We start from the raw sequence: 55,546 nt of genomic DNA on the forward strand, positions 1-55,546 counted from the left end.
AATTCCTGAAGCGCGACGGCAACAACATCATGTTCGAGCAGTATATCTCGTTCGTGGATGCCGCCCTAGGCGCGAGTCTGGAAGTGCCCACCATCGAGGGCAAGGTGAAAATCAAGGTGGACCCCGGCACCCAGCCCGGCAAAATCCTGCGCCTGCGCGGCAAGGGCATCAAGGACCTGAACGGCTACGGCCGCGGCGACCAGCTCATCCACCTGAACGTGTGGACGCCCAAGAATGTGAGCAACCAGGAGCGCGAGCTACTGGAGAAGCTGCGCGATTCGGACAACTTTACGCCGCACCCCGGCAAGAATGAGAAAGGCTTCTTCGAGAAGGTGAAGGAGTATTTCGCCTAATACCTGATTAGAGAGTTTTCAAGAACCCCGTCTGGCCTTTGGGCAGGCGGGGTTTTTCATTTGCTATGATAGACAATTGTGGTTCTTGCGGAAATATTCGGCGGCTTCTGTAATGCGTAGCTGCTGAAGGCGATTCACTCCCCGAAAAACTCCTACCCCAAGCATGGCCGCCGCCACCCCGTCTGCTGATTTTGTTGCCGCGCTGCACGAGTACCAGCCGCTGCTCCGGCGCGTAGCCCGGCTCTATTGCCAGGACGCCGACGACCGCCAGGACTTGTTCCAGGAAATGGTGTTGCAGCTGTGGCGGGCGTGGCCGCGCTACGTGCCGCAGCCGGGGGCCAAGCTCAGCACCTGGCTCTACCGCATTGCGTTGAACGTAGCCATTTCGAACCTGCGCCAGCGCACCCGCCGCCCGGCCCCAAGCGAGCTGGATGCCGAGGCGCTGGCCGTAGCGCAAGCTCCGGAAACGGGCTTCGATGCCGACGACCGGGCCCAACTCTACCGAGCCATCGGGCGGTTGTCGGAGGTAGATAAAGCGTTTGTGTTGCTTTATCTCGAAGACCGGTCTTATGAGGAAATGGCTGACATTCTTGGTATTACTCAAAACAATGTGCGCGTGAAAATGCACCGCGTGCAGGAAAAACTTCGCTCGCTTTTAGTCCCCGCCGCCTGATGGAACTCGATGACCTTCGCCGCCAGTGGCAGCAGCCCGCGCCCGCCGATGCGCCCGCCCCGCTCGACGCGGCGGCCCTGACGCGGCTGCTGGCCCGGCAGTCCGATGGCATTCTTAACAAATTGCGCCGGAGTGCCCGACTGGAGCTGTGGGCCAACATTGGCATCGTGGCGGGGGCGCTGGCCCTGGCCATGCTGGCGCAGACGCTCTGGCTGCAAGTAGCAGGCGGCGTGCTGGCGGCCATCGGGGCCGTGTGCATCGTGTATCTGTACCGGAAGCTGCACCTGCTGCGACGCATGGACGACCCCGCCGCCGACCTGCGCGCCCACCTGCTGCGCCTCGACGGGGGCCTGCGGGCGCTCATTCGCTTCTACTACCGCTTCACGCTGGCCATGCTGCCGGTGGGCGGGCTGCTGAACGTGCTGATGGTGGTGTCGACCTCGAAGCGCGAAATCGGGCTGACCTCCGGGTTCGGCATTGCGCTGGTTCTGGGCCTGGTGGTGGTGCTGCCGGCCGTGCTCTACCTGCCGGTGGCCAGCCTTACGCGCCGCTACCTGCAGCGCCTCTACGGCCAGCACCTCGACCGCCTCGAAGCCAGCCTGCGCGAGTTGGACGAGCCCGCACCGGCCGCCATGCGCTGAGCCGGCCACGCCCATTCATCCGCCTTATTCACCGTTTGGGGGCTGGTTGCGGCCGCTTGGCTCCCCACGCTTCGCAAGTAAAGAAGGCGTCCAATACATTTGCCCAGCGTCATTCTTCTACATTTAACCCACCAACCAACCCTTCTTTCTGTGAAACCAATACTGGAAGCCATCGACGTGCGAAAGGCCTATGCCAACCACGTCGCCCTCTCGGGCGTGAGCCTGGAAATTCCCGAGGGTAGCATCTTCGGCTTGCTCGGGCCCAACGGCGCGGGCAAAACCTCGCTCATCCGCATCATCACCCAGATTACGGGGGCTGATGAGGGCGAAATCCGGTTCCGGGGCGAGCGGCTCAATCCCAGCCACGCGGCCCAAATCGGCTACCTGCCCGAGGAGCGTGGGCTGTATAAGAAGATGAAAGTGGGTGAGCAGTTGCTCTACCTGGCCCAGCTGCGCGGCCTGAGCCGCAGCGATGCCACGGCGCGCATCAAGCAGTGGCTGAACCGCTTCGATATAAAGGAGTGGGCCGGCAAGAACGTGGAAGACCTCAGCAAGGGTATGCAGCAGAAGGTGCAGTTCATTGCCACGGTGCTGCACGACCCGAAGCTGATTATTCTGGACGAACCGTTCTCGGGCTTCGACCCGATTAACGCCAACCTGATTAAAGACGAGATTCTGGAGCTGCGCAACCAGGGCGCCACCATTATTTTCTCGACGCACCGCATGGAATCGGTGGAGGAAATGTGCGACAACATTGCGCTCATCAACCGCTCGCGCAAGGTACTGGACGGGCCGATTGGCGTGATTCGGAACCAGTTTAAGACCAATACCTACGAGGTGGAGGGCACGGGGCATCCGGTGTTGTCGAGCCCCGATTTTGAGGTGGTGGAGCAGAAAAAACGGGAAAACGACCATTTCTACCTGCGGGTGCAGCTGCAGGACGGCGTGCGGCCCAACGACCTGTTGCGCTACCTCATTGGCTCGGTGGGAATTGAAGTGGAAGCCTTCCGCGAGAAAATCCCGAGCATCAACGAGATTTTCATCCGGCGCGTGGGCGAAACCATGCCTGAAACCCTTCTCGAAACCGCTAACGCACTGCTTTAATCCGTCGTCATGGCCTCCAAATTCTTACTCATTGCCCAACGCGAATATCTGAGCCGCGTTCGCAAAAAAGCATTCATTGTTCTCACGCTGGCCGTGCCGCTGCTGCTGGCGGGGTTCGGGTTCGTCATCGCCAAAATGGCGAGCTCCGACAACGACACCACCGACGTGATAGAGGTGCGCGACGACTCCGGCCTGAATGTGGCCAGCCACCTCGTGAGCACCGCGCAACTGCGCTTCGAAACCACTACAGGCACGCTGGCCGATGCCAAAAAAGGCTTCCAGAAAGCCAAGCACGACGGCCTGGTGTACCTACCCGCCGGCCTCGACGTGGAAAAGCCCGTGGGCGTACAGTTTTTCGGCAAAGGCAACATCAGCCTTAAAAAGCAGTCCGCCGTGGAATCGGCGCTCAACAAGGCTTTTTCGGACCTGAAGATGCAGAAGTCCGGCCTCACCCAGGACCAGCTCGACCGCCTGCGCTCGAAGGTGGATTTGCAGGCCGTGAGCCTCGATGAAACCGGCAAAGAGGCCAACAGCAACGCGCTGGCTACCTCGGGCATGTCCTACGCGCTGGCGCTGGCCATTTACATGTTCATCTTCATCTATGGCGTGCAGATTATGCGCGGGGTGGGAGAGGAGAAGTCGAGCCGCATCATGGAAGTGATGCTCTCGTCGGTGAAACCGTTTGATTTGATGATGGGCAAGATTGTGGGCATCGCGGCGGTGGGCCTCACGCAGTTTTTGCTGTGGGGCGTGCTTTCGTTCGGCGTAAGCTCGGTGGTGATGCCGCTGCTGACGGGCAAGGACAAGCCCAAAACGGAAGTTGCTGCTGGCACTTCGGCGGCTGGGGCCACGGCGGTTGTCGTTGCCGATGACGACGAGCCCCGCAGCGCGGGCGCGCAGTTCGACCGCAGCGTGGATAAGCAGACAGCCCAGGCCAGCAACCCGGCCGGCCGTTTCAGCTTCTTCAACATCCTGGCCGAACTGCCGCTGGGCACCATTCTGTTCGGGTTTATCATTTACTTTCTGGGCGGCTACCTGCTGTACGGGGCGCTGTTTGGGGCCGTGGGCGCGGCCGTGGACGACCAGACCGATACCCAGCAGTTTATGTTCCCCATCACGATGCCGCTCATTCTGAGCTATATCGTAGGCGTATCAGTCATCCTGCGCAACCCTGATGGGCCGGTGGCTTTCTGGATGTCGATGTTCCCGCTGACTTCGCCCATTGCCATGGTTATTCGCCTGCCGTTTGGCGTGCCGATGTGGCAACTGGGGCTGTCCATTTTCCTGCTCATTCTGGGTTTCCTGGGCACGGTGTGGGTGGCGGCCCGCATCTACCGCGTGGGTATTCTGATGTACGGTAAGAAGGTGACGTACAAGGAGCTGGGCAAGTGGATGTTTTATAAGGGGTAGAAGAAATAGGATAACAAAGCACGTCATGCGGAGCTTGGCGGAGCATCTCTGCCGCGTAGCTAATCCTTTTGCATGGGATTACTGCTGCGATAGAGATGCTTCACCAAGCAGCTCCGCATGACGTTCTTTGTTGGTAGTAGCTTACCGACCTGATTCTATGCGCTTCCTTCGCCTTGTCAGCCTCTTCTTCTTGCTCATCGGCCTCGCCAGCTTTGTGGGCGACCGGCCCGCCTACCGGCTTTTCACCGCCGCCGGCCAGCCTGCCGACTACGATCACATGATGCAGGAGCTGGCCCAGGCCGACGTGGTGCTCTTCGGCGAGCAGCACAACGATGCCCTTGCCCATTGGCTGGAGCTGCAAGTAGCCAAGGACCTGCAGAAGCTGAAAAAGCCCGGCCAGTTGGTTATTGGGATGGAGATGTTTGAGCGCGATGTGCAGCCGCTGGTGGCCAGGTACGCCGCCGGCACCCTGGCCGATACGGCCTTCGAGCGCCAGGCCCGCCCGTGGCCCAACTACGCCACCGACTACCGCCCGCTGCTGCTGTTCGCCCGCGAAAATCACGTCCCCGTCATCGGCACCAATGCCCCGCGCCCCTTCGCCAAAGTGGTAGCCCAGCGCAGCCTCACCGCGCTGGACAAACTGCCTGCCACCGACCGCACCCTGCTCGCGCCGCTGCCGCTGAAAGTGGATTATGACCTGCCGGGCTACAAAAACATGGCCGCTATGTTTGGCGGCGACGGAAAAGCCCATGGGGGTGGAGCCCAGAATATCATTCAGGCCCAGGCGCTGAAGGACGCCACCATGGCCCACTTCGTCCAGACCAGCCTCGCGCCTGGCCAAACTATGCTGCACCTCAACGGCAGCTACCACTCCGACCACCACGACGGCATCGTGGCATTCCTGCGCCAGTACGCGCCCAAGCTCCGCGTGAAAACCATCAGCGTGGTGACGCAGGGGCAACTGCTGACGCTGGAACAGGAGCAGGTGAACGTGGCCGATTTCGTGGTGGTGGTGCCGACCGATGCAAGCAAGACTTATTAAAAACAGGGAGCCCGGTAATCATTGGCCCATGAAAATTCGCGAAGCCCAAGTAGCCGATATTGAGCAGATGTCTGAAATCCGACTGGCGGTAAGAGAAAATGCGCTCAATAATCCGGCATTCGTGACATACGGCGACTACGTGGACTACCTCATGCAGCGCGGCAAAGGCTGGGTGGCCGAAGTAGACGGGCAGTTGGCGGGCTTCGCCATTGCCGATTTGCAGGGCCACAGCGTCTGGGCGTTGTTTGTCCATCCCAATTTTGACCGGAAAGGCATTGGCCGCACCCTACACGACACGATGCTGGCCTGGTACTTCGGCCAAACCACCAAGCCCGTGTGGCTGAGCACCGCACCGGGCACGCGCGCCGAAGGCTTCTACCGCCGGGCCGGATGGCGGGAAACGGGCCGTACTGCCAGCGGCGAGGTGCGGTTTGAGCTAACCGAATGGAATTAGTAATTATAAAAAATAATAGATATTTTATTATGTTTGCCTGATTACGAAACCTGACTCTTATGCCTAATACTGACCCCCAAAAAAGTGCCCTGTTTCAGAAGGTGGCCGAGACGCTAAAGCAACAAGGTTTCACAATTGACAAGGAAGACCCGACGCGCCCATGGGGCGGGTTTTTCGTGATTGACGAAGCCCAGGCCCAGGAATTTGCCAACACCTATTTCGGCGGCCTGTTGGTGGACAGCTTGCGGATTTCGGGCCGGCTGAGCCCGAAAATTCTGGTAGTGGCCCCGCACCAGCGGCTCAGTTGGCAGTACCATCACCGCCGCGCCGAAATCTGGCAGGTGGTGCAGGGCCCGGTGGGCGTGGCCACCAGCGAAACCGATGAGCAAGGCGAAGTGAAAAGCCTGCAGGTGGGCGAGCGCATCATCCTGCGCCAGGGCGAGCGCCACCGCCTCGTGGGCCTGAAAGACTGGGGCATCTTGGCCGAAATCTGGCAGCATACCGACGCGGACAACCCTTCGGATGAAGATGATATCGTGCGCGTGCAGGATGATTTCGGCCGTTAGCAACCGTTGTACGGCACTAAAAAAGCCCGGCAATACCGGGCTTTTTTAGTACTTGAAAAATGCGGGCATGCGCGATTACGTCTCATCCTCATTGGGTTTCACCTTTTTCATGGCTTCGGCCAGCGACTGCTGAAGCTTGACGCCGGAGTCGGCCGGAGCTTTTTCGTTGATGTTGTACTGCTTTTGCAGCCGTTCCCATTCCTCAATGGCGATGAAAACGCCGGTGATTTTGCCTTTGTCGTCGGAGAGATATTTAACGTCCATGCGTGGTGGGGTTAGCGTGGTTGGATGGCGTTGAAGGTAAGCCCGGTGCGGGCTTACTGGCCGGGATAGTAAGTTTTTTCGGCGTGAGCCTTCACGTCTTCAGGATAAAAACGCACCTCCTTGAAGCGGCCGTTGCAGTACAAATCGGCCTGGTCGGTGAAGTGCGACGTGCCGGGCCGGCTGGTCTGCCCGCCCGTGACCACGGAGCGCGCCACGATGCGCGGGCCGAATTCCACCACGGCCACGAAGCTGTTGCCCACGTTGCCGTAGCGCTTTTTAGTGCCGGGATAAGCCCGGGCGCCAAACGCGGCCAGCGAGCCCCAGGCCGACGACGTGAAAGCCACCGGCCGGCTGGGCTGCTGGTCATCATACTTCTCCTCGATGCGGCCGGTGAGGCGCTGGTAGCGGTTCACATCGCCCCAGGGCATTTTCCAGGTGCCAAAGTCGCGGGTCAGGTCGTCGATGGTTTCGGTGAGGGTGGCCACTTTTTCGGTGGGCGAAGTATTGGCCAGCGCGAAGCGGGTGAAGCTGATGTAGTCGAGCTGCGGCTGGGCGGCGGGCACGCGGGCGCGGGCCTTGGCCAGCAGTCGCTCGGCCCAGTAGATGGCCACGGTTTGGGCCACGGAGGTTTGGGCGTAGTTGTGGTTCCAGGCGCGGAGGGTTTCAATGGCTTCGGCCACGGCCGGCGCGGCGGCTTTTTCGGCCGAGGTGGGCTGGTAGGCGTTCAGCAGCGGTGGCAGCAGGTCGTCGAAAGCCGTGAGGTGCGGGTCGTCGGCCGCCGCAATCAGGGTGTCGAGGGTGAATACGGCTTTGCGGCTGAGCACACGCACAGCGTTTAAGCCCCGGTAGTTCTCGGCATCGGGGGCTAAGTATTTGGGATATTTAGCGGCCAGCGGGCTGCTGGGGCCGCTCACGGTGAAGGGCGTGGAGTTGCAGTTCTGAATAAAGCCGCTGGCCGGGTTGTGCACCTGCACCAGCTCGCTTACCGGGTGGAAGCCCTGCCACTCAGTGGCTGGGTTGCTGCCGTCCACGGGCTGGCTCCAGTCGAATTTCGGGTCGCGCTTCGGCATGAAGTTGCCGTGCCAGTAGGCAATGCTGCCCTTGGTATCGGCAAAAACGGTGTTGTTGGTGGCGTTGCCGTTCAGCTTCATCACCGTCTGAAAGCTGGCGTAGTCGGTGGCCTTGGTGCGTAGGTAGGACTGTTGGAGGGCGGCCAGCGGCGAGTTCATCATGCGCACCGCCACCCACTGCCCGTCCGTTTTCTGGCCCACGATGGGGCCGTGGTGCGTGCGGTAGATGGTGAAGGTTTTGCGCAGGATTTTATCGCCCGATTTATAGGGCAGCGACACTTTCTGCGCCGTCACGGCCCGCAGCTTCGTGCCGTATTTATAAAAGAAATTGCCGCCTTTTTCCTCAACCGTTTCAAGGTATTCGTCCATCGAATCGGCTTGGCTGGAAGTATGCATCCAGCCGCAGTGCTCATTAAAGCCTTGATAGATAAAAAACTGGCCCCACGTCACGGCCCCGTAGGCATTCAGGCCCTGCTGACTCACCATCTGCACCTCGGAACGGAAGTAGAAGGAGGTGTGCGGGTTGATGAGCAGCAGGGCGTGGCCGCTGGCGCTTTTGGCCGGCGCAATGGCAAAGCCGTTGGAGCCCACCGGTTCGCGGTCGGACCTGCCGAAGTCGGTATCAATCCATGAGCTCGACTTTTTCTGACTATAAAATGCTTTCAGCCGCTCGATGCTCACCACGCTGATATTGCCCCCAATGCTGCCCTCGCTGAACATGAGCGGCATCCAGGGCTGGAAGCGGCGCAGCAGCCGGGGCTGCACGGTAGGGTGGGTGGCGAGGTAGTAATTGGTGCCGGCGGCAAAGGCATCGAGCAGCAGCTTCATGTCGGCGGGGCACTTTTTATAAATGCCCATGGCCTGCGTGCTGTCCAGGAACAGGCGGGCGCGCAGGTCGTGGTACAGCTGGGCCTCGCCCTCCACTTCGGCCAGCCGCCCAATGGCATCGAGGTAGTTGGTTTCAACGCGGTCGAAATCGTCCTCGCACTGCGTGTAAAGCAGGCCGAAAACCGCGTCGGCATCCGTCTTTCCGTAGATATGCGGCACGCCATACGTGTCGCGCGTGATGCTCACCTGTCGGGCCTGCTGCTGCCAGCGCGCCAGCTCGGCAAGGCTGAACTTCTGGGCCTGAGCCGCCAGACCGGTAAGAATCAACAGCAGCGAAAGAAGCAGACGCATCGGGGCAGGAATGGGTGAAACGATGAGCGCGAAAGTAAACGAAAAAGCCCCGGCCGGTGGGCCAGGGCTTTATTCCAAATACTGTCATCCTGAGCGCAGCGAAGGATGACAAAGACTATTTATGCCGAGAACGACGAACCGCAGCCGCAGGTGCTTTTGGCCTGGGGGTTGTTGAAGACGAAGCCACGGGCGTTGAGGCCGTCCTGGAAGTCGACTTCCATGCCCAGCACGTACATGGCGTGCTTTTTATCCATGATGAGCTTCAGGCCGTCGAGGTCGTAGGTTTCGTCGGCATCCTTGGCTTTGTCGAAGCCGAGCAGGTAGCTCATGCCCGAGCAGCCGCCGCCCTGCACACCGATGCGCAGGCCGTAATCGGCCGGGACGTTCTTCTCCTGGATGATGTTTTTCACCTCCACTACGGCGCGGTCGGTGAGGGAAATGGGGGCGAGGGTGGCAACAGCAGCCATAATGGTAAAACGAGTTTGGGAACAGGTGGATGGCAAAGATACGGCAGTATCGGAGCGTAAACAGCAGTTGGGGCCCGGCGGTTCACGGCGTAGTTTTGCGGCCTCACACACAGCTTTTACAAACCGCTTCGTTTATTGATTTGCCGGCCTCGAAGCCGGCCTAATGCTATGGATTCGACTACCTATTTCTACGAGTTGCTCAAGAGTATTCTGCCCGCCATCATTGTAGCCGCAGCTATTTATTTACTGTTCAAACAGTTTTTGGAGAAGGAGCAACAGCGCCGCCTGATTGAGTTGCGCCTCGAAAGTAACAAAACCACGCTGCCCCTGCGCCTGCAGGCCTACGAGCGGGTGGTGCTGTTTCTGGAGCGCATCTCGCCCAACAACATCCTCGTGCGCCTGAGCAGCGCCGGCTCCACCGCGCCCGAGTTTCACCGCCTGCTCCAGCAGGAAATCCGGGCCGAGTACGAGCACAACCTTTCGCAGCAGGTCTACATCTCGGCTGATGCCTGGACGCTGGTAAAAGAAGCCAAGGAAAACGTCCTCACAATGGTAAACCGTGCCTTCCACGGCATGCAAAACCCGGCCCAAGCCCGCGGCACCGAACTGGCCAAGCGCATTCTCGAAGGCCTGATGATGGACGGCGCCGAACCCACCGCGCAGGCCCTGGCCGTGGTGAAAAATGAGGCGTCCGGACTGTTTTAACGCCTGTCATTGCGAGTGGAGCGCAGCGGAACGCGGCAATCCGTCCTGTCAAAACCAGACTCTTTCTTTCACAAGAAAGCCCCGACACTGTGAAGTGCCGGGGCTTTCATTTGTTAAAAAAAGGCGTTATCAAATCTCAGGGCTAGTCGCATTGACAGGACGGATTGCCGCGTTCCGCTGCGCTCCACTCACAATGACAGACGAAACCTAGGCCGTCACGCTCACCGCCTCAATAGCGTTGCGGTAGCATTCCTCGTACCGTGGCACAATGTTCTCCACGGCAAACTCCTCGGCACGGGCGCGGGCGGCGGCTTTAAAGCGCGGCAGGTTCTCGTCTTCCAGCACGTAGAGGGCATTTTTTACCATGTCGGCCACGTCGCCGATGTCGCTAATCATGCCCGTCAGGCCGTGCACATTCAGCTCGGGAATGCCGCCGGCGTTGGTGCTCACCACAGGCACTTCGCAGGCCATGGCTTCGAGGGCGGCGAGGCCGAAGCTCTCGTTTTCGGAGGGCATCAGGAACAGGTCGCCCACGCTCAGCACTTCTTCCACGGCTTCGAGCTTGCCCAGGAAGCGCAGGTCGCGGTGTACGTCGAGGTCGCGGGCCAGCTTTTCCATGCGGTTGCGGTCGGGGCCGTCGCCCACGAGCAGCAGCTTGGCCGGGATTTTCTCGCGCACGCCCACAAAAATCCGGAGCACGTCTTCCACCCGCTTCACGGTGCGGAAGTTGCTGGTGTGAATGAGCAACTTCTCGCCCTCGGGTGCGATGGCGGCCCGGAAGTGGCTCTTTTCCTGCTTCTTGAAGCGGTGAAGGTCAATGAAGTTCGGGATGACAGTAATGTCTTTCTCAACGGCGAAATACTGGTAGGTTTCGCGCCGCAAATCATCCGATACGGAAGTCACGCCGTCGCTCTGGTTGATACTGAACGTGACCACCGGCTCGAAGCTTGAATCCTTGCCCACCAGGGTAATATCGGTGCCGTGCAGCGTGGTCACCACCGGAATCTGGATGCCGCGCGAGCGCAGAATTTGCTTGGCCATGTAGGCCGCCGAAGCGTGCGGAATGGCGTAATGAACGTGCAGTACGTCAAGCTTTTCGTTCTGCACAATGTCGACCATCTTGCTGGTCAGCGCCAGCTCGTAGGGCGGGAACTGGAAGAGCGGGTAGGCCGGTACATACACCTCGTGGTAGAAGAGGTTTTCGTTGAAGAAATCGAGCCGCACCGGCTGGCTGTAGGTGATAAAATGCACGCGGTGGCCGCGCTGGGCCAGGGCTTTGCCCAATTCCGTGGCCACCACGCCGGAGCCGCCAAAAGTGGGATAACAGACAATGCCAATGTTCATAGGGAAATGCGTTTGCGCTTAGCCAACCGCGAAGCCGCAGGTTTGTTGCAACGACGAATGAGCCGACCAAATGATGCATAGTGAGTAGATTTAGTCGCGCCTGCTTTCCTACGTAATTCCGATGATACTGCGCCGTCCTAAGTACATAATAGTTGCGCTACTGCTATTCGCAACTGACTAAGCCTGCGCCCAAAAATGGTTTACACCTGATGTAGCCAGAGAGGTAGGCCGGGTACCGTGTAATAACTGCGTATTGGGGCATGGAGAAGCCTATTAAAATAGGGCCAAGTCAGATACGCCGGTGACTATGTTCGTTTTCGATACGATTGCCACTTATGCGCAGGGCAGAATAGTCGATATCAACACTGGTAAACCCATCAAAGCAGCCGTTATCCAGACGCGTTATTCCTGTTGGGAGGACTGTGAGGTAAAATCGGCGGCGGCCAACGAAGCCGGATTTTTCCGTCTGGGGTGGGTAGGCTGCCATGGTCCGAATGGTAGCCGGTCCAATCGCCCATTACTGATACGGGCCGTCGGCTATCAGACAATAAGTACGGAAGTAATTGAAATTGGTGGTGGAAGCTACTTGCACATTGAGCTTCTAGCATTACCCAAGCAACACTAGAAGCTGGAAAATCTGCGAAGTTTTTGTCAATAATATTAGTAAATCATATTGCTAATCAAATGAGCTATTCTATATCTTTGCGGCGTCCCGGTCAGCCCGGATAGTGGAGAGGTAGCTAATCTCAATGGGCAGTGCCGGGCATCACATTTTCACCCCAACACCCTTATTCCCATGCCCCAACTCGTTCCTTACCTCAACTTTTCGGGCAATTGCCGCGAAGCCATGACGTTTTACCAGCAATGCCTGGGGGGCGACCTGAACATCATGCCCTTCGCTGGCACTCCCGCCGCCGAGCACGTGCCATCCGCGGCCCAGAATGGCGTGATGCACGCTACCCTGCACAGCGGCGACCTGGTTCTGATGGCTTCCGATTCTCCGTTTCAGCCGGTGCAGGATGGGAATGGCAATAACCTCTCGCTCAATTGCCACAGCGAAGAAGAAATCGACCGGCTGTTTGCGGCCTTGGGTGAAGGCGGGCAGGTAACCATGCCGCTGGCCGACCAGTTCTGGGGAGCAAAATTCGGCATGGTCACCGACCAATTTGGCAAAAGCTGGATGTTTAACTACGACCGTGTTCAGCCGCAGCAATAGCCCCATGCAGACACATTCCGCCGTTTGATAACCAAGGCTTAAAACAAACCAGCCCGCTGACTTTGCTGTCGGCGGGCTGGTTTGTTTTAAGCCTCAAAAACTATTTCTGGGAAGCCTCTGCCGAAGCCAGCTTCTTGGCATTCTCTGCCGCCAACGACTTGTAAATAACCTCCTGAATACGCGTGCGGATGTTGTACTGGCGCAGCTTGTTATTGCCGGCATCGGGGTACACGCGGTTAGACAGGAAGATGTAGAGAATGTTGTTGTCCGGGTCCATCCACACGCAGGTGCCGGTGAAGCCGGTGTGGCCGAAAGTGCTGGCCGGCGAAAGGTTGCTGGTGGGGCCTTCGGGCTTGCTGGGGTCGCCGTGGTCCCAGCCCAGGCCGCGCCGCCCGCCGTTCTGGGGCCGGGCAAATTCCGTCACCACGGGGTTCTGGAAATAGCGGGTGCCGCCGTAGTTGCCGTTTTGCAGGTTCATCTGCATCAGCACGGCCAGGTCGTTAGCGGTAGCGAAGAGGCCGGCGTGGCCGCCCACTCCGCCCACTAGGGCGGCGGTTTGGTCGTGCACCGTGCCTTGCAACTGCTCGCGGCGGTAGTAGGTATCGTTTTCGGTGGGGGCAATGCAGCTTTTGGGAAAGCGCTGCAAAGGGTTATACGTCATACTACCCAAGCCCAGCGGCCGGTAGAAGTTGTCCTCCAAAAAGTTCTCAATCGGCTGCTTGAGAATCTTTTCGCACACGCGCTTCATCACAATAAAGCTCAGGTCCGAATATTCGGTGGGGTAGCGGTTTTTGATTTTGGGAAGCAAGCCGGAGCGCATGGTCCACGCCCAGACGGAGTCGTCGGCCGCCTTGGTGCTGTACTCGCCGGGCGCTACTTCGTTGGGAAAATCATCGGAGCGGGTGCTGGCGTAGAATGCAGACTTGAACTGCCCGTCGCGCAGGGTACGCTCCCACGTCGGGATGCCGGGCTTGAGGCCGGCCTGGTGAAGCAGCACGTCGCGCACGGTCATGTCGCGCTTGTTGGTGCGGGCCAACTCGGGCAGGTAGGTAGACACCTTCTCCTCGATGTTCAGCTTGCCCTGGTCCTTGAGGTACATCACGGCTTGCAGCGTGCCGGCCACCTTCGTCACCGAGGCCAAGTCGTATAAGGTGCTGCTGGTCACGGGCTGGCTCTGGTCGTAGGTGCAGTAGCCGTAGCTCTGGTCGAATACCACGGTGCCGTTTTTCGCCACCAGCACCTGGCAGCCGGGGGCGGCGGCGTAGGTCTGGCTTTCGAGGGCAATGTTGTCAATCTGAGCCAGCACCCGCGAGCTCAGGCCCTGACTTTCGGGCACGGCGTAGCGCAGACGATGCAGGTCGGCGGTGGCAATGCCGAGGTTGGTTTTGAGCGTGGGCGACACCGTAACGGGTAGTTTGCCCCGCGCCGGCAGCGCGCCGAACAGCACCTGCGGCACCACCAGCTGCGCCGCGTAATGGTCCTCATAGCCGCACACCAGCGTGCGCGCGCTTTCTAAAAACTTCAATGAATAGGCGTTGCCCATGGCCACCACCACCGTTTTAACGCGCTTGTTGGCCTGTAGCTGCTTAATAAATTTCATCGCCCCATCGCCAATGCCGTAGTTGTGGCTGGGCGTGTTGTTCATCTGGTGCAGGCTCACTACCACCACGTTATAGCCTTGCAGCCGGCTGCTGATACGGGCAAACGTGGAGTCAGGCGCGTAGCGGTCGGGCACGGCATACACCGGGCCGGGCTGGTACTTGTTGAAGATGGTAGCATACGGCCCTTCCGCCTGCGTGCCGATGGTGATGGCCGCAATGCGCAGCGTATCGAGCCGCTGGAAGGGGAGGAGCTGGTCGTCGTTTTTGGCAACGGTCACGGCGTGCTCGAAAATGCTTTGAGCCAATACTTTCGAGGCCGGCAGGTTCAGGCTGTCGCGCAAGGTGCGCAGGTTTACGGGCTGGTAGCGGTTCAGGCCAGCCCAGTACTTGGCCCGCAGAATTTTTTTAACCCGCAGGTCCAAATCAGCCTGCGTGAGCTTGCCGGCTGCCACTGCTTCGCGGATGCGCAGCAGCGCCGACGGCACGTCTTCCGAAAACAGCAGCACGTCGTTGCCGGCGGCCAGGGCCAGGGCGTCCAGCTCACCGTCTTTGTAAAGCTTGCTCACGCTCTTCATATTGAGCGCATCGGTGAAAACCAAGCCTTTAAAGCCCATTTTATCCTTTAGCAAGTCCGTTACCAGCGCGTGCGAGAGGGTGGTGGTTTTGGCATCCGTTGTGTCAAACAGCGGCATGTAGAGGTGGGCCACAATCACGCCCATCACCCCGGCCTCGAACGACTGCTGGAACGGCACCAGGTCCACTTTCGTGAGGCGGGCCATGTCGGTGTTGATAACCGGCAGCGAGACGTGCGAGTCGGTATCGGTATCGCCGTGGCCGGGGAAGTGCTTGGCCACAGCCATCACATTATTATCCTGCAAGCCCTTGATGTACTGAATGCCCAACGTGGCTACCCGGTTCTGGTCCTCGCCAAACGAGCGGTTGCCGATGACGGGGTTGCCAGGGTTGGAATTCACGTCGAGCACCGGCGCGAAGTCGATGTGCACGCCCAGCGCCCGCATTTTGCGGGCAATGTCGCGGCCCATCTGGTACACGTATTTAGGGTCATCCATGGCACCCAGCGTCATCTGCTTGGCGAAGTGAGCCGAGGAATCGAGGCGCATGTCGAGGCCCCATTCGGCGTCCATGGCAATGAGCAGCGGCACTTTGGCGGCGGCCTGCAGACGGTTGGCCATCAGGGCCTGGCGCTTAGGGCCGCCCTGCATAAACATCACGCCGCCAATGTTATAGTTGCGCACCAGCCGCTCGATGCGCTCGACGTGGCTGCGGTCCTTGTTAGAATACGCGGCCACCATAAAAAACTGGCCCAGGCGCTGGTCGGGCGTGAGCGAGTTGAACACGCTGTCGACCCAGGCCGTCTCGACCGGGCCGGATGGCAGCGGGTCGGCGGGCAGTTTTTTTACTTCGGAAAACGACAGCAACAGTCCCGCCGCCAGCAGCAGGGCCGCCATGGTAAGCTGGAAAGGGATGCGCATCAGCCCCGTAGGGTTGGTGGGTTGGTTCAAGGGGCAAACGGGCCGCGGGGGCCGTACTTTTGTCGTGAGTTACAACGGAACCCGCCGGCCGGGTTTGGAGGTTCCAAACCCGGCCGGCTCCGGCGCGAAACGCAACGGTGCGAGCCGTAAAATTTCGCTTTGGAACTCCGCTATTTAGCCGCAAAGGTACGCAACAAACCCCCGCGCGGGTTCACAACGCGGTCAATTTGTGGTTATTGTTGGGCGCGTTTCCACTTGTTTACGTGCTGATTAGCTCTATACGTTTCTTCTGCGCGGGTCTTTGCCCACGCTACTGCTTATGCCTGATATCATTCACCTGCTTCCCGAATACCTCGCCAACCAGATTGCGGCCGGCGAGGTGGTGCAGCGTCCCGCCTCGGTGGTGAAGGAGCTGCTGGAAAATGCCGTTGACGCCGGTGCCACCCAAATTCAACTTATTGTAAAAGAGGCCGGCAAGCAGCTGGTGCAAGTGGTCGATAACGGGGCCGGCATGAGCCCCACCGACGCCCGCATGAGCCTGGAGCGCCACGCCACCAGCAAAATCCGCTCGACCGAAGATTTATTTAAAATCCGCACGCTCGGCTTTCGGGGCGAGGCGCTGGCCAGCATCGCGGCCGTGGCGCAGGTCGAAATCCGCACCAAGCAGCCCGACCAGGACACCGGCACGCTCATTCTGGTCGAGGGCTCGCAAATCACCAGCCAGCAGCCCACCGCCTGCCCGGACGGTACCAGCATCGCGGTCAAAAACCTGTTTTTCAACGTGCCCGCCCGGCGCAACTTCCTCAAGAGCAACGCCGTGGAAATGCGGCACATTCTGGATGAGTTTCAGCACGTGGCGCTGGCCAATCCGCAGATTGCCTTTTCGCTGTATCAGAATGAGCTGGAAGTGTTTGGGCTGCCCGCCGGCAAGCTCAGCCAGCGCATTGTGGCGCTGCTGGGCAACGGGTATAAGGAGCAGCTGGCGGCTTGCGAGGAGGTAACACATTCCATCTCGGTGCGCGGCTTCGTGGGCAAGCCGGAGTCGAGCAAGAAAAGCCGGGGCGACCAGTTTTTTTTCGTGAATAACCGCTTCATTCGCTCGGCCTACCTCAACCATGCTGTGCTGGCAGCTTACGAAGGCCTGCTGGCCCGCGACACGCATCCGTTCTACGTGCTGTTTCTGGAGCTCGACCCCAAGGCCATTGACATCAACGTGCACCCGACCAAGACGGAAATCAAGTTCGAGGACGAGAAAACCGTGTACGCCGTAGTGCGCGCCGCCGTGAAGCAGAGCCTGGGCCTGCACAACATTGCGCCCTCACTGGACTTCGACGGCGACGTGAATTTTGCGCCCATCCGACCGCTGCGGGCCGGCAAGGGCCTCGGCGGCATTCCCACCGAGGTCGACGACCACCTGCCCGCCGCCACGCCGCTGGCCCGCGCCGCCAACTCCGACGGCTACCGCCCCGACGACCTGGCCGCCGCTACCCGCACCGCCAGCAGCTCCGGCTTCTCAAGTTTCAACGCCGACACCCGCCGCGACGGCTTCGAGCGCCAGGTGCCGCCGCGCCCCACCGAGCAGGCCCGCCGCGAGCTCGAGGCTTTCTACCGCGAATTGGGCCAGCCCGTGCGCGAAACCGCGAGCATCGACGCCGTCACGGTTCGCAGCTTCGAAACGCCAACGCCGGCCGCACCGGCAGAAACTTTTGCTGCTGGTTTTACTGCACGAGACGTTGCGACAAGCAGTCCGAATGAGCTTTCACTGGGCCTGGCTTTGCCTGAAGTGCCTGCCAGCCGGACTACACCGGCCCGCGAGGGCGGCGCCGGCAGCCGTGCCGTGCAGGTGCAGCAACGCTTCGTGCTGGTGCCCGTGAAGTCGGGCGTGCTGCTGATTGACCAGGAAGCGGCCCGCGAGCGGATTCTGTATGAGCAGTATCGGCAGGAGTTGGGCCGGGCCGTGGGCACGTCGCAAACGCTACTGTTTCCGCGCACGGTCACATTTTCGCCGGCCGATTTTGCCGTGCTGCGCGAGCTCACTGAGCCGCTGCACGCGCTGGGCTTCATCTTTAATGAGTTCGGGCCAAGCACCATTGCCGTAGAAGCCATTCCGGCCGGCATGCCCGCGCAGGACGAGAAAGAGTTGCTGGAAAGCCTCATTGAGCAGTTTCGCACCACTGCCGGCCCGCTCAAGCTCGACCAGAGCGAGAGCTTGGCCCGCGCCCTGGCCCGGCGCGTAGCCGCTGGCACGGCCGCCGCCCGTTTGCCCGAATCCGAGCTCAATGCGCTGGCCGACCGCCTCTTCGCCTGCCAAACCCCCGGCTATACCCCCGACGGCCGCAAAACCCTCGTACTCCTCGATGGCCAGCAGCTGGCCGATTTCTTCCGTAAATAGGGCGGTTTGTAGAGACGCATATTTGCGTCTCGGCGCTCGCACCGTTGAATGCCGAGACGCAATTGTGCGTCTCTACCGTCGGCGCACAACCGCCGTACTAGCTTTGCGCCCACTACTTTCAATCGCTCGCCCACTGTGCGAGGGCGTTTTCCCAAAGCATGTTCAATCTCACTCCCACAGTTCGTAATTTGTTGATTGCGAACGTTCTGTTTCTGGTTGCCCAGCAGAGCCTGTTGCCACTCATTACCCAGGTCGGCAGCTTATACCCCATCGGTTCGCCGTACTTTTTCCCCTGGCAGTTCTTTACCTATATGTTCTTGCATGCCGGCTGGGGCCATTTGATTTCCAACATGTTTGGCCTGATTTCCTTCGGGCCGCTGCTGGAGCAGCGCTGGGGCGCGTCGCGCTTCCTCACCTTCTGGCTGATTTGCGGCGTGGGGGCCGGCTTGCTCTACGAAGGTGTGCGCGGCTACGAGATGCACAAGATGGAAGTGGCGCGGCAGGAGTTTCACCAGTCGCCCACCGGAGGGGATTTTGCCAATTTCTTCCGTTCATACTTCCCCGATGCCACCGGCTACGAGAGCCTAGCCGGCGCACTGGAGCGCAACCCGCAAAACGCGGAGTACATCAATGCCGCCACCCACGCCGTGGACGGGGCCGTCATCGAAACCCGCAATTCACCCAACGGCGGCATGCTGGGCGCTTCGGGGGCGCTATTCGGCATCCTGTTCGCTTTCGCCTACCTCTTTCCCAATACGGAGCTGATGCTACTGCTCTTTCCGTTTCCCATCAAAGCGAAGTATTTTGTGTTCCTCTACGCCTTGTACGAGTTGTACAACGGCGTGCACCGCACGCCCGGCGACAACGTGGCCCATTTTGCCCATCTTGGCGGCTTGCTGATTGGTTTTATCGTCCTCAAATTCTGGGAGCAGGGCCGGGAACGGTTTTATTAGGGATTGGTTGTTAATATAAAATATAACCGGGCCGCCCCGGCGGCAAATCCGTTTAATTCGTAGCATCTGTTTACTTCCCGATACGTGCCATGAGCATCGTTCAAGACATCCGCACTGCCTTCAGCCGCCGCGACAATGCCCTCATGCAGCTCATCATGCTCAATGTGCTGGTGTTTGCGGGCCTGATTGTGGTGCAGGCCGTGATGACCATTACCAGCAGCAGCGGGTATTTCCCGTTGTTGCTGCGCCAGTTTGAACTGTCGTCGGCGCTGCCGGAATTCATTCGCCACCCCTGGACCGTCCTCACCTACGCTTTCACGCACACCACCTACCAGAAAAGCTTCTTCGACGGCCTGCTGCACATCCTGTTCAACATGCTGAACCTGTACTGGTTCGGGCAGCTCATTCGCGAGTACCTCGGCAACCGACGGCTCGTGAGCATCTACATTCTGGGCGCGCTGGCGGGCGCAGCTTTCTTCCTACTCAGCTTCAACCTGATTCCGGCCTTCCAGCCCGGCTTGGGCAGCCCCATGAACGGGGCGTCGGCGGCCGTTTCGGCCATTATCGTAGCAGCCGCTACGCTGCTGCCCGACTACACGTTCATGGTCATCCTCATCGGCCCGGTAAAAATCAAGTGGATTGCGGCCGTCGTGATTCTGCTCTCGCTGGCCGGGCTTAGCGGTGGCAACCCGGGTGGCATGATGGCCCATCTGGGCGGGGCCTTGTTGGGCTTCGTCTTTATCAAGCAGTTGCAGAACGGGCGCGATTTAGGCCGCCCGGTGCAGGCCGTTGGCAACTGGTTCAGCCGCCTCAGCAGCCCGCGCCCCGCCATGCGCGTGAGTAGCAGCACGCGCCGCCCCGAACCCGTGACTGCATCCTCTATGAGCAGCAGCAAGAAGCCCGCTACCCCCGGCCAGCCCTTACAGGACGAAATCGACAGCATTCTGGACAAGATTTCGCGCTCCGGTTACGAGAGCCTTTCCAAGGAAGAAAAGCAGAAGCTCTTCCGCGCCAGCCAGCAGTAGCCGGGCCTATGCGCTGTGCAGCCAGGCTTTGGCCAGCTCCAAATCCTTAAACAGGCGCATTTCGAACTGCTGGCCCACCCGTGTCACCATTTCGGTGGCCGAGGCCTGCCCGAAAATGCCGGGTGAAACAATGTGTGCAAAGCGTTTCAGGCCCATGGCGAGTACCTGCGGCATCCAGTTCTCGGCAATCCAGTCGTTGGCCGCGCTCCATGAGCCGATGACTTCACGGTTGTCGTTCAGCATGTGGGCGCACCGATTTTCCCGCAAAAAATCGATGGTAGCCTGGCAGCCTTGAATAACTTTTTCAGTCGGCAGCACCCCCGTCCAGTTATTGTAAATCCACTGGTTGGCCGCATCAAATTCGATGGTTAAGAACACCTTGTCGAACGAATTGGTTAGGGATTTTTTCATAGGGCAGTGGGCCGAGCGAGGAGTAATATCGCAAAGTAATTATATTTTAAAGCAAATTCGGGTCTGATTTGAGTATGCTTGGTGAGGTAGCTGAAAAAGGAAGGGCTTGAGCTTTGTTGCCATATATTTACCAAGCCCTGATTAGCTACTCCTGATTTTGCCTGCCTCCACATTCTCTGCCGCCCGCATTCTGGCCATTCGCAAAAGCAAAGGCTTTTCGCAGGAACTGCTGGCCGAGCAATCGGGCGTCAGCCTGCGCACCATTCAGCGGGTCGAGCAGGGCGAAACCGTGCCGCGCGGCCATACCATTCAGGCCCTGGCCACTGCCCTCGAAGTTCCACTTGCTGCTCTGCTAACTGCGCCCGCGCCTGTTGCCGAGCCAGCGGTTGGGCTTACCCTTGAGCCCTCACCCGAGCACCCCACGCCGCTGCTGCCGGTTGCACCGACTAGCAGCCCTCAGTTCCCCGCCGAACCGCAGGTGCTCCAATTGCTCAACCTAAGCGCGCTGTGCTTGCTAGTATTTCCGTTCCTTAACCTGCTGGTGCCCTACCTGCTCTGGCGCAAGCATCGCCACGATACCCCGCACGCCGCCGAAGTAGGCCGGAGGGTACTCGGGTTTCAGGTACTGTGGCAGGTGGCCAGCTTCTTCAGCTACCTCATGGTGCTGTTGCTGCAAGCTGCCATGTTCTTTTATTTCGGCGTGATGCTGAAAGGCGTATTTCTCGCCGTTTTTGTGCTCACTTATCTAGTCAACATCGGCACGGTGGGCTACAATCAACTGCGGCTGCGGCAGGGCCGGCTTGATTTATATCCCATCCGGCTATAAGTTGGTGTAAATTACAGCTGTTGATTATCAGTTATTTAAACAATGTGGCGGCAAAATGTCGCCCCAATGGCGCATGGGCTGGGGCAGGAGGCTAGGTAGGTTTGACCCGTCAACCACCGCCACTGCCTGCCCCATGAAAGTCCTTGCCAAAACCTTGCTGGCCATCTTCGTCCTTTTTGCATTAAGTGGCGTTGGCGGCTACTTCTACTTCCGCAAGCAGTTCCAGGCCCCCGCCAACCAGCTTGTCATAACGCAGCTGCCGGCTACTACTCCCTTTGTTTGGGAAGCTGATACCGCCCACCATCTGGCTCACGCGGCGCTGCTGGTGCCCATTAGCGTGCCCGGCTGCCCGCGCACCTGCTACTTGCAGTTCGATACAGGCGCGCCGTACACCCTGCTCAAATCCAACGCTCTGGAAGTACTGCGCGCCAACTTCCCCGCCACCCGTACCGCTTTGCAGGTGCAGTCCGATACAGTTCGCAACTTCCGGTTTACCCTCGGCCCGGCTCAGGTGCAGGCCCGCAAAATCTGGGTGCGGCCCTACGCCAGCGCCGCCCACTTGCCCGCCAACCCCAACGAGCCCTTCGTAATCGGCACACTCGGCACGGACGTCTTCGATGGTCGGGCATTGGTCATCGACTATGCCCAACAGCGCTTATCGCTAGGCAACAGTGCTCCCGACAGCCTGTTGCGCCGCGCCGCCTTCGTGCCTATGAGCTTTAAAGAGCGGCGGGTGCTTCTGCGCGCGGGCTTGCAGGGCCAGCCGCAGGAGCTGATGTTCGACTCCGGTAGCAGTACCTTTGCCCTGCTCACCTCGCAAAGCAACTGGCAGCAAATGGCCCGGCCTGCCGCTACCGCCCAAACCATCCCAGTAAATTCCTGGGGCAAAACCCTGACAGCGCACACCGTAGCTACGGCGGCCACCCTGCAGTTCGACACCGCCACCGTGCCGTTGGGCACTGTCACTTACATTGAGGGCACCACTTTCATGCAGCGCACGCTGACGCGCTTCTCGGGCATGGGCGGTATGCTGGGCAACGCGCCTTTTGGCCGGCACATCGTCATTCTGGATGCGAAGAACAGGCGGTTTGGTTTGGTAAAATAGCTTCGGTACCGCACCGATGAAATGAGCCAAAAACAAAAAGCCCCGCCGGAGTTTCCGGCGAGGCTTTTTAAGCGAGACAGCAATACTTAAGCGGCCGGAGTGGCGCTCATTTTGTCAAGCGCGTCCATCACCTCTTTCACGTGGCCGCGCGAAGTTTCCAGCAACGCTTTCTCTTCGTCGTTGAGCTGCAGCTCAATCACGCGCTCCACGCCGTTTTTGCCGAGGATAACCGGGGCACCGAGGTACACGCCGTTGATGCCGTACTCACCCTGCAACTCCAGGCACACGGGGAACACGCGGCGCTGGTCGCGCACGATGGCTTCCACCATTTGGGCCGCGGCCGCGCCGGGCGCGTACCAGGCCGAGGTGCCCATCAGTTTCACCAGCTCGCCGCCGCCCACGGCGGTGCGCTGCACAATGGCGTCCAGCTTCTCTTTGGAAATCAGCTCCGTAACCGGGATGCCGCCTACGGTGGTGTAGCGGGGCAGGGGCACCATGGTGTCGCCGTGGCCGCCCATGAGCACGGCCTGAATGTCTTTCGGGCTCACGTTCAGGGCCTCGGCCAGGAAGGCGCGGTAGCGGGCCGTGTCCAGGATGCCGGCCATGCCGAATACCTTTTCGCGGGGCAGCTTGGCGGTGAGGTGGGCCTGGTAAGTCATCACGTCGAGCGGGTTGCTCACCACGATGATGATGGCATTGGGCGAGTGGGCCACCACCTGCTCGGTCACCGATTTCACGATGCCAGCGTTGGTGGCAATCAGGTCGTCGCGGCTCATGCCGGGCTTGCGGGGCAGGCCCGAGGTAATCACCACCACGTCCGAACCTGCGGTGCGGGCGTAGTCGTTGGTCACGCCCACGGTGCGCGAGTCGTAGCCGATAATCGGAGCTTTCTGCCAGATATCGAGGGCTTTGCCTTCGGCGATGCCTTCCTTAATGTCAACCAGAATAATTTCGTTGGCAATTTCACGGGTGGCGAGCACATCGGCGCAGGTTGCGCCCACGTTGCCGGCTCCGACTACGGTAACTTTCATAGAAAAAGAATTGGGGGGTTGGAGTTTCGCGGGTAAAAGTACGGACGGGCTGCCGATGCTTCGGTGAAAAAAGGCAAGTTTTTGCCTGGGGCGGAGTTCCGCAGTTAAATCGTTTGCCCGGAAAACCTACATCCGCTGCACCGTGAGTACCCGCTCAGAGGTTTCTTCCACCTTAAACCGGTCATCAACGCGCCAGCCCACCACCCAACAGATTTTGCCATCGGCCGAGGTGAGCACGCGCACGTCGTCTTTCAGATTCAGCGGCACTTTCTGGTCGATGAGGAAGTCGCTGAGTAGCTTTTTGCCCTTCATGCCGAGGGGCATAAACCAGTCGCCTTCCTGCCAGCGGCGCAGCGTGAGCGGAAATTTGATTTTATCGGCATCGAGCGCGGCCGTGCTTTTCGAGCGCGGAATGATGAAGTGCCGGGCGTCGTCGTGCAGTTCGGCTTTCAGGCGCATGCCATCGGCCAGCAAGTCGGTCTGGCCCGCCGCCAATTGGAACGTGCCAAACTGCGAAGTGCGGCGCGGCGTGATAACCAGGTTTTCCCGGTCCTTCACCAGCCGGTGCGTGGGCGAGTCGAACCGCCGGCCGCTCTCGCCACCGAAAGCCGCTACAATGTCCTTCACTACCAGCCACGAAAACCCGAACGGCCGCAGAATCTCGTGCAGCACCAGCGCCGTGGCGGCCGTTTTTTGCAGCGTGCTGATATTTAAATAAGTTACCTCGGCTTCGTCGCGGCGGGCCTGGGCGGCGGTTTCCTCCACGTATCGGCGCACAATTTCCTCGGCCCCGCCCACGCGCTCGGCGGTTGCGTGCATGGTCTGGTCGAGGTTGGGGTTGATTTCGCGCAGCACGGGCAGCACCTCGTGGCGCAGCAGGTTGCGCTGGTACACGGGGCTGTCGTTGCTGTCGTCTTCGCGCCAGCGCAGGCCGCGCTCCACTAGGTAGTCGTGCAGGTCGTCGCGCCCCAGCCCCAGCAGCGGCCGGATGACGAAGCCATTTTTGGCTTGAATGCCATGCAGCCCCGCCAGTCCGGTACCGTGCGTGAGGTTGAGAATCATGGTTTCGGCCTGGTCGCGCTGGTGGTGGGCGGTGGCGATGTAAGCCAGCCCCTGCGCCTGCCGCACCTGTTCAAACCAGCGGTAGCGCAGGAAGCGGGCCGCCATCTGGGTCGAGATGCCTTCCTGCTCGGCGTAGGCTTTGGTCTGGAAAAACTCGGCGAAGTAGGGGAGGCCGTACTGCTTGGCCAGCTTGCGCACAAATTGCTCGTCGGCATCGGCATCTTCGCCCCGCAGGCCGAAGTGGCAGTGCGCCACGGCCACCTGCGCGCCCAGCTTGTGCAGCGCGTCCAGCATCACCACCGAATCGAGCCCGCCGCTTACCGCGACCAGGATGGGGTCGTTTTCGATGGAAAATAGATTGTTTTCTTCGATGAAGCGGCGAACGGATTCCAGCATGATGCAACGGGCAGCCCCATGGGCCAGTATGTACTACGGTGCAAAGATGGCCGTTAGCGCGGCCTCCGTCCGTACCTTTGCGCCCTCAATGGCCGTCTTTCGCGTTTTTTTACTTCTTTGCCTGCTGGTGCCGCTGCTGGGGCAGGCCCAGCGCCCCACACCGCCGGCCACCCGGCCGCCGCAAACTGCCCCGGTGGGTCAGCGTTCCGTCACCAATCCGCCCGCGGCCAACCAACGGCCGGCGCAAGCCAAGGGCTCGCCCATCAAGCTGCTCACGGCCGGCGCGCTGGTGGGCGGCGACTTCGAAGGGGTGAAAATCCGCAAGCTGATTACCAACGTCAGCTTTCAGCAGGACGACGTGTTTCTGTACTGCGACTCGGCCTATCAATACCTGGAGCGTAATCAGGTAGAAGCATTCAGCAACGTGCGCGTGGTGCAGAGCGACACCATGACCATCACCGGCGACCACGGCTTTTACGATGGTGCCCTGCGCACGGCCCGCATGACTGGCAACGTGGTGATGCGCGACCCACGCATGACCCTGACCACGCCCAGCCTCGACTACGACCTGAACCGCAAAACGGCCTCTTACACCGAAACCGGCCACCTCACCGACCCGCAAAACACGCTCGACAGTCAGCAGGGCTTCTACGATACCAATACCAAAGTATTCGTTTTCAAACAGAACGTTCATCTCGTGACGCCCGATTCGGAGCTGAACAACGACACGCTGCGCTACAATACCGTCAGCAAAATTGCCTACTTCAACGGCCCCACGCGCATCAAGGGCAAGCAGGGGAATCTGTACGCCGAAGGCGGCAATTACAACACCAGAACCCGCGTTTCCGACTTCAAGCGCAATGCCAAAATCGACACGCCCAACTACCTGCTGGGCGGCGACCAGTTGGTGTACGATGAGCTGAAGCAGTACGGCGTGGCGCGGGGGCACGTCTCGCTCACCTCTAAAAAGGACAACCTGGTGCTGCGCGGCGATGCCGGCCGGTACTGGCGCGCCCTGGGCCGCACCAAGCTCTACGGCGGCCGGCCCGTAGTGCGCAACATCGGCAGCCAGAAAGACACGCTCTACATGGCCGCCGATACGCTTATCAGCATCGAGGCCCGGCCCGGCCAGACCACCACGCGCACCATCCTCTACGCCTACCCGAAGGTGCAGATTTTCCGGGGCAACATGCAGGGAGTATGCGACTCGCTGACCTACGACCGGCAGGACAGCATCATCTACATGAACCGCAGCCCGGTGCTGTGGCAGGCCAAAAACCAGCTTACTGCCGACTCCATCCAGATTCGCTCGAAGCGCGGCAAGGTGGACGAGATGCGGCTCTATTCCAACGCGTTTGCCGTGAATCAGGATACGCTCCTGAACTTTAACCAAACCAAGGGTCGCAATATGATGGCCTACTTCCGCGACAATAAAATGCGGCGCGTGGATGTGCTCGGCAACGCCGAAAGCATCTTCTACGCCCTCGACGGCGACACTGTGACTACCGGTATGAACCGCGTGCTCTCGGCCAACATGCGCTTGCTGTTCCTTGATAACAAGCTCAATAAGATATCCGTCCTCTCCAATCCCGAGGCCAAATTCATTCCGCCCCACGAGCTCAAGCCCGATGACGAGCGTCTGAAAGGCTACCAGTGGCGCGCCAAGGAACGGCCCACCCGCCGCCAAGTGTTGGGCAAGCAGTTCGACGACCGTCCCAAAAAGAAAGTCGTGAAAAAGAAAGAGGTGAAGAAAACCACCGCTCCTGCCACCAAAACCACCAAATCAAAGGCGAAAACGCCTGCCAAAACCACCAGACCCAAGCCCGCCGCCCCGGCCCAACCTGCCAGGCCAGCCACCAAACCCGCTATTTCCGCCCCGGCCAAGCCGGCGGCCGTGGCCAATCCCAAGTAGCGCTAGCTGCAACCTTTAGCCCACTGCCGGGCCTCTTGCTGGCAGCCGGGCCTGCCCGGGCCGCCGGCTGGCTTGCCTCCGCCGGCTCAAATCGTTACCTTTGCACCCCTTATGCCGATTTCCCGCCTCACGGTTCTGTTTCTGCTCGTTAGTACGCTCATTCTGGGCTCCTGCGCCAGTGGCTACCAACGCCTGCTGAAAAGCACCGACGTCAATAAAAAGTACGAAGCCGCCGTCAAGTACTACGACAAAGGCGACTTCTTCCGGGCCGGCACGCTGCTCGAAGACCTCATTCCGCTGCTGAAAGGCCGCCCCGAGGCTGAAAAAGCCCAGTTCTACTTCGCCAATACCAATTACAAGCAGCGCAACTACGTGCTGAGTGCGTTTTATTTCAAGTCGTTCACCGACACGTACCCCAACTCGGAGTACGCCGAGGAGGCCGCGTATTTGCACGCCAAGTCATTGTTTCTTGACTCGCCGAGCTACGAGCTCGACCAGACCAACACCATATCGGCCCTCGAATCCATTCAGGATTTCCTGAACCGCTACCCCGAAAGCAAGTTCAAGGCCGAGACCGAGAACATGTCGCAGGAGCTCCAGCGCAAGCTGGAAAACAAGGCGTTTGAAAGCGCCCGCCTCTACTATCAGCTGCGCTACAACCAGGCCGCCGTGGTGGCCCTCACCAATTTTCAACTGAACTACCCGGCCTCGGCTTATGCCGAGCAGGCCTCTTTTCTGCGCCTGAGCGCCCAATATGCCTGGGCCAAGGAAAGCATCGAATCGAAGCAGCGGGAGCGTTATCTGGACGCGGTAAACTTTTACCAACAGTTTCTGGATACTTACCCGAAGAGCAAGAGCCTGAAAGCCGCGCAGGATATGTACGATTTCAGCCAGGCCGAGATTGTTCGCCTGAAGGCCATACCCACGGCCGCCGCCAATTAATTAGTCACTAAATCAGCCCATGAAACCCAATCCCAACACCCCGTCGAGCTCCATCATCACGCGCAACGTGGCCGACATCACCGGCGAAAACGGCAACGTGTACGAGGCCATTGCCGTGATTTCGAAGCGCGCCAACCAACTGTCGGTGAAGCTGAAAGAAGAGCTGAACGACCGCCTCGCCGAGTTCGCTTCCACGGTTGATAACCTGGAAGAAGTGTTCGAAAACCGCGAGCAAATCGAAGTTTCCAAGCAGTACGAGCGCATGCCCAAGCCCACCAGCTTGGCCATCGAGGAGTTCCTGCAAGGCAAAATCTACTATTCCACGCCCGCACCCGAAGAGGTGCCGGTGCCCCGCGAGCTGTTCTAAAGAATGGTCATTCCGAGCGCAGCGAGGAAACTGAGGATGGAAGCTGCCTAAGTTTGCTAAAATTCAGATTCCTCACTGCGTTCGGAATGACAACTAATTCTTCCCTGGCTGGTCGGCGCATCCTGCTGGGTGTCAGCGGTAGCATTGCCGCCTATAAAGCCGCCCCGCTCACGCGCCTGCTCATCAAGGCCGGCGCCGAAGTGCAGGTCATTCTCACCGAAGCCGCCACGGCTTTCGTGACGCCCCTCACGCTGGGCACCCTCTCCAAAAAGCCCGTCCTGACGGGCTTTTTGCGTGATGCGGCGGCCGGCGAATGGCACAACCACGTCGAGCTGGGCCTCTGGGCTGATGCGCTGCTAATTGCGCCCGCCAGCGCCAACACCATCGGACAGCTAGCCAATGGCCTGTGCCCCAATTTGCTGTGTGCCGTGTATCTGTCGGCTCGCTGCCCGGTGTTTCTGGCCCCCGCAATGGATTTGGACATGTTTGCCCATCCGGCCGTGACGCAGAACCTGGCGCGGCTGCGCTCCTTCGGCAACCACGTTTTTGACTCGCCCAGCGGTGAATTAGCCAGCGGCCTCAGCGGCCAGGGCCGCATGCTGGAGCCGGAAGACATTGTGGCGGAAATGGAGCGCTACTTTGGTGGCATTGCGTCCGAATAAGCGTAATGCTTCGACTACGCTTAGCATTACGTTCTTTGGGTTCGTTTTCCCTCAATCCACATTAGATAGTTGATGCACGTTCTCCTCACGGCCGGCCCCACCTACGAACCGCTCGACCCCGTCCGCTTCCTCGGCAACCGCTCAACGGGCAAAATGGGCTATGCGCTGGCCGAAGCCTTTGCCGCGCATGGTGCCGACGTGACGCTGGTGAGCGGCCCCAGCCAGCTGCCGGACCCCGCCAACCCGCGCATCCGCACGGTGCGGGTGGAAACGGCGGCAGAAATGTTTGCCGCGGCGTCTGAAGTAGCGGATAAGGCCGACGTGTGGGTGTTCGCGGCGGCTGTGGCCGACTACCGACCGGCCCACGTGGCCGTCGATAAAATCAAGAAATCAGGCGAAAAGCTGACGCTGGAGCTGGTGAAAAACGTGGACATTGCTGCCACGCTCGGCCAGCGCAAGCGGGCTGAACAATTTGCCGTCGGTTTTGCGTTGGAGACTACGAACGAGCTGGCCCACGCCCAGGACAAGCTGCGCCGAAAAAACTTCGACCTCATCGTGCTCAATTCCCTGCGCGACGCGGGCGCGGGTTTCGGCCACGACACCAACAAGGTGACCGTGCTGGATGCCGCCGGCCAAATCGTTAATTTTGAGTTGCAGTCCAAAGCCGACGTGGCCCGCGGACTGGTTAGCCTGATTCTGGCCCCTCTGGCCCCTTCCTCATGATGCGAAAATTCCTCGCGGTGCTGCCCGTATTTGCCCTGCTACTGCTGGCCGGCCCCGCTGCCCGTGCCCAGGAACTGTCGGCCGAAGTGCGCGTATCGACCGAAAACGTGACGATTTCGGACCCCACCATCGTCACGCAGATGCAGAACGACATCCGCACCTTCCTCAACAACCGGGCGTGGACCACCCAAACCTACCGCCCCGAGGAACGAATTCGGCTGAAGATTTTTGTCGGCATCACGGCCATCCCGCAAAATGGCACCTACAACACCACCATGCGCCTGATTTCGACACGCCCGGTGTACGGCACCGGCTACGAAACCAACGTGGTGAGCATCGTGGACCGCAGCTTCAACTTCAATTATTCGCCGCAAAACCCGCTGGATTTTTCGCCCAACAGCTTCGTTTCCAACCTGTCGTCGCTGCTGGGGTATTATGCCTACCTCGTCATCGGCATTGACCGCGACACGTATGCCCGGCTGGGCGGCACGCCGTACTACGAGCTGGCCCGCAACGTGGTCAACTACTCGGCCAACCAGACGCAGACCAACGAAACCGATGAGGGCTGGCGCGGCAGCGGCTCACGCGAGCGTCACTTTATCCTCGACAACCTGACCGACCCGCAGCTCGAAGCCTTCCGCACGGGGTTGTACAGCTATTACCGCCAGGGCATGGACATCTTCATCGAAAAGCCCGAAGAAGCCCGCACCTCGGTAATGGCTGCATTGACAGGCGTGCAGAAAGCCGCCCTCACGCGCCCCGGAACCTTATTTGCCCGGGCCTTTTTCGATGCGAAGTCGGATGAAATTGCCAACATCTTCCGCACCAGTCAGGACCAGCAGCAGAAGCAGCAGCTTGTGACCATGCTCACGGAAGTAGACCCGACGAATTCGGCCAAATATCAAACGGTACTTAAGTAAATTATGAGTTATTAATTATGAATTATGAGTTGCCGCTTGGGTGATTTTCTAATTCATAATTCATAATTCAACACTCATAATTAATTATAATGTTAGTCGATTTACGAATTAATAATTACGCGCTGATTGAGCAATTAGAATTGCGTCCGTCGCCGCTGCTGAATATTATTACGGGCGAAACCGGGGCCGGAAAGTCCATTATGCTGGGCGCTATTGGCCTGTTGCTGGGCAACCGGGCCGATTCGCGCATGCTGTTCGATACCGAGCGCAAATGTGTAATTGAAGGGCAATTTGACATTGCCAATTATCAGCTTCAGGATATTTTCGAGGCCGAGGATTTGGACTACGATACGCACTGCATTTTGCGGCGCGAAATCAGCCCGAATGGCAAGTCGCGGGCTTTTGTGAATGACACGCCGGTGACGCTGGAAGCACTGCGGAAAATCGGCGCTAATCTGATGGATATTCACTCGCAGCACGACACGCTGCTGCTGGGCGACGGCGTTTTTCAGTTGAATTTGCTGGATTTGTACGCCGGACTGGTGCCGCAGCGCACCATGTACAGCCACGCTTTCCGCCAATATCGCAAGCTCGAAACTGACCTGAATGCGCTGGAAAGCCAGGCAGCGCAGGCCAGTAAAGAGCTGGATTATAATAGCTTTCTGCTGAATGAGCTGGAAGAGGCGAAGCTGGACACGGAGGACCAAGACGCGCTGGAGCAGGAGGTGAAGCAACTGGAACACGCCGAGGAAATCAAATACAAGCTGAGCCAAGCGTTACACGGCCTACGCGACAGCGAAACATGCGCCACCGGCAACCTAAAGGAGGCCGTGGGCCTGCTGGGCCAGGTGTCGAGCTACGCCGACAACTTCAAGGACCTGCGTGAGCGCCTGAATAGTTGCCTAATTGAGCTGCACGACATTGCCGACGAGGTAGAAACGGCCGAGCGCCGCACCGAGGGCGACCCCGCCCGCGCCGAGGAGCTGCAGGACCGCCTCAACGTGCTCTACACTCTGCAGCGCAAGCACCAGGCCCGCGACCTGCCCGCGCTAATAGCCGTGCGCGACGAGCTGCGCCAGAAAGTGAGCTCGGTGCTAAATCTGGACAAGGAAATTGCCCGCTTGCGCAAGGATTCGGACGCGGCGCTGGCCGCTGTGACCAAGCAGGGCAACAAGCTGTCGGAAAGCCGGCGCAAGTCGTTTCCGCAGTTTGAGAAGCAACTGGGGCTGCTGCTGGCCGATTTGGGCATGCCCAATGCCCGCATTGTGGTGCAGCACAGCACCGGCGCGCCGGCCACCAGCGGCATCGACGTGGTGAGCATCCTCTTTACGGCCAACAAGGGCGCGCAGCCTCAGACGCTGAGCAAGGCGGCTTCGGGCGGTGAGTTCTCGCGCCTGATGCTGTGCATCAAGTACATGCTGGCCGATAAGACGGCTTTGCCCACCATTGTATTCGACGAAATCGATACTGGTATTTCGGGCGAAATCGCGGTGAAAGTAGGCCGCATGATGCAGCAGATGGCCCAGAAGCACCAGCTCGTGGCCATTTCGCATCTGCCGCAGATGGCGGCGGCCGGCGACGTGCACTACTTCGTGTACAAGGAAGACCGCGCCGACCGCACCGTGAGCCGCATCCGCGAGCTGAACCAGGACGACCGCATCAAGGAAATCGCGCACATGATTGCGGGCGCCAAGCCCAGCGAAAATGCCTTCCAGAGCGCCCGCGAGCTGCTGGCGCTGCGGGGAGAAACGGTGGGGTAGGGTAGGAGGGTGTGGGGGTAGGAGGGTAGGAAGGAATAGCTAACTTGCGCCGGGTTTGGCGGCCTGTGGCCCCTCGTACCCTCCTACCCCCATACCCTCATACCCTAAAAAACATGGCTAATAACCTCCTCGCCGGCAAAGTCGGCATCATTTCCGGCGCTCTTAATGACCAGTCCATTGCCTGGAAAGTGGCCCAGCGGGCGCACGCCGAAGGGGCGCGCTTCGTGCTCACCAACGCGCCGCTGGCCATGCGAATGGGCGAAATCAACAAGCTGAGCGAGGAGTGCAACGCGCCCATCATCCCGGCCGACGCAACTTCGACGGAGGAACTGGAGGCGCTGTTTTCGGGGGCGCAGGATAAGCTGGGCGGCAAGATTGACTTCGTGCTGCACAGCATTGGTATGAGCGCCAACATCCGCAAAAAGAAGCACTACGGCGAGCTGGACTACAAATTCTTTAACCAGACCATCGACGTGTCGGCGCTGTCGTTCCATAAGATGATGGCCGTGGCCGAGAAGCTGGACGCCATGAACGAGTGGGGCAGCATTGTGGCCCTGAGCTACATCGCGGCCCAGCGCGCCTTCCTCGACTACACCGACATGACCCAGGCCAAGGCCATGCTCGAAAGCATTGCCCGCAGCTACGGCCAGCGTTTCGGCAAGCTGAAAAAGGTGCGCGTGAACACCGTGTCGCAGTCGCCCACCAAAACCACAGCTGGCACCGGCATCACCGGTTTCGATGCCTTCTACAACTTCGCTGATATGATGTCGCCGCTGGGCAACGCCCCGGCCGAAGCCTGCGCCGACTACTGCATCTCGCTGTTTTCGGACCTCACGCGCTACGTGACCATGCAGAATCTGATGCACGACGGCGGTTTCAGCACCACCGGCATCTCGGCCGAGATGGTGGACGTGCTGACGAAGGTGTCGGGCATGCAGGAGTAATTCTTCGGCTTAGTTTCTTGCCAAAAAAGCCCGCGCCAACCGGCCGGGCTTTTTTGTGGTTGGTTTAGTAGAAATAACGAGTAAACAGTAGAGACAATTCGGTGTAATTGCGCACCTTATTCAGTGCGACGCCGGCCTGGAAGTTGCGGGGCAGGCCGTGCGAGAGGCTTCCTTGCCACTGCCAGTAAGTTGGCCAATGAGTGGCTTTGGCTGATGCATACACGTTGAATGGCGCCGGAAATGCACTGAACCGCAGCCCAAGCGTGTAGCCATAGCCCGTGCTTGCGGACGAAATATCGGCATCGGTTTGGCGCCAGCGTGCATAGCCGGTGCCCAGAACGAAGGTGGGGAGCCGAACGCCACCGAGGTAGCCGATGTAGACACCCAGGTCGGCGGTGTAGCTGTCGAATGCCGTGTTGGCGGCGGGTGCGCGCAGTTGTTGGTAATCCAGGTTTTCGGTGAGGCTAGGGGCGCGGAAACGCCGAATGGATGGCAGGCCCAGGCCTAGGTGCAGGGCGTGGTTGCGGGCAAAATCCGTTTGGTAGCTGGCAGTGGCCGTGAGCGGCACGCGAGCATAGGCGGAACCGTCCAGCAACACCCTGGCCCCAACTGGAGCATAGCGCACCCCGCTAAGCAAGGACAGTTGCAGCCAGGCCGGGGCAAAGTAGCAAACGGGCGCAGGCTTGAGGTCGACTGCCAGCCGGACAGTGACGGGGGCATTACCGGCCGCTACGCGGAAGCGCCGCGTTGCGTAGCCAATGGATGAAACCGTGAGCGCCACGCTGTCGGATTGTGCAGGAACGGTGAAGGAGAAATAGCCCCGGGCGTCGGAAGATGTCCCGTTGGTAGTGGCCGTTTGCAGCACGGTGACGCCGGGTAGCCCATCACCAGATTTCGCGTCCAGCACCCGGCCGGAAATGGTGGTTTGGCTGAAGGCAAGGGAAGACCACAGGCAGGAGCAGAGAAGCAAGAGTAGTCGCATAAATGCCAATTGAATTATAGCAGTGCCTTTCCGATGCCCGCAGTGGCCTGATTGCACATGTAGAGATGAGAAATGCCGTTACATGGCCGGCAACGATTGCGCAGAAATTCCGTGCTTTCGGCCCGGCCAGCCGCTACGTTTGTGGCATACTTAGCACTGACCCATGAAGAATCTATTGCTGCTGGTGCTCTTGAGTTTCGGCGGGCTGGGCCGGGCCTGGGGCTACGATTTCGTGGTGGCGCAGGATGGCAGCGGGCGGTTCCGCACTGTGCAGGCGGCCTTCGATGCAGTGCCCGATTTCCGGAAAAAGGTCACCACCATTTTCATCAAAAAGGGCACTTACAAGGAAAAGCTGGTGCTGGCCGGTTCCAAGCAACTGGTGAAGCTCATTGGCGAGGACCGGGACCTGACCATTCTAACCTACGACGACTACAACCAGAAGAAGAACATCTTTGGCGAAGACAAAGGCACGTCGGGCTCGGCGAGTTGCTACATCTACGGGACGGATTTTTCGGCCGAGAACCTAACGTTTCAGAATTCGTCGGGGCCGGTGGGGCAGGCGGTGGCGGTGTGGGTTGATGGCGACAAAGCGGCGTTTGTGAACTGCCGGTTTCTGGGCTTTCAGGACACGCTCTACACGTATGGGCGCGGCAGCCGGCAGTTCTACAAGAACTGCTACATCGAAGGCACGGTCGATTTTATCTTCGGCTCCAGCACGGCGTGGTTCGAGGACTGCGAGATTTTCTGCAAGCGCGGCGGGTTCGTCACGGCCGGCAGCACGCCCGACACGGCGCGGTTTGGCTACGTGTTTAGCCATTGCCGCATAACCGGCGATGCGCCGGCGGGCAGCTTTGGGCTGGGCCGGCCCTGGCGGCCCTATGCCAAAACCGTGTACCTGAACTGCGAGCTGGGCGCGATGATTCGGCCCGAAGGCTGGGACCCGTGGGACAAGGAATCGAACAAGAAAACGGCCTATTACGCCGAGTACAAATCGAGCGGGCCCGGTGCCGCGCCGGCTAAGCGTGCGCCGTGGTCGCACCAGCTCACGGATGCGGAAGCGAAGGCTTATACCCGCGACAACGTGCTGCACGGCTGGCAGCCGCTGGCGAATTAACGTGTAGGGTGCGGGGCTTGTCCCCGCCCGCCGTGCGCGCCGAACAACAATTCTGTTCAATGACGGGCGGGGGCAAGCCCCGCACCCTACACTTATGAAACTCCTGCTTCTCGTGTTGCTGGCCGCCACTCCAGCTTTTGCTCAGACGAATTCCATCATCGTGGCCCAGGATGGCACTGGCACCTACCGCACCGTGCAGACCGCCGTAGATGCCGTGCCCAATCAGTCGCAAGCCACGGTGACCATCCGCATCAAGCCTGGTATCTACCGCGAAAAGCTGGTGGTGAATACGCTCAAGACGCATATTAAACTGGTGGGCGAAAATCCCGAAACCACCGTTCTCACCTTCAACGACCACACCGGCGACGCGGGCGGGCACGACACCTATTCCTCGCACTCGGTGCTGGTGCAGGCCAACGATTTTGCCGCCGAGAACCTCACTTTCGAAAACAACGCCGGCTACACTGCCGGTCAGGCCGTGGCCCTGCACGTGGAAGGCGACCGCGCCACGTTCCGCCACTGCCGCGTGGTAGGTAATCAGGACATCCTGTTCCTGGCCGCCGGCCATACCCGCCAGTATTTCCAGGACTGCTACCTCGAAGGCACGACAGATTTTATCTTCGGAGCCAGCACGGCCGTGTTCGACCACTGCGTCATCAAGAGCAAGAAAAACTCCTTCATCACGGCCGCTTCCACGCCGGAGCAGCAACCCTTCGGCTTCGTGTTTCTGAACTGCAAGCTCACCGCCGATACCGCCCTGGCGAAAAAAGTGCACCTCGGCCGGCCCTGGCGGCCCAATGCCAAAGTGGTTTATTTGAACACCGAAATGGGCGGCCACATCGCGCCCGCCGGCTGGGACAACTGGAAGAATCCGGCCAATGAAAAGACGGCGTATTTCGCCGAATACCGCTCCACCGGTCCGGGCGCTAATCCGGCCGGGCGCGTGGCCTGGGCGTACCAGCTCACGCCGAAGGAGGCGAAGGCCTACACGCTGAAGGCGATTTTCGCGGCGGAGGTGCCGTGGGTGCCGGGGCGGTAGTGAGCCGCCTGTCATTGCCGCGTTCCGCTTCGCTCCACTCGCAATGACAGCTAATATCCCCGACTCAAATCCACCAGATTCTCCAGCGGCTGGCCGCTACGCAGGTTTTCCAGGTTGCGCAGCAGAACGTCGACTTTGCTTTCGTCTTCGTGATGCTGGCCGCCGCCGGTGTGCTGGGTGAGCAGCACGTTGGGCAGGGTCCAGAGGGGGCTGTCGGCGGGCAGGGGCTCGATGGCCGTCACGTCGAGCACGGCCCCGCCGAGATAGCCGGCCTGCAGCAGGCGAATGAGGGCGGGCTCGTCGGTGGTATTGCCGCGGCCCACGCTGGCGTAGATGCTGCCCGGGCGCATGGCTGATACCAAATCGGCCGAGAAAAAGCCTTCGGCACTGCCTGGGAGCGTGTTTATCACGATATCGGTTTCGGGCAGCACCGCTTTCAGTTCTTCCTTGGAATGGAGCTGAGCTTCGGGGTGGGTGCGGGCCAGCAATTGCACGGGGCATTCGAAGCCGCTGAGCTGCTGGCGCACGGCCAGCGCGATGGCCCCCGCGCCCAGCACCACCACGCGCTTGCCGCGCAGCAGGCCGGCGCGGTTGCGCACATATGCTCCGCCCACCCACTTTTTCTCGGCCTGCAGCACCGCCAGCTCGCCCAGGTGGCGGTAGAGCGCCAGCAGGCCGCCTACCATGGTTTCGGCGCAGGGCCAGGCAAAAAAATCGCCCATATTGGCCACGGGCAGGGTTAGGTGCAGGTGGCGGTAGCGCTCGAAGCCGGCCGAATCAATCTGCCAGAAGCGCAGCCGGGGCGAAGGGCCGGCCGTCAGCCAGGCGGGCGGCGGGTTGCCGAGCAACACCTCCGCCTCCTGAAAGGCCGGGAATTGGTCTTCGGGGGCTAAATCGTGGCTGAAAGTGACTTCTACGTCGGGCGGAAGCTGCTGCTGAAGGTAGGAGCGGGCCGAGGCGCTAAGGGGCGAATAAACGAAAAGATGCATGAAGGAGCAGCCGGTATGGCCGCAGGTAATTGGCAAGCGTGAATGCCTGAAACGGAACGACGAACAAAATTGCTGACCGGGAGGCGTATTTTTTATGAAGAAATGGTCCGAATGAAGGCAGTTAAGGGCGCGTCCGGGCCACGAAGTAGCGGCCGTGAGGTAACTGGGATAGTTGGATGTAAGGGCAGGCCCTACCGGGTACGCCCCTACATCCACTGACTCCGAAACCGCTCTGATGAATGGTTGTAAGGCTGGCAGTGTGCTAAAAAAGCCGTTTCTTGCGCCCCCAAATTCCCGCTTCTCGGGGTAATTGCGGTGGCCAACCTCACGGGGCGGACCGCGCAATAGCCCTTGCTACTTACTTCATTCTGTGATTCAAACGCTACGTACACTGCTGGTAGTGGCCGTGGTGGGCCTGCTGCCGGGCCTGCCCAGTCCCGCCGGGGCGCAGGGGCGGCCCGCCCGCACTCCGGCGGCAGCCCCGCCCGTCAAAACTATTCTGTTCGTCGGCAACAGCTTTTTTCACGGCAAGTACCAGCCCGTGCTGGCCTACAACGCCGCTCACGTAACGGACGAAAACTACGGCCTGCCCGCCACCGACCCGCGCTGCGAAACCACCACCGGCGAGCCCGTGGTGTGGGGCGGCATCCCCGGCATCTTCCAGCAGTTCACCGAAGAAGCCGGCCTGAGCTACGAAGTGCACTTCGAGGAAATCAACGCCCGGCCGCTGCAATACCACTACGAGCATGCGCTGCCCATCATTCAGCAGCCGCGCTGGCACACAGTGGTGCTACAGGAGCATAGCCAGTGGGCGCTGCCCCCGCGCCACGGCGGCCACCCCGAGCTGTTCCGCGACTACGCTACCCGGCTGGAACGCGCCGTGCACGCGGCCAACCCCGCTGCCAGCGTGTTCCTCTTCCAGACCTGGCCCCGCGCCGACCTCACATACCAGTCCGACAAGCCCTTTACCGGCCTGCCCATCGACTCGATGGCCCAGGAGCTGCACGCCTCCTATTACGATTTGCTGGCCCGGAATTCGGGCTTCAAAAGCATTGCGCCGGCCGGCGATGCCTGGCTGCGCGCCGTGCAGACCGGCGTGGCCCAGCGCAACCCTTACGCGCCCGAGCCCGGCAAAATCGACCTCTGGGCCGAAGACCATTACCACCCCAGCAACTGGGGGGCCTACCTCACCGCCTGCGTGCTGTTTGGCGAAATTACGGGCCACGACCCCCGTGCCCTGGGCGGAACCGAGCAGGCCGCCGCTGCCCTCGGCATCAGCCCGGCCGAGGCCGTGGCCTTACAGCGCATCGCGGCCGAGCAGATTCGGGCTGCTCGCCCCGAGGCATTTGCCGACCAGCCCGCGCCCAAAGCCAAACCCAAGCCCCGCACCCGCAGCTGAAAACAACAAAGCCCGGCCAATGCGGCCGGGCTTTGTTGTTTTCAAGGATTGCGACGCCGTTAGCGGGCGCTTTCGTCGCCATCGACCGGAGCGCTCTGCTTGTGTACTTGGGCGGCTACCAGCGGGTCGGGCATCACTTTGCTGAAGCCCACCTGCACGTTGTTCATCACACCGGCAATGATACGGTGTTCGCCTTTCATGAGGGCTTTGTAGCCTTCTTTGGCCACGTCGGCGGGTTCCATGCCTTGGCCCTCGGCCACGTTTTTGGCCTGCGTCATGTGGGCTTTGTTGAAGAAGTCGGTTTTGGTGACGCCGGGCAGCAGGTTGGTGATGGTGATGTTGCTATCCTTGTTTTCTTCCTGAATCGACTCGACGAAGGAGTTCACGAAGGCTTTGGTACCGTGGTAAACGGCCTGCAGCGGGCCGGGCAGCTCGCCCGCAATGCTGCCCACAAACAGCATCTTGCCTTCGTTGCGGGCTTTGAATTCTTGTAGGTACAGCTTGGCAAACACGACGTAGGCGCCAATATTCAGCTGGATAATGTCCAGCTCACGGTTGATGTCGGTGGTATCGAAGGTGCCGTACTGGCCCTGGCCAGCATCGTTCACCAGCACGTCAATCTGCTGGCCTTTCAGCTTGATTTCGTTGTAGACCTCAAACGGCGCGTCGCGCTGGAACAGGTCTTTGGCAATGGTGGTGACCTGCACGCCGTATTGCTGCCGGATTTCCGACGCGGCTTTGTCGAGCAAGTCGGGCTCCAGCGCTACCAGAATGAGGTTGTATTTGTCCTGCGCGAAACAATTGGCAAGCTCGCGGCCGATGCCGCTGCTGGCCCCGGTGATGAGGGCGGTTTTCGTTTGGTCTGCCATGAGAAAGGATAGGTTGATTAGGGTGGAATAAATCCTAACGAAACCTGCCAAAACCGGGTTATTGTCGGGCTTATAGCTTTTTAGGCCGAAGTTGCAAGAAGCCAGCCGTCTCCGGGTATTACCGACACGCTTACTTTATCGTTGGGCCGTAAGTCGGCTGCCTCCACCCGTGCGCGCACCATCTGCTCTGCCAGGGCCACTTCCACTTCCCAATAGCTGCCCAAAAACCGCACGGCCCGCACCGTGCCCTCAGCTTGCCCGCTGGCAGCCGGCCCCAGCCGTAGCTGTTCAGGTCGCACCAGCAGCGCCGTGTCTTTCCCGAAGCGCTTGCCGGGGAGCAGGGCGCGGCGGCCGGCCCCGTGCACCAGGTTGTAGTCGCCAAACAGGGCGGCCGTGGCCTCATCCACGGGCTGTTGGTAGAGCTGCCGGGGCGTGCCTTGCTGCACCAGCCGGCCCCGGTGCAGCACCAGAATTTCATCGGCCCAGGGCAGCACATCGGTGGCATCGTGCGACACGAGTAGGCAGGTGATGCCCAGCCGCGTGCCCAGCTCCTCGATGATGCCCTGCAACAGGCGTTTGTGCGTGCGGTCGAGGTTGGAGAACGGCTCGTCGAGGAGCAGCAATTGCGGCGCGCCCAGCAGCAGGCGGGCCAGCGCCACCCGCTGCTGTTCGCCGCCGGAGAGCTGGTCGGTGCGGCGCGGCAGCAGGTGGGCAATGCAGCACACGTCGTACACGGCTCGGGCTTCGGGCTCGGGGCGCTTGTTGGCGTAGCGCAGCACCTGCTCCACGCGCAGAAACTGCGGCAAGTCGGACTTTTGGGAAAGGTAGGCCACGCCGGGGTGGCCGGGCACCAGCACCTCCTGTGGCCCGCGCACGCGGCTGCCAAGGGCCTGCACCATGCCGGTGCTGGGCTGGATGAGGCCGGCTATAATTTGAAGCAGCGTGCTTTTGCCGGCTCCGCTTTCGCCGGCCAGCGCCAGCTTCTGCCCCACTTTTTGGGTGAAGCTGATGGGCTGGAGGGCAGTAAAGCCGTTTTCAGTCAGGCTGAGATTGGTGACGGTGAGAATGTCCATGCAGCCGCAAAGAACGGGGCTAGGGCGCGTCTTATTAAGCTAACAGCAACTGCTTGCCGGGCATCTCCTGGTGATAGTCATCGATAATCTGCCGTAGAATCTGCATGTCTTTGGGGCAGGCTTCGGCGAAGGCTTGCCAGTGCTCCAGCACCACTACATCTGGCATTTCGACCACGGCGATGATGGCATCCCAGAAGGCGTCCCAGCTCACGCCGTACCAGTCGGGGAAGCGCAGCTCGCGCTTCATCAGCAGATGGAAGGCAGCTTTGGTGTCGATGTGGGTGAGGTCGATGGTCATGGATTAGAGGGCAATTGGTTTTGCAGCAACTGCAAAAAATCCTCGGCTCGAATAATGTTCACCACCGGAAATGCAATGTTGCGCAGCCGGTCAAAATGCCGGTCATTCGTCACCAGATAATCGGCCCCGCAGGCAATGGCACAGTCCACGAATTTGTCATCGTCGGCGTCCACGTCGGCCAGCAGGTGCCATTGATAATACACCGTCAGCTCCTGCACGGAGGGCAGATTCAACAGTTCGCGCAACTGCACATCGGTGCGGGCAATGCCCAGGCGGCGGCTGATTTGCTCCTCGTATTCGGTGAGGGTTTCGTTGGTGACGAATAGTGTCAGTCGCCCATCCAGCACGGCCCGGTAGAGTGCGTAAAACGGCGAGTGGCTGGGCAGGGCCACCAGCAGCACGTTGGTATCGAAGACAACGCGCACGGGGCTACTGGTTTTCTTCGTTCAGCCAGTCGTGCATGGTTTGCTCGCTCCAGCCCTGCTGCTCCCAGGCTTGGTCGGCCAGCTTGGTGAGGCGCTGGGCGAAATATTCGCCAATCAGGGCGCGGATGTTGAGCAAGTCGGTTGCGCTGACTTGCTGGGCGTAGAGCTTCAGGATTTCCTGTTGCAGATTGGTGAGTGGTTGGGCCGGCATCATGGGTAGCGAATTTACGAAGCTGATGGGAATGCTACTAACGCACGTTGGAGACACGCGCCAACAGGTAGATAGTTTAAAGACATTCTATGTTGCCTGCAAAAAATGGCGCCACGCGCTGCCAATCTTCGTCCTTGCCCATCCGATATTCCCATTCTCTAGGCTGACGTTTCTTGGTCAAGCGTCCCAATGCAGCATTTGCTTTTTCGGGGTCAGCAACAAAATAATACAGTTCTCTATAGCCTTTAACGGTGGTTCTACCTACGAAATGAGTCACGCCCGCCTTTTGTAGGGCGGCAGTTATTATGTCTTCTGTCTCATTTAAAACCGGCGCTTCTTCACTATTTGGATGGCCATTTGGGTACTGATGAATCGTAGTAATATTTATCTCCAAGCACCAAGGAAATTCTGCTTTATAAGCATAGTCTTTATAACCAAGATTAGCGGTTATAAAAATGATATTATTGTCTTGGTCAATTGCTTTTTGGATACACCAGTTTTCTGTTGGAATCTTATTTGTTTGAGCGAAAGCAGCCATTGTAGTAATCGAAACGATGATTGTTAGTAATGAAAACAGATTCATAATTATGTGTAAATGATGCAAAGGCCAAAAATACATACATCATCACAACGCCGTATCTAGCACGTCGTCGCCGTCATCGGCCATTGTCTTGGCCAACTTCTCGATGTTTAAACTCCGTGCCGAGGCGTCGAAAATCTCGCGGTAGGTGCCGTGCTGGGCGTAGAGGGCATCGTGGGTGCCGTGTTCCACCATGTGGCCTTTTTTCATAACGTAGATGCAGTCCGAATCCACGATTTGGGCGAGGCTGTGGGAGATGATGACTACCGTGCGCCCCTGCTTGATGGCGTCGAGCGAGTTTTTGATTTGCTCGGTGGCGATGGCGTCGAGGCTGGCGGTGGGCTCGTCGAGGAAGATGATGGGCGGGTTTTTGAGGAAGAGCCTGGCGATGGCGATGCGCTGCTGCTGGCCGCCGCTCAGCTGCTGGGCATCGGACTCGTACTGGCGCGGCAGGTCCAGAATCTGGTCGTGCAGGTAGGCCTGCTTGGCAGCTGCTTCAATCTGGGCTTGGGTGGCGGTGAAGTCGCCGTAGCGAATGTTTTCTTCAATGGTGCCCTTGAAAATGTGGTTTTTTTGGAGCACCAGGCCAATTTCCTGGCGTAGGGTGAAGGTGTCGTACTGGGCCAGCGGGTGGCCGTCGAGCAGGATTTCGCCGCTGTCGGGGCGGTAGAACTGGCAGAGCAGGTTGATGATGGTGCTTTTGCCCGCCCCGCTGAGGCCCACCAGCGCGGTGGTTTTGCCGGCCTGAATAGTGAGGCTTACGTCGTGCAGGGCGGCTGTGCCGCTGGGGTAGGTGAAATTGACGTTACGTAGCTCAAACTGGCCGCGCAGGTTGTCGCCAGGCTGTAGCGGGCCGGGACGCTCACGCTGGTCGTCGGCGTCGAGAATGGCGAAGAAGCCTTCGGAGTAGGTGAGGGCCTCGTTCATCTCGTCGTAGATGCGGTGCAACTGCCGGATGGGCGCCGACACATTGTTGAACAGCAGGATGTGGAACATGATGGCCCCGATGGAAATCTGGCGGCCCAGTACCAGGTAGGCCGTGAGCACGATGATGGCCACCACGCCAATCTGTTCCACGAAGGTTTTGAGGCCGTCGAAGCGGAAGTTGGTTTTGCGGGTCAGGAGCTGGGCGCCCTCGAGGCGGCTTTGCACGGCGGCTTGCTTGGTGCCCTCGTAGGACTCGCGCACGAAGCTTTTGATGACTACAATGCTGTCGATGATGCTGATGAGGCCGTGGTTTTTCTCCTCGCGCAGGCGCTGGAGGCCGCGCCGCACGCCCTGCAATTTCTCGGCCTGCGCGTAGCTGAGCCAGAAATACACCGGCAGCACGGCCAGTGCCACCAGCCCCACCCATTTGTTGTTGAGGAAAATGACCACCAGCGCCACAATGGCGTTGGCGAAGAGCGGCAGGATGTCGATGAAGAAGTTTTGCACCAGCTTCATGAGGCTCTCCACGCCGCGGTCGATGCGGGTTTGGAGCTTGCCGGTCTGGTTGCCGTCGTCGGAGAAGAAGCCGAGCTGGTAGCTCAGGATTTTGCTCACGGCGGTTTGGGCCAGCACGCCGGAGAGCTGAATGCGGATTTTCTCGCCGTAGTATTTCTGCCCGAACTGGATGAAGGTGTTCACGATTTCCTTGCCCAGCAGCAGCCCGCTCACCCAGGCCAGCAGCGTCCAGCCCTGCGCCAGGCCCTCGCCGCGGTCGAGCATCCCTTGCACCGTATCCACGGTGTAGCGCAGCACGAAGGGGTTGACCTGCGCGGCCAGCGAGCCCACCAGCGTGAGCAGCAGCGTGGCAATCACCAGGCGGCGGTAGGGCCGCACAAACGGCAGCAGGCGTTGGATAATCTGCCAGAGGCTCATCTAATCGGGGCTAGGAGTGGAGCCGGTTAGACGAGTGGGGTGGGGGTGGGGTTGGCTATTCTACTTTTCCTACGTCCCAACCATCATATGACTCGACACCGCATTGAGCGGCCAAATCATTAAAGGCAATATTACGCCTGTGAAGTTTTTCGGGAGTGAGCGTATCAAATTTTGAAACCTGAAGCACCCAATTACCATCATCTGCCTGGTGCAATTCTTCAATGGAATAGGAATGTCCTTCCAATTCAGCGAATACATCATGGAGTTTGTCCTTGTCTTTATCAATGAAGAAAAAGCCCCATTTCAAAGCTGCCTTTGTATCCCATCCGTTCGCAGCCATTTTGCGAAACATATTTTTTACGGTACCAAGCAAAGCATTCATGACTGAAATATAGGTTCTGATTTGCTCTACTCATTCAGGTACAAGTTGCGTGGCGATACACTCACACCAACAGTACCAACGAAGACGAATTATCGCGAAACACAAAGTGCTGACCATTCAATAAATAATCAATTGAATGCAAGTTTTGAATGCATGAAAAGTATTAATCATCACATAATCTGTTGATTATTGCTGGAATTTGAGAAAAATAAATTAGGACATTATCAACTCATTTTCAGCCGTTCAGGTGCTGGATTCATCGATTGGAAGTGAGAAATAGTCGATAAAATGACTTATGCGGGTAATAATTCTCCCGTTTTCGAGGTTAATAATCCAGTAGCAGGCCGCTACCGCTGGCGCCAAACGCCCAGTGCACGTACCACCATTACCACCTTTTTTATGCTGCGTACCGCTCTGTTATTTTTCTGCATGTTGGGGTTTTTAGCCTCCGAATCTTACGCTGCGCCGGCCACCTCGGCCACGTCGCGGCCCATCCACCGGCGCAAGCCTACTGCCGGTAATTACGTGCCGGTGTACCGCTACTATCGCGGGCACAGCAACCAGAAAAGCGGCTTCTTCGGCCTGTTCAAGCACCGTTCCAAGGCCGCCAAGCGGCACGCATCGGCTCCTCGGGTTATGCGCGGTGGCCGTCCGCACCGCACTCTGTAGCGCGGGGCTTTCCCCGAAAATTAACGTTGCAAAAGGCTATTCCTGTAAATGGGAGTAGCCTTTTGCTTTTCGGGGGGAATGAGCAGGACCCAACGCGGTTACGCCTGAGCCGTTGAAACGTGGCTATGGTGGCGGCCGTAGAGCCGTCGGCCTTATTGCCGCAATTGCCATGGATGATAATCTGCCCCTGCTGCCCAGCACCGGTGAGCCGCTCAGCCGCGTGGATGGTCGCCTGAAAGTGACCGGCCAGGCCCGCTACGCGGCCGAGCACGTGGTGCCGGGCTGTGTGCATGGCGTGTTGGTGTGTAGTGCCATAGCCCGGGGGCGCATCAGGCACCTGGATGTGGGGGCGGCTGAGAAAGCGCCTGGCGTGTTGGCTATTATTTCGCACCGGAACGCGCCCAAAGTGCCCGGCTACCAAAGTGCCGAAACCAACCACAACCCCCGCGTGGAAGGCCAGGAATTCCGGGTATTCTTCGACGACCAGGTGCATTTCAGCAACCAGCCCGTGGCCCTGGCCGTGGCCGAAACGCTGGAGCAGGCGCAGCACGCCGCGTCGTTGATTCGAGTGGAATACGAAGCCGTCGCGCACCAGACCAGTTTGGCCAAAAACCTGGCCGACAACCTCGCCCCCAGGAAAGAAGCCGAATACCGCCGGGGCCAGCCCGACGCCCACAAAACGGCCCCCGTGCGCGTAGAACAGGAATACCGCACGCCCATGCACGTGCACAACCCCATGGAGATGCACGCGGCCATTGCGCTGTGGGAGGGCGAAAAGCTGACCGTGTACAATAAAACTCAGGGCCCGAAGCTGGCGCAGCAGGACTTGATGCGCATGTGGCAGCTGCCGGCCGACGATGTGCGGGTGCATTCGCCGTGTGTGGGCGGGGCATTTGGGGGCTCGTCGCGCATCTGGCCGCCCGAGATGGCAGCCATTATCGCCGCGAAGAAAGTGGGACGGCCGGTGAAGGTGATGGGCCGCCGCGACCAGGAATTCAACATGGTGGGCTACCGGCCGCAGTCCGTTCAGAAAATAAGCCTGGGCGCCACGCCCGATGGCACGCTGGTGGGCATCACGCACCAGGCATACGGCATGACTTCACAGCACGAGCAGTTCGAGGAGCGCATCGTGCACCCCACCAAGTCGGCCTACGCAGTGCCCAACCTCAACACCCGCTACCGCCTTGTACCGCTCGATGTGAGCACGCCCTGCTGGACGCGCGGCCCCGGCGAAACCAGCGGTTCCTTCGCCCTCGAATGTGCTATGGACGAGCTGGCCGAAGCCCTGAACATGGACCCGCTGGCCCTGCGCCTGAAAAACTACGCCGACCGCGACCCCGAGAACGACAAGCCCTGGAGCAGCAAGCACCTGCGCGAATGCTACGCGCGCGGTGCCGCCCTGTTCGGCTGGAGCCAGCGCACCCCCGCGCCGCGCTCCATGCGCACCCCCGATGGCCACCTGCTGGGCTGGGGCATGAGTACGGGCATCTACAAAGCCGAGCGGAGCGCTGCCACCGCCCGCGCCCGCCTGCTGCCCGACGGCACCCTGCTGGTGCAAAGCGCCACCGCCGACACCGGCCCCGGCACCGCCACTATCATGACGCAGATTGCGGCCGACGCCAGCGGCGTGCCCCCGGCCAACATCCGGTTCGAACTGGGCGACTCGGCCCTGCCCGAAGCGCCGCTACAGGCCGGCTCGCACACCGCTACTTCGGTGGGCTCGGCCGTGCACGAGGTTTGTGCCGCGCTAAAGCAGCAATTGCTGGATTTGGCGTTGCGTCTGCCCGGCAAGGCCCTGGGCAAGGTAGAAAAGCCGGATTTAACCGCCGAAAACGGCTTTGTGCATTCCAGCCACAAGGGTGGCCGCCGCCTGAGCTATGGCGAGGTACTGAAGCAGCACCAGTTGCCGGCCTTGGAAGTGACGCAGAAAGCAGAAGAGTCGCCGGAGATGAAAAAATATTCGGGCAAGTCGTTTTGCGCCAGCTTTGTGGAGGTGGAGGTGCACCCTCTCACGCGGGCCGTGCGCGTGAGCCGCGTGGTATCGGTGGTGGATGCGGGGCGGGTGCTGAACGCCAAAACGGCCCGCAGCCAGGTGCTGGGTTCGGTAGTGTGGGGAATTGGCATGGCGCTGATGGAAGATGCGCGCCTCGACCACCGCTACGGCCGCATCGTGAACCATGATTTGGCCGAGTACCACGTTCCTGTGAACGCCGACATTCCTCCGATTGAGGTTGAATTTATCAACCAGCCCGACCCCGTGCTCGACCCTATGGGAGCCAAAGGGCTGGGCGAAATTGGCCTGGTAGGCTTCGCTGCGGCTGTGGCAAATGCCGTGTACCATGCCACCGGTCGCCGCGTGCGCGAGCTGCCTATCACCCCGGATAAGTTGGTGTGATGGCGCAAGGAGGTTTTCTACGCCTAAAAAACAACGCCCCGACCAACTGGCCGGGGCGTTGTTTTTTTCATCCGTTGAAGCTGTCTTATTTGTCGGCTTTTACTTTGATTTTGTCGCCGTCGGTCGATTTAGCTTTCATCTTTTTCACGTCCGTGGCATCCATGTCTCTGCCGGGGCCACCGCCACGGTTCATGCGGTCGGCCTGCATGGTGGTGTACTTGGTGTATTGGTCGGCGGTCAGCACTTCCTTAAACTGGGCGTCGTACTTGGCGCGGCCGGCTTGCATTTGCTCGCGCATCTGGTCGCGGTTGCCAGCGTCGCGGGCCTGGCCACGCATGGCCTGCATTTCCTGGCCGCGGGCCAGCAGAATTTGCTGCACTTTGGCGGTCTGGTCGGCATTCAGGCCCAGCTCCTGGGTCATGCGGTCGGCCTGACGCTTGGCCATCTCATCGGGGTTGCCTTGCATGCGGCCGCGGCCTTGCATGGTACCAGCGTCGGGGGAGGTCGTGGAGGTTTGGGCGGCGGCGGTACCTACGGTGAGGGCGCAAATGGCCAGCAGGGGAAACAGAAACTTTTTCATGGTACTGATTTAGGGAGGGTTGCTGAAACAAAAAGAAAACAGGAAAAGGGGGGAAGCGCTGGCGCGAAAAAGCCCCGTTCCATAGAGGTTGAACGGGACTTTTCGGACCATGGTTAGCGGCTAAGGTTTAGCGACGGCCGTCGTAGCGGTGGGCAGCTTCCCAACGGGCGCGTTCCTGGGGCGATACCCGGTGGTTGCGGTCGTAGCCATAGTTGAAATCTTTGCTGTTGCGGTCGTTTCGGGCATCGCGCAGGTCAGCTTTGGCGTCGCGCAGGTCGGCTTTGGCTTCGCGGATATCGTTTCTGGCGTCGCGGCGGTCGTCTTTGTTGTCGCGGTGGGCGGCCTCCCAGCGGGCCCGTTCGTAGGCGGTTACGCGGTGGTTGCGGTCGTAGCCGTAGTTAAAGTCTTTGCTGTTGCGGTCGTCGTAGCGGTGGTCGAAGGGGCCGGCAGCAGCAAACGAAGCGGTTGACGTGAAGAGAGCAGCAGCGGCGATGATGGAAAACAAGGAAGCTTTCATGATTTCTGAGTGAGGGAGAATGAAAAAGGGAGGGGAAGCGGTGGGCTCGGTTGCTGCAGGCAGCGGGCTCCGTAATGTGCGAATCGACTCATTCTGCCAGGGTATTTGCAAACCGCCGGCCACATCCGGCCCGGAAATAAAAAGGTGGACGGACGGGCCGGAAACCCCGACCAGACCGCCCACTTTCCCTACTTAGAACCCATTTGAGCCAACTAAAAAGGTCATTCCGACGCAGGGGCAATCTGAATTCCGTTATTCAACGGCCTGATTCAGATTCCTCCTGCGTCGGAATGACGGCTTACGCTACTCCACCAGCCCCAGCGTGCGGGTCAGCTTATTCTTCGGAATGGTAAAACGAAGGCTTTGGTCGCCTTTCTTCGACCGCTCGCGGCGGCGGTTCATCAGTGCCTGCACCTTGTTTTCGTCCTCGTTGCGCGAAAACAGCACGCTGGCCGCATCCGCAATCAGCGACACGGCGCGCGGCACCGGCACGCTTACCTGCTCATAATCAGGGGCAGGCGGCGGCGGGGGCTGGGTTTGGGCCAGCGCCCCGCCGGCCCGCAGCAGCAGAAACGGAAGTAGAATGGGCAGTTTTCTGAGCGACATGGGCAGCGGATGGACACTGCAAAGATGCCGCAAAATGCCCCGCCGTTGCCCAGCTACCCCAGTTTTTCCTTGAATAATCGCAGGGTACGGTCCCAGGCCAGCTTGGCCGCCGTGGCATTATAGCGGGCGGGCGAAGTGTCGTTGTTGAAGGCGTGGTTCACGCCCTCGTACACATACAGCTCGTACTTGGTGCCGGCCGCTTTCAGGGCCGCTTCGTAGGCCGGAATGCCGGCGTTGATGCGCTGGTCGAGGCCGCCGTAGTGCAGCATCACGGCAGCCTTGATGGCGGGCACGTCTTCGGCTTTGGGCTGCTGGCCGTAGTAGGCCACGGCGGCGTTCAGCTTAGGGTCGTGCACGGCCAGCTGGTTCACCAGGCCGCCGCCCCAGCAGAAGCCCACGGCGCCAGTGCGGCCGTTGCAATCGGGACGGGCGCGCAGGTAGTCCAGCGCTTTCAGGTAGTTGTTGAGGTTTTTCACCGGGTCGAGCTGGCCAATCAGCTCGCGGCCCTTGTCCTCATCGGCCGGCGTGCCGCCCACCACCGACAGCGCATCCACGCCCAGGGCCAGGTAGCCGGCCTGGGCCACGCGCCGCGTCACGTCCTTGATGTGCGGCGTCAGGCCCCGGTTTTCGTGGATGACGACCACTGCGCCGCGCTTCTGACGGCCCTTGGGATGCACCAGGTAGCCGCGCACCGGGCTGCCATCGCCAATCCAGGTTACTTCCTCGGCTTCCAAGTCATCGGCCTCGGGCGCAATGGTGGCCGCTGCCGCGTAGCCCGGCTCCAGCACCGAAAGGGCTGTGAGGGCCAGCGCCGTGCTACCGGCCAGCTTTATCAGCCGGTCCATAAACTCCTTGCGGGAGAGCGGGACATGGGTGTACTCGTCGAAAAGATTGATGATGCGCTGGTCCATGCGGCTAAATATAAGAGGTTTATGACCTGGTTTATTCTTCTTCGCGGTGCACTGTGTCGGGGCTGAAGGCTGGCACACAAATCGACCAGTACTCCACCTCCGCATCAAACGGATTGGAGTAGCGCACCCGCGCCCCGCCCTTAATCAGCAGCGCCTGCCCGGCTTGTAACTCCACCACGTCGCCGTCAATTTCAAACCGCTTCCGCCCGCGCACCACAATGGTAATTTCGTCGAACGTGGGCGTCTGGTGGGGCTCGCTCCAATGCGGCGGGGCCACCATGTGGGCCAGGCTGTATGCCGTGGTGCCAGTGCTGGCCCCGCCCACGTGCTCTTCAATGAGCTTGCCATCGGTGGTGGGCACGATAAACGGAGCGGGGTTGAGGACGTAACGTTTTTCGGACATTTTGGGGAGAATGAAAATTGGGAAATGGAAATATGATGAAAGCGGCCGCTGGAACCTCTCCCCCGGCCCCTCTCCCAAAGGAGAGGGGTGACAGGCGACAATTAGGTCTGCTTACGTTCGGCTCCCCTCTCTTGGGGAGAGAGGCCGGGAGTGAGGTTCCAGCGGCTACGCGCACTGCAACAATGAAGCTGCAAATTCTTAAGGCTTCAGCCTCTCCAGCAACTCGAAAAGCCGCGAATTGTATTTCCAGACGAAGAAATACGGCGTCTGCACCGCGCCAAAGCGCACGCGTATCCGCTCCACTCCCGGCAGCATACTTCCTTCAAAATCAAAACAATCCAGCTTGAGCACCTCGCTGGCGTAGCAAATGCACTCCCAGGCCAGCAGCACACCCGCGCCGCTGGCCCGCAGGGCCGGGTCGTCGCCGGCCAGCAGGAAATACGCCGTGGTGGCATCCCAAATCAAATACGCCACCGAATGCACCCGACCCTGCGTATCCACGGCAAAAAACAGCTGTCGGGCCTCGGCCGCTGCCAGCGCCGCATCGAGCCGCCGAAACCGCTCAAATGAGTACGGCGCGGGCAAGCCTTGGCGGGCAAAGCTGAGCAGGTTGACGCGGTAGAATTCCTCCAGCGGCAAGTCGTGCACCACACGCACTGTCTGACGGGCCAGCCGGATATCGCGTCGGATGCCGGTGCCCAGGCCTGCTTCCACCTGTGCCAGATTGCGCAGCTGGTGCAGGCGGTAGGTGTAAAAGGTCGTTTGTTTGTACTGCTCCCAGTAAAACGGCAGCCAGTTGGTAGCAGTCGGGTAGAAGTTTTGCTTGAACGCCGCAAAATCAGGTAGTTGCGCCAGTAGCGACTTCAGCAGTTCATGCTCCTTCGGCAGCCGGCCCCGGAACTCGGGCAGCACATAAGGCCCCAGCCATTTCACAAAGGGCGGCATCGTGACATACCGAAACGGGCCTTTTTGCTTGACGAAAAAAGGCAATGCGGCCACCAAGCGGCCTTTTTCCTCGGCCAGCACTACGTCCCAGGTGCCGCCCTTGGCGCAGGCATCCAGGTACCACGGCTGGCCGAACACCGGCACATCGGGCGCGGTGCGGCAGAAGTCGTGGTAGCGGGCTTTGGCAGACATTCGGCGCGCGGGGTTATTTGCCTCCCGTGCAGGGGCCGGGCTTGGTGGTGCGCACGCCCGCGTTGGCAGCGGCGCAGGGGTTGGCGTAGGTCATGCCGTCGCAGCCGCACACGGGGTTGTATTCCATGGTGCAGATGCCCTGCGGGTTGATTTTGCTCGGGTCGATGCAGTCGGCGGCCGTGGCCGTGGGTACGGCGTGGCGCTGGCAGGAAACCGCGCTGAGCAGCAAGGCTGCGGCCCAAATCCAATGCTTTTTCATGATGCCAGAAGGTAGGAGAGGGGCGAAGCTACAGCGCCCGCCCGGGATTTGGCCCCGCCCGCAAACCGGAATATCGAGGAATCCGAATGTGCACAGGAAAATTTGTAGCTAAGCTCAACCCCCGGCGGAGCCTTTCGTATAGTCAGCCAGAACCAAGCGCCGCCGTAACAAAACACTGGGTTTTGAATTCGGCCCCGCGTTGCTCTACTCGAACTTTCACCCCCATTCACCCTTCATTACCCTACACCATGTCGTACCACGAAGAAGACAACAACGCCGGTAAAATCCTTTTAGCTGCTCTCGCCGGTGCCGGCGCGGGCATTATTGCCGGTATGCTGCTGGCTCCCGATAAAGGTTCGGCCACCCGCGAAAACTGGAAAGGCGTTGCCTCCAAATACAGCGGCCAGCTCGGCGAGCAAGCCACCAAGCTGGGTTCTGACCTCGAAGCTAAATTCAAAGAATACGCCGGCAAGCTGGAAGACATGGGCGTGACCCTGCCCGGCAGCAGCCTGAAAATCAAAGGCAACTGGGACGACATCAAAGGCAAGCTGAAGCAGCAGTACGCGCAGCTGACCGATGAGGACCTGACCTACGCTGAAGGCAAAGGCGACGAGCTGGTGGGCAAACTGCAAGACAAGCTCGGCAAAGGCAAAGCCGAAATCACCAAAATGCTGAACGACATGTAATCCGGCGTACCGCCCGATTGCTCAAAGCCCCGCGCCGCAAGGTGCGGGGCTTTTTTGCGGCCCCAACCAGCCGGGCCGCTTTCCCGTTAGCGAATAATCGAATTCTTCCATTTTCCTGCAAAACCATGAAAGACGACAAAGGCAAAGTCATTTTCTCGCTCATTGCCGGGGCCACGGCTGGCATCGTGGCCGGCCTGCTGCTGGCCCCCGAAACCGGCGACGACACCCGTTCCAACCTGCGCAAGTCGGCTACCAAGTTCGGCGGCGACCTCAGCAAGCTGGTGAAAGACACCCTGGCCAAAGTGCAGGGCCAGGACGCCCCCGGCCATACCAACCCCGACGCCGCCGTGAGCGAGGACAAACAAGCTGCCGACCGCCTGCTGCAAGGCCTAGCCACCGGCACGCCCTCCACCGCTCACACCCACAACGAGGACAACCCCGACTACGACGGTTTTGGCGACGACACCCGCCATCAGCCCAATCTGTAAGATGCCCGAATTTTATTTGGGAGTAGCGTAACCCGCTCCCCCTCAGATTCGTAAAACTCTCTACAATCGCCTTGAAAGAAGGCCGAAAATATTGACAGTAAAATTGCCGGCCGTAGGAGCTTCTATCAAAGTTGGTCAAACAATTCGATAGCAAAATCAGACGTTCCATCGCAAGCTTCTGTCAAGAAAAGCGGTTTGAAGGGTAGGGAGATTGTAAAAAGAAAAGCCCCGCACGACATTTCGTGCGGGGCTTTTCCGATTTTAGGCCGCTATGGCTTACTTCTCCTCGTGCTTCTCTTTCTGCACGTTTTCCGGCTTCATCTGCGGGAAAAACAGCACGTCCTGAATCGAAGGCGAGTTGGTCATAATCATGCTCAGGCGGTCGATGCCGATGCCCAGGCCGGCCGTGGGCGGCATGCCGTACTCGATGGCGCGCAGGAAGTCCTCGTCGAGCACCATGGCTTCGGTGTCGCCGCGCTTGCCCAGCTCCAGCTGGTCTTCGAAGCGCCGACGCTGGTCGATGGGGTCGTTGAGTTCGGAGAAAGCGTTGCAGATTTCCTTGCCGTTGCACACGGCTTCGAAACGCTCTACCAGACCCGGACGGTCGCGGTGCTTCTTGGCCAGCGGCGACATCTCCACCGGGTAATCGGTGATGAAGGTGGGCTGGATGAGCTTGGGCTCCACGTGCTCACCAAAAATCTCATCGATGAGCTTAGACTTGCCCATGCTGGGGTCCACGTGCACGTTCAGCTCCTGGGCAGTGGCGCGCAGGGCGGCTTCGTCCATCTCGCCAATGGCCTTGCCGGTGTACTTCTCAATGGCCTCGAACATGGTGTAGCGCTGCCAGGGCCGCTGGAAATTGATGACGTGCTGGCCTACCTGCACTTCGGTTTTGCCGTGCAGGGCCAGGGCCACGCGCTCCACCATTTCCTCCACCAGGTCCATCATCCAGGCGTAGTCCTTGTAGGCCACGTAGAGCTCCATCTGGGTGAACTCAGGGTTGTGGAAGCGCGACATGCCCTCGTTGCGGAAGTCCTTGCTGAACTCGTACACGCCGTCAAACCCGCCCACAATTAGGCGCTTGAGGTACAGCTCGTTGGCAATGCGCAGGTACAGCGTCATGTCCAGCGTGTTGTGGTGCGTGGTGAAGGGCCGCGCCGCCGCACCGCCGTACAGCGGCTGCAGAATCGGGGTTTCCACCTCCAGGTAGCCCTTGTCGTTCAGGAAATTGCGCATCGACTGCACCAGCTGCGTGCGCTTGATGAAGGTGTCGCGCACCTGCGGGTTCACGGCCAGGTCCACGTAGCGCTGGCGGTAGCGCTGCTCGGGGTCGGTGAAGGCGTCGTAGGTAGTTTCTACGCCAGTAGCCTCGTCAACTACACGGCGCACCACGGGCAGCGGGCGCAGGGCTTTCGAGAGCAGCTTCAGCTCCGTCACGTGCACCGACGTTTCGCCCACCTGCGTCTTAAATACGTGGCCCTTCACGCTGATAAAGTCGCCCAAATCGAGCAGCTTCTTGAATACCACGTTGTACAGCGTCTTGTCCTCGCCGGGGCAGATTTCGTCCCGGTTGATGTAGAGCTGAATGCGGCCGGTGGTATCCATCAGCTCGGCGAACGAGGCTTTGCCCATCACCCGCGACGACATCAGCCGCCCGGCCAGCGTTACGTCCTGGAAGTTGTTGAGCTCGGGGTGATAGTTGTCGTGGATTTCCTTGGCGTAAAACGTCACGTCCACCAGAGCCGACGGGTACGCTTCGATGCCCAGCTTTTCCAGTTCTTCGAGTTTCTGACGGCGCAGGATTTCTTGTTCGCTGAGGTGTTGCATAAATTATCTGAACCACGGGTTCGCTCGGATTTCTCGGATTCCACAGATTTTGTGGACGACTCTTTCGGCAAATCATGCTGCTTGCAGATTCAAGCAGAAGCGTAGTGATTAAAAGTGAACCGCAAAAGTACGGCACGAAAAAGCCGCTCCGAAACCGGAGCGGCTTTCCGTTCACAAAATCCGCAGAATCCGAAAAATCCGCATGAAACGGAGTTCGGCGAAGCCAATCCGTGGTCTAGGCAGCCATGCGGTACTGAGTGGCTTCGGCGGCAATAGCCGGGGCGCTCGGCGGGGTAGGGGCCAGCACCGGCTCGACGCGGGTGCGCAGGCGCTCCTGCACAAAGCCGGCCTGCAAGTGCGCGGGCAGCTCGGCCACCAGCTGGCGGTAGCGCTCCAAGCCCAGCGCCTTGGCCACGTAGGTTTCGTGCACCCCGTTGAGGTAGCTCACAATGTTGAGCAGGGATGCGTGGAACAAGCGGAAATCAATGTCAGCTTCCACGTAGCGCTCAATCTCGCGGCTGGTCTGCGAGATGCGCAGGCGGCCCAGCAGGTCGAAGATGGTGGTGTAGCCCAGGCGCCAGGTAATCTGCTGCCAGTGCGAAGCCGTCCATTTGTCGAGCGGGCGTCCGGTTTTCTGGCTGCGAATGGCCGTGTTGGGATTAGCCTGCACCTGCGCACGGGTCCACTGCGCCTTCATCTTGCGCGTGGTGCGCAGGAACTGGCCCACCTGGGCCTGCGCGTCAATCTCCTTGCTGGCAATGTGCAGCCCGGCTTTGTAGCCCGCCAACGGCAAGCGGTGAATGCTAAAGTCCCCGTAAGCGCCAGCCGCATAAA

Annotated in this window: 58 protein-coding genes (2 of these 58 cut by a window edge); 31 read left to right on the forward strand and 27 right to left on the reverse strand. The window is 59.8% G+C overall.

Features of this window, described 5'->3' with window-relative positions:
* From dnaJ to I7X13_RS06385, 8 genes are all read left to right on the forward strand, one after another.
* On the forward strand, positions 1-353 hold the 3' portion of the coding sequence (dnaJ, locus tag I7X13_RS06350) for a molecular chaperone DnaJ (RefSeq protein ID WP_198066883.1). 790 nt of this gene lie to the left of the window's left edge; the window shows 353 of its 1,143 coding nt (coding positions 791-1,143); its start codon lies off the left edge, out of view; it ends in the stop codon at positions 351-353.
* A gap of 163 nt (positions 354-516) precedes the next feature.
* Entirely contained in the window at positions 517-1,026 is a 510-nt protein-coding gene (locus tag I7X13_RS06355) for an RNA polymerase sigma factor (protein ID WP_198066882.1), read from the forward strand.
* Entirely contained in the window at positions 1,026-1,667 is a 642-nt protein-coding gene (locus I7X13_RS06360) for a hypothetical protein (protein ID WP_198074812.1), read from the forward strand. The genes I7X13_RS06355 and I7X13_RS06360 overlap by 1 nt, the downstream gene beginning before the upstream one ends.
* A gap of 150 nt (positions 1,668-1,817) precedes the next feature.
* On the forward strand, positions 1,818-2,771 hold the full coding sequence (locus I7X13_RS06365; RefSeq protein WP_198074813.1) for an ABC transporter ATP-binding protein: 954 nt from the start codon (positions 1,818-1,820) through the stop codon (positions 2,769-2,771).
* 9 nt (positions 2,772-2,780) lie between these two features.
* Entirely contained in the window at positions 2,781-4,181 is a 1,401-nt protein-coding gene (locus I7X13_RS06370; protein WP_198074814.1) for an ABC transporter permease, read from the forward strand.
* Positions 4,182-4,338: 157 nt separating this feature from the next.
* Entirely contained in the window at positions 4,339-5,223 is an 885-nt protein-coding gene (locus I7X13_RS06375) for a ChaN family lipoprotein (RefSeq protein ID WP_198074815.1), read from the forward strand.
* A 28-nt stretch (positions 5,224-5,251) separates the two neighbouring features.
* Positions 5,252-5,677: a GNAT family N-acetyltransferase gene (locus tag I7X13_RS06380; protein ID WP_198074816.1), complete on the forward strand. Its 426-nt coding sequence runs from the start codon at positions 5,252-5,254 to the stop codon at positions 5,675-5,677.
* A gap of 59 nt (positions 5,678-5,736) precedes the next feature.
* A complete protein-coding gene (locus I7X13_RS06385) occupies positions 5,737-6,243 on the forward strand; it encodes a cupin domain-containing protein (RefSeq protein ID WP_198074817.1) in 507 nt (168 codons plus the stop codon).
* Positions 6,244-6,318: 75 nt separating this feature from the next.
* Here the strand turns inward: I7X13_RS06385 and I7X13_RS06390 are convergent, their stop codons facing one another.
* From I7X13_RS06390 to I7X13_RS06400, 3 genes are all read right to left on the reverse strand, one after another.
* Positions 6,319-6,507 carry a hypothetical protein gene (locus tag I7X13_RS06390; protein ID WP_198074818.1) on the reverse strand — a complete coding sequence of 63 codons (189 nt, stop codon included), beginning with the start codon at positions 6,505-6,507 and terminating at the stop codon, positions 6,319-6,321.
* Positions 6,508-6,560: 53 nt separating this feature from the next.
* A complete protein-coding gene (locus I7X13_RS06395) occupies positions 6,561-8,756 on the reverse strand; it encodes a penicillin acylase family protein (RefSeq protein ID WP_198074819.1) in 2,196 nt (731 codons plus the stop codon).
* Between the two features lie 119 nt (positions 8,757-8,875).
* On the reverse strand, positions 8,876-9,223 hold the full coding sequence (locus I7X13_RS06400; RefSeq protein ID WP_198066873.1) for a HesB/IscA family protein: 348 nt from the start codon (positions 9,221-9,223) through the stop codon (positions 8,876-8,878).
* A 168-nt stretch (positions 9,224-9,391) separates the two neighbouring features.
* On the opposite strand from I7X13_RS06400, the gene I7X13_RS06405 reads away from it, so the two are divergent.
* Positions 9,392-9,928 (forward strand): DUF7935 family protein, encoded by a 537-nt coding sequence (locus tag I7X13_RS06405; RefSeq protein WP_198074820.1) that lies wholly within the window; start codon positions 9,392-9,394, stop codon positions 9,926-9,928.
* A 207-nt stretch (positions 9,929-10,135) separates the two neighbouring features.
* On the opposite strand, the gene bshA is transcribed toward I7X13_RS06405, so the two are convergent.
* Entirely contained in the window at positions 10,136-11,272 is a 1,137-nt protein-coding gene (gene bshA, locus I7X13_RS06410; protein ID WP_198074821.1) for an N-acetyl-alpha-D-glucosaminyl L-malate synthase BshA, read from the reverse strand.
* A gap of 307 nt (positions 11,273-11,579) precedes the next feature.
* Here bshA and I7X13_RS06415 point away from each other — a divergent pair, with 307 nt between their 5' ends.
* Together I7X13_RS06415 and I7X13_RS06420 are read left to right on the forward strand one after the other, a co-directional pair.
* A complete protein-coding gene (locus tag I7X13_RS06415) occupies positions 11,580-11,897 on the forward strand; it encodes a hypothetical protein (protein ID WP_198074822.1) in 318 nt (105 codons plus the stop codon).
* Positions 11,898-12,068: 171 nt separating this feature from the next.
* Positions 12,069-12,488, forward strand: a complete 420-nt coding sequence (locus I7X13_RS06420; protein ID WP_198074823.1) for a VOC family protein — start codon at positions 12,069-12,071, stop codon at positions 12,486-12,488.
* Positions 12,489-12,588: 100 nt separating this feature from the next.
* Here I7X13_RS06420 and I7X13_RS06425 read toward each other — a convergent pair whose 3' ends face one another.
* Positions 12,589-15,612, reverse strand: coding sequence for a glycoside hydrolase family 3 N-terminal domain-containing protein (locus I7X13_RS06425; protein WP_233454693.1), 3,024 nt, complete (start codon positions 15,610-15,612; stop codon positions 12,589-12,591).
* A gap of 289 nt (positions 15,613-15,901) precedes the next feature.
* Here I7X13_RS06425 and mutL point away from each other — a divergent pair, with 289 nt between their 5' ends.
* The 3 genes from mutL (at position 15,902) to I7X13_RS06440 (ending at position 19,952) form a co-directional block, all read left to right on the forward strand.
* Positions 15,902-17,974 (forward strand): DNA mismatch repair endonuclease MutL, encoded by a 2,073-nt coding sequence (mutL, locus tag I7X13_RS06430; RefSeq protein ID WP_198074824.1) that lies wholly within the window; start codon positions 15,902-15,904, stop codon positions 17,972-17,974.
* Between the two features lie 158 nt (positions 17,975-18,132).
* Positions 18,133-18,927, forward strand: a complete 795-nt coding sequence (locus I7X13_RS06435; RefSeq protein WP_198066868.1) for a rhomboid family intramembrane serine protease — start codon at positions 18,133-18,135, stop codon at positions 18,925-18,927.
* An 89-nt stretch (positions 18,928-19,016) separates the two neighbouring features.
* Entirely contained in the window at positions 19,017-19,952 is a 936-nt protein-coding gene (locus I7X13_RS06440; protein ID WP_198066867.1) for a rhomboid family intramembrane serine protease, read from the forward strand.
* Between the two features lie 6 nt (positions 19,953-19,958).
* Here I7X13_RS06440 and I7X13_RS06445 read toward each other — a convergent pair whose 3' ends face one another.
* The gene (locus tag I7X13_RS06445) at positions 19,959-20,363 is read right to left on the reverse strand and encodes a hypothetical protein (RefSeq protein ID WP_198066866.1); all 405 of its coding nucleotides are present in this window, start codon (positions 20,361-20,363) and stop codon (positions 19,959-19,961) included.
* Positions 20,364-20,520: 157 nt separating this feature from the next.
* Between I7X13_RS06445 and I7X13_RS06450 the strand changes: the two genes are divergently transcribed.
* Positions 20,521-21,189: a helix-turn-helix domain-containing protein gene (locus I7X13_RS06450; protein WP_198074825.1), complete on the forward strand. Its 669-nt coding sequence runs from the start codon at positions 20,521-20,523 to the stop codon at positions 21,187-21,189.
* Positions 21,190-21,322: 133 nt separating this feature from the next.
* Positions 21,323-22,294 (forward strand): hypothetical protein, encoded by a 972-nt coding sequence (locus I7X13_RS06455; RefSeq protein ID WP_198074826.1) that lies wholly within the window; start codon positions 21,323-21,325, stop codon positions 22,292-22,294.
* 86 nt (positions 22,295-22,380) lie between these two features.
* Here the strand turns inward: I7X13_RS06455 and mdh are convergent, their stop codons facing one another.
* Entirely contained in the window at positions 22,381-23,325 is a 945-nt protein-coding gene (mdh, locus tag I7X13_RS06460) for a malate dehydrogenase (protein WP_198074827.1), read from the reverse strand.
* A gap of 126 nt (positions 23,326-23,451) precedes the next feature.
* Complete coding sequence (gene tilS, locus I7X13_RS06465; RefSeq protein WP_198074828.1) at positions 23,452-24,783, reverse strand: tRNA lysidine(34) synthetase TilS; 1,332 nt, start codon at positions 24,781-24,783, stop codon at positions 23,452-23,454.
* Positions 24,784-24,871: 88 nt separating this feature from the next.
* Here tilS and I7X13_RS06470 point away from each other — a divergent pair, with 88 nt between their 5' ends.
* From I7X13_RS06470 to I7X13_RS06505, 8 genes are all read left to right on the forward strand, one after another.
* Entirely contained in the window at positions 24,872-26,695 is a 1,824-nt protein-coding gene (locus I7X13_RS06470) for an OstA-like protein (protein WP_198074829.1), read from the forward strand.
* Positions 26,696-26,806: 111 nt separating this feature from the next.
* Complete coding sequence (locus tag I7X13_RS06475; RefSeq protein WP_198074830.1) at positions 26,807-27,637, forward strand: outer membrane protein assembly factor BamD; 831 nt, start codon at positions 26,807-26,809, stop codon at positions 27,635-27,637.
* Positions 27,638-27,656: 19 nt separating this feature from the next.
* Positions 27,657-28,004: a DNA-directed RNA polymerase subunit omega gene (locus tag I7X13_RS06480; protein WP_198066859.1), complete on the forward strand. Its 348-nt coding sequence runs from the start codon at positions 27,657-27,659 to the stop codon at positions 28,002-28,004.
* 86 nt (positions 28,005-28,090) lie between these two features.
* Positions 28,091-28,666, forward strand: coding sequence for a flavoprotein (locus I7X13_RS21890; RefSeq protein ID WP_198074831.1), 576 nt, complete (start codon positions 28,091-28,093; stop codon positions 28,664-28,666).
* A 72-nt stretch (positions 28,667-28,738) separates the two neighbouring features.
* Positions 28,739-29,389: a phosphopantothenoylcysteine decarboxylase domain-containing protein gene (locus tag I7X13_RS21895; RefSeq protein ID WP_198074832.1), complete on the forward strand. Its 651-nt coding sequence runs from the start codon at positions 28,739-28,741 to the stop codon at positions 29,387-29,389.
* Complete coding sequence (gene porD / locus I7X13_RS06495; protein ID WP_198074833.1) at positions 29,386-30,309, forward strand: type IX secretion system protein PorD; 924 nt, start codon at positions 29,386-29,388, stop codon at positions 30,307-30,309. Before I7X13_RS21895 ends, porD begins: the two co-directional genes overlap by 4 nt.
* Positions 30,310-30,398: 89 nt before the next feature.
* A complete protein-coding gene (gene recN / locus I7X13_RS06500; RefSeq protein ID WP_198066857.1) occupies positions 30,399-32,069 on the forward strand; it encodes a DNA repair protein RecN in 1,671 nt (556 codons plus the stop codon).
* A gap of 113 nt (positions 32,070-32,182) precedes the next feature.
* Complete coding sequence (locus tag I7X13_RS06505) at positions 32,183-33,013, forward strand: enoyl-ACP reductase FabI (protein WP_198066856.1); 831 nt, start codon at positions 32,183-32,185, stop codon at positions 33,011-33,013.
* A gap of 64 nt (positions 33,014-33,077) precedes the next feature.
* Here the strand turns inward: I7X13_RS06505 and I7X13_RS06510 are convergent, their stop codons facing one another.
* The gene (locus I7X13_RS06510) at positions 33,078-33,995 is read right to left on the reverse strand and encodes a carboxypeptidase-like regulatory domain-containing protein (RefSeq protein WP_198074834.1); all 918 of its coding nucleotides are present in this window, start codon (positions 33,993-33,995) and stop codon (positions 33,078-33,080) included.
* A gap of 163 nt (positions 33,996-34,158) precedes the next feature.
* Between I7X13_RS06510 and I7X13_RS06515 the strand changes: the two genes are divergently transcribed.
* On the forward strand, positions 34,159-35,109 hold the full coding sequence (locus I7X13_RS06515; RefSeq protein ID WP_198066854.1) for a pectinesterase family protein: 951 nt from the start codon (positions 34,159-34,161) through the stop codon (positions 35,107-35,109).
* A 94-nt stretch (positions 35,110-35,203) separates the two neighbouring features.
* Complete coding sequence (locus tag I7X13_RS06520; RefSeq protein WP_198074835.1) at positions 35,204-36,148, forward strand: pectinesterase family protein; 945 nt, start codon at positions 35,204-35,206, stop codon at positions 36,146-36,148.
* Between the two features lie 50 nt (positions 36,149-36,198).
* Here the strand turns inward: I7X13_RS06520 and I7X13_RS06525 are convergent, their stop codons facing one another.
* Positions 36,199-37,137 (reverse strand): D-2-hydroxyacid dehydrogenase, encoded by a 939-nt coding sequence (locus I7X13_RS06525; RefSeq protein WP_198074836.1) that lies wholly within the window; start codon positions 37,135-37,137, stop codon positions 36,199-36,201.
* A gap of 370 nt (positions 37,138-37,507) precedes the next feature.
* Between I7X13_RS06525 and I7X13_RS06530 the strand changes: the two genes are divergently transcribed.
* On the forward strand, positions 37,508-38,536 hold the full coding sequence (locus tag I7X13_RS06530) for a hypothetical protein (protein WP_198074837.1): 1,029 nt from the start codon (positions 37,508-37,510) through the stop codon (positions 38,534-38,536).
* Between the two features lie 59 nt (positions 38,537-38,595).
* On the opposite strand, the gene I7X13_RS06535 is transcribed toward I7X13_RS06530, so the two are convergent.
* From I7X13_RS06535 to I7X13_RS06570, 8 genes are all read right to left on the reverse strand, one after another.
* Positions 38,596-39,405: an SDR family NAD(P)-dependent oxidoreductase gene (locus I7X13_RS06535; protein WP_198074838.1), complete on the reverse strand. Its 810-nt coding sequence runs from the start codon at positions 39,403-39,405 to the stop codon at positions 38,596-38,598.
* Between the two features lie 80 nt (positions 39,406-39,485).
* The gene (locus tag I7X13_RS06540) at positions 39,486-40,478 is read right to left on the reverse strand and encodes an ABC transporter ATP-binding protein (protein ID WP_198074839.1); all 993 of its coding nucleotides are present in this window, start codon (positions 40,476-40,478) and stop codon (positions 39,486-39,488) included.
* 34 nt (positions 40,479-40,512) lie between these two features.
* Entirely contained in the window at positions 40,513-40,776 is a 264-nt protein-coding gene (locus I7X13_RS06545) for a barstar family protein (protein WP_198074840.1), read from the reverse strand.
* Positions 40,773-41,201, reverse strand: a complete 429-nt coding sequence (locus I7X13_RS06550) for a putative toxin-antitoxin system toxin component, PIN family (protein ID WP_198074841.1) — start codon at positions 41,199-41,201, stop codon at positions 40,773-40,775. The genes I7X13_RS06545 and I7X13_RS06550 overlap by 4 nt, the downstream gene beginning before the upstream one ends.
* Positions 41,202-41,205: 4 nt before the next feature.
* Positions 41,206-41,415 (reverse strand): hypothetical protein, encoded by a 210-nt coding sequence (locus I7X13_RS06555; protein ID WP_198074842.1) that lies wholly within the window; start codon positions 41,413-41,415, stop codon positions 41,206-41,208.
* A 73-nt stretch (positions 41,416-41,488) separates the two neighbouring features.
* The gene (locus I7X13_RS06560) at positions 41,489-41,950 is read right to left on the reverse strand and encodes a DUF695 domain-containing protein (protein ID WP_198074843.1); all 462 of its coding nucleotides are present in this window, start codon (positions 41,948-41,950) and stop codon (positions 41,489-41,491) included.
* Positions 41,951-42,037: 87 nt separating this feature from the next.
* A complete protein-coding gene (locus I7X13_RS06565) occupies positions 42,038-43,852 on the reverse strand; it encodes an ABC transporter ATP-binding protein (RefSeq protein WP_198074844.1) in 1,815 nt (604 codons plus the stop codon).
* 55 nt (positions 43,853-43,907) lie between these two features.
* A complete protein-coding gene (locus I7X13_RS06570) occupies positions 43,908-44,234 on the reverse strand; it encodes a ribonuclease E inhibitor RraB (protein WP_198074845.1) in 327 nt (108 codons plus the stop codon).
* 429 nt (positions 44,235-44,663) lie between these two features.
* On the opposite strand from I7X13_RS06570, the gene I7X13_RS06575 reads away from it, so the two are divergent.
* Together I7X13_RS06575 and I7X13_RS06580 are read left to right on the forward strand one after the other, a co-directional pair.
* Positions 44,664-44,903: a hypothetical protein gene (locus tag I7X13_RS06575; RefSeq protein ID WP_198074846.1), complete on the forward strand. Its 240-nt coding sequence runs from the start codon at positions 44,664-44,666 to the stop codon at positions 44,901-44,903.
* Between the two features lie 169 nt (positions 44,904-45,072).
* Positions 45,073-47,298 (forward strand): xanthine dehydrogenase family protein molybdopterin-binding subunit, encoded by a 2,226-nt coding sequence (locus I7X13_RS06580; protein WP_198074847.1) that lies wholly within the window; start codon positions 45,073-45,075, stop codon positions 47,296-47,298.
* 85 nt (positions 47,299-47,383) lie between these two features.
* On the opposite strand, the gene I7X13_RS06585 is transcribed toward I7X13_RS06580, so the two are convergent.
* The 7 genes from I7X13_RS06585 to I7X13_RS06615 all read right to left on the reverse strand — a co-directional run bounded on the left by I7X13_RS06585 (position 47,384) and on the right by I7X13_RS06615 (position 51,711).
* Positions 47,384-47,878: a hypothetical protein gene (locus I7X13_RS06585; RefSeq protein WP_198074848.1), complete on the reverse strand. Its 495-nt coding sequence runs from the start codon at positions 47,876-47,878 to the stop codon at positions 47,384-47,386.
* A 127-nt stretch (positions 47,879-48,005) separates the two neighbouring features.
* Positions 48,006-48,395 (reverse strand): hypothetical protein, encoded by a 390-nt coding sequence (locus I7X13_RS06590; RefSeq protein WP_198074849.1) that lies wholly within the window; start codon positions 48,393-48,395, stop codon positions 48,006-48,008.
* A gap of 303 nt (positions 48,396-48,698) precedes the next feature.
* Positions 48,699-49,001, reverse strand: coding sequence for a hypothetical protein (locus I7X13_RS06595; RefSeq protein WP_198066840.1), 303 nt, complete (start codon positions 48,999-49,001; stop codon positions 48,699-48,701).
* Positions 49,002-49,054: 53 nt separating this feature from the next.
* Positions 49,055-49,912 carry a dienelactone hydrolase family protein gene (locus tag I7X13_RS06600; RefSeq protein WP_198074850.1) on the reverse strand — a complete coding sequence of 286 codons (858 nt, stop codon included), beginning with the start codon at positions 49,910-49,912 and terminating at the stop codon, positions 49,055-49,057.
* Between the two features lie 31 nt (positions 49,913-49,943).
* Positions 49,944-50,315, reverse strand: a complete 372-nt coding sequence (locus tag I7X13_RS06605; RefSeq protein ID WP_198066838.1) for a cupin domain-containing protein — start codon at positions 50,313-50,315, stop codon at positions 49,944-49,946.
* A gap of 198 nt (positions 50,316-50,513) precedes the next feature.
* Entirely contained in the window at positions 50,514-51,452 is a 939-nt protein-coding gene (locus tag I7X13_RS06610; protein ID WP_198074851.1) for a GNAT family N-acetyltransferase, read from the reverse strand.
* Positions 51,453-51,465: 13 nt separating this feature from the next.
* The gene (locus I7X13_RS06615) at positions 51,466-51,711 is read right to left on the reverse strand and encodes a Kazal-type serine protease inhibitor domain-containing protein (RefSeq protein ID WP_198074852.1); all 246 of its coding nucleotides are present in this window, start codon (positions 51,709-51,711) and stop codon (positions 51,466-51,468) included.
* A 248-nt stretch (positions 51,712-51,959) separates the two neighbouring features.
* Between I7X13_RS06615 and I7X13_RS21900 the strand changes: the two genes are divergently transcribed.
* Together I7X13_RS21900 and I7X13_RS06625 are read left to right on the forward strand one after the other, a co-directional pair.
* Positions 51,960-52,397 (forward strand): CsbD family protein, encoded by a 438-nt coding sequence (locus tag I7X13_RS21900; protein WP_198066835.1) that lies wholly within the window; start codon positions 51,960-51,962, stop codon positions 52,395-52,397.
* A 125-nt stretch (positions 52,398-52,522) separates the two neighbouring features.
* Positions 52,523-52,885 (forward strand): YtxH domain-containing protein, encoded by a 363-nt coding sequence (locus I7X13_RS06625; RefSeq protein WP_198066834.1) that lies wholly within the window; start codon positions 52,523-52,525, stop codon positions 52,883-52,885.
* Between the two features lie 276 nt (positions 52,886-53,161).
* Here the strand turns inward: I7X13_RS06625 and lysS are convergent, their stop codons facing one another.
* Both lysS and I7X13_RS06635 read right to left on the reverse strand, forming a co-directional pair.
* Positions 53,162-54,712: a lysine--tRNA ligase gene (lysS, locus tag I7X13_RS06630; RefSeq protein ID WP_198074853.1), complete on the reverse strand. Its 1,551-nt coding sequence runs from the start codon at positions 54,710-54,712 to the stop codon at positions 53,162-53,164.
* Positions 54,713-54,947: 235 nt separating this feature from the next.
* Positions 54,948-55,546, reverse strand: the 3' portion of a protein-coding gene (locus I7X13_RS06635) for a hypothetical protein (RefSeq protein WP_198074854.1). Its footprint extends 490 nt past the window's final position; only the last 599 of its 1,089 coding nucleotides appear in the window; its start codon lies off the right edge, out of view — the gene reads right to left on this strand; the stop codon is at positions 54,948-54,950.

The organism is Hymenobacter negativus (assembly GCF_016056375.1).
GTDB classification, from domain to species: Bacteria; Bacteroidota; Bacteroidia; order Cytophagales; family Hymenobacteraceae; genus Hymenobacter; species Hymenobacter negativus_A.

Excerpts from the sequence above, each read along its gene's own strand:
- I7X13_RS06585 (WP_198074848.1), bottom strand. The coding sequence starts at position 47,878 with ATGAAAAAGTTTCTGTTTCCCCTGCTGGCCATTTGCGCCCTCACCGTA.
- I7X13_RS06390 (WP_198074818.1), bottom strand. The coding sequence starts at position 6,507 with ATGGACGTTAAATATCTCTCCGACGACAAAGGCAAAATCACCGGCGTT.
- I7X13_RS21895 (WP_198074832.1), top strand. The coding sequence starts at position 28,739 with ATGCACGTTCTCCTCACGGCCGGCCCCACCTACGAACCGCTCGACCCC.
- I7X13_RS06610 (WP_198074851.1), bottom strand. The coding sequence starts at position 51,452 with ATGTCTGCCAAAGCCCGCTACCACGACTTCTGCCGCACCGCGCCCGAT.
- I7X13_RS06440 (WP_198066867.1), top strand. The coding sequence starts at position 19,017 with ATGAGCATCGTTCAAGACATCCGCACTGCCTTCAGCCGCCGCGACAAT.
- I7X13_RS06525 (WP_198074836.1), bottom strand. The coding sequence starts at position 37,137 with ATGCATCTTTTCGTTTATTCGCCCCTTAGCGCCTCGGCCCGCTCCTAC.
- I7X13_RS06420 (WP_198074823.1), top strand. The coding sequence starts at position 12,069 with ATGCCCCAACTCGTTCCTTACCTCAACTTTTCGGGCAATTGCCGCGAA.
- I7X13_RS06405 (WP_198074820.1), top strand. The coding sequence starts at position 9,392 with ATGGATTCGACTACCTATTTCTACGAGTTGCTCAAGAGTATTCTGCCC.
- lysS (WP_198074853.1), bottom strand. The coding sequence starts at position 54,712 with ATGCAACACCTCAGCGAACAAGAAATCCTGCGCCGTCAGAAACTCGAA.
- I7X13_RS06395 (WP_198074819.1), bottom strand. The coding sequence starts at position 8,756 with ATGCGTCTGCTTCTTTCGCTGCTGTTGATTCTTACCGGTCTGGCGGCT.
- recN (WP_198066857.1), top strand. The coding sequence starts at position 30,399 with ATGTTAGTCGATTTACGAATTAATAATTACGCGCTGATTGAGCAATTA.
- I7X13_RS06520 (WP_198074835.1), top strand. The coding sequence starts at position 35,204 with ATGAAACTCCTGCTTCTCGTGTTGCTGGCCGCCACTCCAGCTTTTGCT.
- I7X13_RS06540 (WP_198074839.1), bottom strand. The coding sequence starts at position 40,478 with ATGGACATTCTCACCGTCACCAATCTCAGCCTGACTGAAAACGGCTTT.
- I7X13_RS06580 (WP_198074847.1), top strand. The coding sequence starts at position 45,073 with ATGGATGATAATCTGCCCCTGCTGCCCAGCACCGGTGAGCCGCTCAGC.
- tilS (WP_198074828.1), bottom strand. The coding sequence starts at position 24,783 with ATGCTGGAATCCGTTCGCCGCTTCATCGAAGAAAACAATCTATTTTCC.
- I7X13_RS06355 (WP_198066882.1), top strand. The coding sequence starts at position 517 with ATGGCCGCCGCCACCCCGTCTGCTGATTTTGTTGCCGCGCTGCACGAG.
- I7X13_RS06570 (WP_198074845.1), bottom strand. The coding sequence starts at position 44,234 with ATGAATGCTTTGCTTGGTACCGTAAAAAATATGTTTCGCAAAATGGCT.
- I7X13_RS06380 (WP_198074816.1), top strand. The coding sequence starts at position 5,252 with ATGAAAATTCGCGAAGCCCAAGTAGCCGATATTGAGCAGATGTCTGAA.
- I7X13_RS06565 (WP_198074844.1), bottom strand. The coding sequence starts at position 43,852 with ATGAGCCTCTGGCAGATTATCCAACGCCTGCTGCCGTTTGTGCGGCCC.
- I7X13_RS06505 (WP_198066856.1), top strand. The coding sequence starts at position 32,183 with ATGGCTAATAACCTCCTCGCCGGCAAAGTCGGCATCATTTCCGGCGCT.
- I7X13_RS06590 (WP_198074849.1), bottom strand. The coding sequence starts at position 48,395 with ATGAAAGCTTCCTTGTTTTCCATCATCGCCGCTGCTGCTCTCTTCACG.
- I7X13_RS21900 (WP_198066835.1), top strand. The coding sequence starts at position 51,960 with ATGTCGTACCACGAAGAAGACAACAACGCCGGTAAAATCCTTTTAGCT.
- bshA (WP_198074821.1), bottom strand. The coding sequence starts at position 11,272 with ATGAACATTGGCATTGTCTGTTATCCCACTTTTGGCGGCTCCGGCGTG.
- I7X13_RS06625 (WP_198066834.1), top strand. The coding sequence starts at position 52,523 with ATGAAAGACGACAAAGGCAAAGTCATTTTCTCGCTCATTGCCGGGGCC.
- I7X13_RS06375 (WP_198074815.1), top strand. The coding sequence starts at position 4,339 with ATGCGCTTCCTTCGCCTTGTCAGCCTCTTCTTCTTGCTCATCGGCCTC.
- I7X13_RS06595 (WP_198066840.1), bottom strand. The coding sequence starts at position 49,001 with ATGTCGCTCAGAAAACTGCCCATTCTACTTCCGTTTCTGCTGCTGCGG.
- I7X13_RS06470 (WP_198074829.1), top strand. The coding sequence starts at position 24,872 with ATGGCCGTCTTTCGCGTTTTTTTACTTCTTTGCCTGCTGGTGCCGCTG.
- I7X13_RS06560 (WP_198074843.1), bottom strand. The coding sequence starts at position 41,950 with ATGGCTGCTTTCGCTCAAACAAATAAGATTCCAACAGAAAACTGGTGT.
- I7X13_RS06370 (WP_198074814.1), top strand. The coding sequence starts at position 2,781 with ATGGCCTCCAAATTCTTACTCATTGCCCAACGCGAATATCTGAGCCGC.
- I7X13_RS06445 (WP_198066866.1), bottom strand. The coding sequence starts at position 20,363 with ATGAAAAAATCCCTAACCAATTCGTTCGACAAGGTGTTCTTAACCATC.
- mutL (WP_198074824.1), top strand. The coding sequence starts at position 15,902 with ATGCCTGATATCATTCACCTGCTTCCCGAATACCTCGCCAACCAGATT.
- I7X13_RS06555 (WP_198074842.1), bottom strand. The coding sequence starts at position 41,415 with ATGATGCCGGCCCAACCACTCACCAATCTGCAACAGGAAATCCTGAAG.
- I7X13_RS06435 (WP_198066868.1), top strand. The coding sequence starts at position 18,133 with ATGTTCAATCTCACTCCCACAGTTCGTAATTTGTTGATTGCGAACGTT.
- I7X13_RS06615 (WP_198074852.1), bottom strand. The coding sequence starts at position 51,711 with ATGAAAAAGCATTGGATTTGGGCCGCAGCCTTGCTGCTCAGCGCGGTT.
- I7X13_RS06510 (WP_198074834.1), bottom strand. The coding sequence starts at position 33,995 with ATGCGACTACTCTTGCTTCTCTGCTCCTGCCTGTGGTCTTCCCTTGCC.
- I7X13_RS06545 (WP_198074840.1), bottom strand. The coding sequence starts at position 40,776 with ATGACCATCGACCTCACCCACATCGACACCAAAGCTGCCTTCCATCTG.
- I7X13_RS06605 (WP_198066838.1), bottom strand. The coding sequence starts at position 50,315 with ATGTCCGAAAAACGTTACGTCCTCAACCCCGCTCCGTTTATCGTGCCC.
- I7X13_RS06415 (WP_198074822.1), top strand. The coding sequence starts at position 11,580 with ATGTTCGTTTTCGATACGATTGCCACTTATGCGCAGGGCAGAATAGTC.
- I7X13_RS06385 (WP_198074817.1), top strand. The coding sequence starts at position 5,737 with ATGCCTAATACTGACCCCCAAAAAAGTGCCCTGTTTCAGAAGGTGGCC.
- I7X13_RS06575 (WP_198074846.1), top strand. The coding sequence starts at position 44,664 with ATGTTGGGGTTTTTAGCCTCCGAATCTTACGCTGCGCCGGCCACCTCG.
- I7X13_RS06455 (WP_198074826.1), top strand. The coding sequence starts at position 21,323 with ATGAAAGTCCTTGCCAAAACCTTGCTGGCCATCTTCGTCCTTTTTGCA.
- I7X13_RS06480 (WP_198066859.1), top strand. The coding sequence starts at position 27,657 with ATGAAACCCAATCCCAACACCCCGTCGAGCTCCATCATCACGCGCAAC.
- I7X13_RS06515 (WP_198066854.1), top strand. The coding sequence starts at position 34,159 with ATGAAGAATCTATTGCTGCTGGTGCTCTTGAGTTTCGGCGGGCTGGGC.
- I7X13_RS06535 (WP_198074838.1), bottom strand. The coding sequence starts at position 39,405 with ATGGCAGACCAAACGAAAACCGCCCTCATCACCGGGGCCAGCAGCGGC.
- I7X13_RS06475 (WP_198074830.1), top strand. The coding sequence starts at position 26,807 with ATGCCGATTTCCCGCCTCACGGTTCTGTTTCTGCTCGTTAGTACGCTC.
- porD (WP_198074833.1), top strand. The coding sequence starts at position 29,386 with ATGATGCGAAAATTCCTCGCGGTGCTGCCCGTATTTGCCCTGCTACTG.
- I7X13_RS06360 (WP_198074812.1), top strand. The coding sequence starts at position 1,026 with ATGGAACTCGATGACCTTCGCCGCCAGTGGCAGCAGCCCGCGCCCGCC.
- I7X13_RS06600 (WP_198074850.1), bottom strand. The coding sequence starts at position 49,912 with ATGGACCAGCGCATCATCAATCTTTTCGACGAGTACACCCATGTCCCG.
- I7X13_RS21890 (WP_198074831.1), top strand. The coding sequence starts at position 28,091 with ATGACAACTAATTCTTCCCTGGCTGGTCGGCGCATCCTGCTGGGTGTC.
- mdh (WP_198074827.1), bottom strand. The coding sequence starts at position 23,325 with ATGAAAGTTACCGTAGTCGGAGCCGGCAACGTGGGCGCAACCTGCGCC.
- I7X13_RS06400 (WP_198066873.1), bottom strand. The coding sequence starts at position 9,223 with ATGGCTGCTGTTGCCACCCTCGCCCCCATTTCCCTCACCGACCGCGCC.